The sequence below is a fragment of the Asaia sp. A2 genome (assembly GCF_057319415.1).
Genome location: NZ_JBXWTO010000008.1, coordinates 114,954 through 166,868, shown reverse-complemented (window position 1 = coordinate 166,868; position 51,915 = coordinate 114,954). Strand labels below are relative to the sequence as shown.

Sequence of the window (51,915 nt, the reverse complement as noted above, 5' to 3'; positions counted from 1 at the left end):
AAAGCGCCGCCAACATATCCCTTCCATAACCTATTCAATTTTCAAAGAACCCCACCTAACCCACTGATCTTACTCAGTCTTCCAGGCAGTCACCGCGGCGTGTTCCGCTGCGGTGAACGGGCTTTTACGGAAACCAGGGGGGGTTGTCAAACACTTCCTCAAATCCCCCAAAACCCACGCCAGACATGGGCCACACCCGATTCCTCTCCCCCCACACAACCCAATCCAAACCAAAAAAGTCCAAAAAAAACGAAAAAACTCACACCACAGGAAATGACCCGCTCAAATGACCACCAGCGCGAACCGCCTCAACCCTCACCGCCAACCCCGTCCTGTCATCCGTCTCGACAATGGGAGGAAGAGGATGCAGAGAGCAGGTTGTCGTGAGCCGCTCCGCCACTGGGGAGTGCTGCCACTGCCTGCTTGATCGCCATATCATCGAACCAGCGCTCGTGGCGCGGGGGACAAGCGATACAGGCGCAAAACGCAAAAACGCCCCGCAGAGGCTGCGGGGCGTTTTCGTGAGCGAGGCTCAGAGCTTGTTGAAGCCGTCCTTGACGCTGTCGATGCCGTTATTGACGGCACTCTTGACGTCGCCCTTGGTCTTTTCGGCCTTGCCTTCGAGATTCTGGGCGGCACCTTCGGCTTCCAGCTTCTCGTTATGGGTCAGCTTGCCGGTTTCTTCCTTAATCGAGCCGACCACCTGCTTGACGGTGCCGCTGACCTTATCCGTGAATGAGCTCATGACGCTGTTCCTTCTCGCTGGGCCCTGCCCCTCGGTCATCCCTCCGGAAGATCGACCCTGATGTCGCCGCCGGGATGCCTGCGCAGGGCAGCACGGCCTTCTCAACGCGGCATCCGGAACAAAGTCGCATCGATCGCCCTGTTTCCAGACAAAACCCGTCTTTTTTTAATTCCCCGATCCCGTAATGTGAGCAAACCCTGACGCCCCAATCAAGAAAGATCCAGAATGGCCCCCTTCCTGTTTTTCGCCGTCGTCATTCTCTGGGGGCTCACCTGGTTTGCCATTCATCTCCAGATTGGTGGTACGACCGCCGATGTAGCTATTTTCTGGCGATTCGTCCTGTCAGCAACCCTGATCGGGGGCGGACTGGCGTTGACAGGCAAACTGCGCCTTCCGCCCAGACCGGCATGGCCCTGGATCGCAGGAATGGGCGTCTGTCTGTTCTCCTGCAACTTCCTTGGCATCTACAGTTCTGAACTCTATCTGCCGAGCGGTACCGTCTCGGTGGTGTTCAGCATGGCCACCCTGTTCAATACGCTCAATCTCTGGCTGTTCTTTCGCAAGACGCCCGATCTGCGCGTGCTGGCTGGCGGTATTCTGGGTGTCTGTGGCGTGGCCCTGCTTCTGGCCGGAGATATGGCGCATGAAAACTGGCATCTGATGCTTGCAGGCATGGGCTTTGCCCTTCTGGGCACCTTCCTGTTCTCCTGCGGCAACATGCTCTCGCGTCACCTCGCCCGGTTCGACATCAGTCTGACCAACACCATCTTCTGGGGCATGATCTGTGGCGCGACCTTGCTGGCGATCATCATCCCGCTGTCAGGGCATGGTTATGGTTTTCCGCTTACGGCACGCTGGCTGGGTGGCCTGCTCTATCTGGCTCTGTTCGGCTCAGTAGCGGGTTTTCTGTTCTATCTCGAACTGGTTCGTCGCATCGGTGCCGACAAGGCCGCCTATGCCACCATTCTCTCCCCCGTCATTGCGCTGGGCATGTCTGCCTTCTTCGAGCAGGTTCACTGGTCCATTCCCATGCTGGCAGGGCTGGTCCTGATCCTGCTTGGCAACGTGCTGGCATTCCTGCGCCGCAAGCCCCTGCCCCAACCCGTCGAGGTGGAGCAGGGTTGAGACCGGTTTGACAGAATGAGGGTCCGGTTTTCTGATGGTCGTCTGACACCCACCTTCGGGAGACGATCTGATGAAACCCGCCTCTGGCCAGACACCTGGCCTCGCCCTTCTGGAAAAAGAGGGCATTGCCTACACGCTGCACAGCCATGACTACGACCCCGATGCCAGTCGCAAGGGCCTGCAGGCAGCGGAGTCACTTGGTGTCGCACCGGAGCGCGTTTTCAAGACATTGATGGTCTGGGTGGATAAGGACAAACCCGCCTGCGCGGTTATCCGCTCGGACCATAAGCTGCACCTCAAGGCCGTTGCTGCGGCACTAGGCGGCAAATCGGCCGCCATGATGGCCCCGCCAGATGCCGAGCGCCTGACCGCCTACAAGACTGGTGGCATCAGCCCCTTCGGACAAAAAAAGCGCGTGCCGATCCTTCTGGACCGACACGCGCTTGAGCAGGAAACAATCTTCGTGAATGCAGGCCGCAGGGGGCTGCAATGCGAGATCGCCCCGGAACCGACCGCCGGCCATTTTGGCTGGACGGTTGCGGCCCTTGCAGAATGATCAGAACCCGGTGGAAAGCGTAACCATCGCCGAGAACGGCGGGTTGAGGTAGTAGGACGGCAGACCGCCGGAAGCGATCATGGTGCCATACACGCCCTTGGTCGGGTTTGCGTTGGTAGTGAAGCCATACACACCGTTGCGGAACTTGGCGCCCGTCAGGTTGGTCATGTTCAGCTGGATCTGTGGCGACTTCATGAAACCCTTGTTCTTGAAGCGATAGCCGATGCCCACCTGGTTGGTGACGTATTGCGGAACCGAGCTGTCATTCATGAAGCTGGCATATTGCTTGCCGACATAGATGACCTGACCTGAGAACCAGAAGCTGCCATCGTCATAATCAAGACCGAGTTTGGCCTGCTTGGAAGGTGAACGAATGGCGATCTTGCCTGCCGTTGGCAGCAGGTCGTTCCCGACGCGAATGTTGTTGTCGATGGTCGAGCGCAGATATTCAAACGTCGCATAGGGACGGAAATGATGCCATGCGCGCGTGCCGATCTGGATATCAACACCGCGCGTGGTCTGACCACCGGCATTGACCGTCTGGCTATAGCTCGCCCCCGACGCACCGTCATAATAATTGAGGGTCTGCTGGCGGTTGGTCAGGTTGTAGTTGAAGAGCGAAACCGAGCCGACAATCAGATCGCCGTTGTAGCGATAGCCCAGCTCTTCCTCGATCGTGTATTCAGGCTTGGACGACCCACCACGCTGCGTCTGCACACCTGAGGTATTGTAGTAATCGACCAGAGAGGTGTTGGACGGCGCCTTGAAGTTGGTACTGCCGGAAACATAGATCTGGTGATGCTTGTTGAAATTCCAACCGATTCCGATCTGCGGTAATGGCTCAGGCGTATGCAGATTGCGGTTATACTGCGTGCCGGGGGTGTAGTTGTACATACGGCGCGTCACCATCGCTTCCTTGAAGCCGACGACGATATTCAGGCGATCGTTGAAATACTTCATCGTGTCGCCAATGAAGATCATGTTGACCTGCGTGAGCGACAGGAAGTCGCGTGCGCGGAACGGCTGACCCGTAGTGGTCTTAATGGTGTCCGTCGTGCCCCAGATGTTGTTCGCCTCACCAGTCGACTGGTTCACGATGCCATAGGGCGAGTACTGGTAGAGATTGGCGTACTCGTACCACCAGCCCAGCGAGATATCGTGGTGATGATCGGGCTTGTAATGCAGCGAGATGGTATTGCCGGTGCGGAACTGCTCCTGGTTGGACGGGGCCAGCGCCAGGACGCTCTTGGCACCACCCAGATCGAGCTTGACGGCCTGGTTGCCCATATAGCTGGAGGCATTGATGACCGAAGCACCCGTGCCGTTGCCGATACCGTGCCAGAAATACAGCGAATCCTCGAGCGTCAGCTTGGGCGTGATGACGATGTGGGTCGGCAGGGCTGCAACCACGTTCTCGAACGGGTTGACGTGCAGCTTGTAATAATTGGCACCCGCTGCGGTCGGACCTGCATAATCCGTGGCGTAGTTGGTTGAATAACCGGTCGTGCGCCACTGGCTCAGATTCGGGGCCAGATAGAAATCGTTGGTCTGGTCGTTATAGGCCACGGTCAGACCGGTATGGCTTCCGTTGCGGAAGTCCTTCACCATCTTGAAATCGTAGTGGTACTTCTCGGCCTGGCCGGGGCCACGCCAGGTGTTGCCCTTGGTGTGACTGAACGCAAACATGGCGCGTACGCCGCTATTGCCGATATCACCGGAGTTCAGACGAATGAACTGACGGAACGTGTCGAACGAGCCGAAAGAGACATCCATCACCCCACCAAAATGATGCGTGGGGTTGCTCATAGTCATGGTTGTCATACCAGCAGAAGCACTGATGACCGGCGTGTCGATATTCACCGAGCCCGGCTGCATCGAAACGCTCTCAAGGTTTTCAGACTCGAGCACTTCGTTGGCATAGAACTGGCCGCCACCGATATCGTTAAGCGGCGCGCCGTCAAGCAGCCAGCCTACCTCAGTCGTGTCGAAGCCGCGCACGTTGGTTTGACCCGTGTAAAGCCCGAACGGGTCAGCCTGGGTGACATTCGCGGCAGGCATCATGGCAATGACCTGCTGCAGGTTCACGCTTGGCGCCAGTTTGGCAATGAAGTCATGCGTGATGGTCTGGACAGCCTTGGGGGCCGTCTCGACGCGCAGCAGACCACCACCCGGCTGACGGCTGCGGCTGCTACGGCCGGTGACTGCAATTTCTTCAGGCTGCGAGCGGGCCATGACAGGCTGAGGCGCCGGGCGCATGGCGGGGGCAACAGTACCCGCGGCCGGTGCCGTTGTAACAGACGAGGCTGCTACGGGCCTGGCTTTTGTCGTCCGGTGTGTGGACGCATGGTGCTTGTTACGGGTCGGCGCGGCGGTCGATACCTGGACGCTGCCTGCAAGGGCTGTGCCTGCAAGAAGCATCATAAGACAACGATGCGTGAAACTGGACGACATAGAGTGGCGTTTCCCTCGGCACTGGACAAAAAGGACGGGTTCTACTCGACATCAACAATATCGTTACGATATCGGACAGAAACCTACTTCCCGGCTACCAGTTACGTTGAGCAACAGCAACGAAAGCCGCGTGACAATTGCGCAGTCATGACAGAATCGTCACGCACTGTTACCCATCTGCATCATAGCATGCTTCCTAAAGCGTTCACGGGCTGCTAATCGCTCCGCATATCCTGCGATGGAGCCTTGCCCTGCCTGCTTTCCGCCCCGCCGACCGCGTGCCGCCCAGAAACCTCTGGAAGCCCGCGCTCACGATCATCGTTCTGGTGGGGCTGCTTGTGATCGCACGCGAATTTCAGGTGACACGCTCTGTGCTGGCCCTGATCGAGAGCTGGAAAAACAATCCTGCCGCGCCGGTGCTGTTTCTAATGATCGGCATCCCCTACAGCCTGTTCGGGCTACCGCGTCAGGCGCTCTGTCTCGCGGCCGGGCTGGTGTTCGGCGCGGTCATCGGCTTTGCCCTGTCCACCATTGCCTCGCTTACGGGCGCCCTGCTCGGCTTTATGTGGATGCGCCGTCTGGCCTCGCCCCAGATGCGTGAGCGCTGGCAGGCGCGATTCAGGGGGAGGCTGCAGCTCGTCGGGCATGTTCTGGCGCACTCGCCTTTTCAGGCTGTGCTGACCTTGCGGCTCCTGCCTGTGGGATCTGCCATCATGGTTACGGCGGCGGCTGGCCTCTATGGTGTACCGCTGGCGGCTTTCGGCTGGGCCACGTTGCTGGGCGCCATCCCCCAGAATCTGGTTTTCGTCCTGATCGGTGCCGGGGCGCAGCTGGGGCAGAATATCCAGATCGGTCTCGGATTGCTGCTTTTTGCCGGATCATCCTTTCTGGCCTGGTTCCTACTCGCCAGAGCGCGCCGAGAGGGCAGTGCCCTCGCCCAGTTAGCAGACAAGGCCGACCCCGATCAGCCTGTGTGATATGCCCCTACTTCGCACACGAAATTGACTCTGGGGAGGGAATTCTCGCGGGTGATATTTGCGGCAGGTCAAAAAAATCATTGAAAAACGGCCGGGCTGCGATATCTGACACCTCGTCGCCAGAGACTGGCCAAAAAACTGCCTTCTTAAAACCGCCTTCTCCCTGTTGCGCTTGATGAGCGTGACGCCCGGCCGAAACGGGGCATTCGTCCTTATCTCACAGCCCTTTATCCAGCAGGAGCGCCTCATGGCCTCTCCCGACGGGATCTCTCTTTCTGTTACCCCAACATCGGGGCGTCAGACCGACTCAACTCAGCCGCCTGTTGTCATGCCCAGCTGGCTTCCCCTGCTGCTCGGGTTTCTGACCGCGGTGGGCCCGGTCTCGACCGATATCTACCTGCCCGCCTTCCCTGCGCTCGAGAAGTCTCTGCATTCCCCGGCAGGAAGCGCTGGCATGACGCTCTCAGCGTGGATGGTGGGACTTGCCATCGGGCAGATCAGCATGGGGCCACTGGCGGATCGCTTCGGGCGGCGCATCCCGATGCTGCTTGGCATGATCGTCTATACGGCGGGCAGTGTCGGCTGCGCCATGGCGACCACCATGAGCGCGATGTGCTTCTTCCGGCTCATTGCGGCCATCGCTGCGTCGGCCAGTATCGTGATCCCGAGTGCCTGCGTGCGTGACGTTTCCACGGGAAACGAGGCCGCAAAGCTCATGTCGAAGCTCATTCTGATACAGGGAATTGTGCCCATTCTGGCCCCGATGCTGGGTGGCATCGCGCTCGACTACATCAGCTGGCGGGCCATTTTCTGGGTCTCGGCTGTCTATGGCGGCCTTTGTGTCCTGCTGCTGCTGCGTGCCTTTCCCGAGACGCTGCCGCCTGAAAGCCGGCGCGAACTGCGCCCCCTCTCCCTGCTGCATCGCTATCTTTCCATCGCCCGCGAGCGCTGCTTCATCACCAATGCCCTGGTCTGGGGGTTCTGCGGCTTCCTGTCCTTTACCTATCTCACAGCCGCGCCGACCGTGTTCGAGCATATCTTCGGTTTCACGCCTGCCCATTACGGCATGTTGTTCGGCCTGTTTGCCGTCTGCATGATCGGGTCGTCACAGATCAACGGAGCTCTGGTAGGGCGTGTCAGTTCATCGGCCATGCTGGGCTGGGCGCTGGCCATTTCGATTCTGGGAGCCATCGCGTTGCTGGTCGTGGTGATGCTGGCCGAGCAATATCCCGGCCCGACACATCATATCCGTCCTGTCATGCTCATTCCCATCGTGGGCTGCATGATGATCACGCTGGGCATGACCGGCATTATCGGCCCCAATGCGATGGTCGGCGCACTCAGCAACCAGTCGCAGTTTGCCGGGAGCGCCTCGGCATTTGCCGGCACCATGCAATATGCGCTGGGATCGCTTGCCAGCACGGCCATCGGCCTTCTGCCTGCCAACAGTCCGATGCCCATGGCGGCGCTCATGCTGTTTGCCGGGTTGATGATGGGCGTATTTGCCATATTGCGCCCCCACGGCCACAAGACGGTATCGTGAGCAGAACGACCGTGTGGCTAAATGCTGGAGAGTTATCGCATGTCCGATTCGCCTGTCCTTCTTGTCGAGGATGACGATTCTGTTGCCCTGATTGTCGAGACGATCCTCTCCACCCTTGGCAGGACAATCCTGCGGGCCGGCTCGGCCCAGCGGGCCATTGTGCTTGCAGGCTCTGATGCCCCCGGCCTGATCATTACCGATCTCAATCTGCCCGGTGACATGGGGGGCGATGCGCTATCCCTGTATCTGCGCAAGACTCAGCCCGCACTACCCGTGATCCTGATCTCGGGAGATTTCGATGATGATACTGCCCGCGATGATCTGGTGCCCGGCGCGGTGATCCTGCCCAAGCCTTTCCGGCGGGCTGCCTTGCTTGAGGCCATTGAAAAGGCCACGGCTCGCGCAGTCTGACATTTACTTTCGAGACCCGAACCGGCTAGATGCCGCGCCTTTTGATGATCTTGTAAAGCAGGGAAGAGAAGCAGGAACATGACCCAGACACCGATTCATGGCGATCAGCCCGAACTCGACCTCAAGAAATATATTCGCGAGATCCCGGATTTCCCCAAGCCCGGTATCCTGTTTTACGATATCTCCACCCTCATCCGTAACGCCGATGCCTGGCAGATCGCGACAGCCCGTCTGGCCCGCGCCATCGCACCGTGGCAGCCCGATCTGCTGGCCGGCATCGAGAGCCGTGGCTTCCTGACCGCGGCGCCTGTTGCCATGCGCCTTGGTTGCGGTTTCATCATGCTGCGCAAGCCGGGCAAGCTGCCGGGCAAGACCATTTCGCTGAAATACGGGCTGGAATACGGCCAGGACGAGCTGCATATCCAGGAAGACGCGATCAAGCCCGGTCAGCGCGTTGTGGTGCTGGACGATCTGCTCGCCACGGGTGGCACGCTCGCCGCCTCGATCCGCCTTCTGAAGAATGTCGGGGCCGAGGTTGTGGGCACATCGGTTCTGGTCGAGCTTGACGGTCTGGGCGGCCGTGAGAAGCTGGACGCCCCCCTCCATTCGCTTCTAACCTACCCGGCCTGAGGGCCAGCCCAAGGCCAGACAGCCGACGCGTATGACCCGTGGGGGACGCCTTGTCCCCCCGATACGTTCTGGCGGTCATGGCAGGCCCCGTTCTGATGGAGCCTCGTCATGACAGATCGCCTCTCCTCGCCCTGGCAGCAGCGTTACCGCTCGCCCCTCCCCGCATCACTCGAGACGTCGCAAAACGCGGCCCCCATCTGCCAGAGCGCCGTTCTCGACAGCCTTCTCTCCCATCGCTCGGTCAGAGCCTATCGGCCCGATGCCCTGCCAGAGGGCACACTGGAAGCCGCCATCGCGGCCGCCCAGTCCGCCGCAACGTCGAGCAACCTTCAATGCTGGAGCGTTATCGCCATTGAGTCGCCTGAGCGACGCGAGGTTTTCGCCCAGCTCTGCGGCAACCAGGCTCATATCGCCGCAGCGCCGCTTTTTCTCGTCTGGCTGGCTGATATCTCACGTCTGGAACGCCTCGCCACACAGGCAGGCCAGCCTGCCGAAGCACTCGACTATACCGAATCCTTCCTTATAGCGGCCATCGACGCAGCTCTTGCCGCGCAGAATGCCGTGGCCGCCCTCGAAGCAGCGGGTCTTGGAACTGTCTATATCGGTGGGTTGCGCAATCATCCGCTTGAGGTCGCAAAGGAGCTCGACCTGCCAAAGGGCTGCGTCGGGCTTTTTGGCCTGTGCGTGGGCTATGAAGATGAGACACGCCCCGCCAGCATCAAACCGCGCCTGCCCCAACGCGCCGTACTGCATCGAGACCGTTACGACACCAAGCAGGAAGCTGAAGCCATCGCCAGCTTCGATGCGGCTGACAACGCCTTCCAGCAGGAACAGTCACTGCCGCCTCGCCTCTGGTCCGAGGCCATGGTCAAACGCATCGTTTCACGTGAAGGCCTGCATGGCCGCGATACCCTGCTTGCCTCTCTCAAGGCCCTCGGTTTCCCGATGAAATAGGCTTGCGCCCAGCCGGACAGCTTTCCTCGCCTCTCAGGAAAGCTTCGGCTGGGTTGCGTCCGGTCTGGCACCGCTCAGGATGATATCGATGAACTGGACGGCCTGTTCCGGACGGTCGCCCGCAATCGTGCAGACACCATAAACCGCGCGTAGCATGTCTGTCGGGTCCACATCGTCACGCAGATCCCCCTGCGCGACACAGGCAGCAGCGAGTTTCTGCACGGTTTCGACAATGGGGCCGCCCGTGCGGGCGTAAAGTGCCGATGCGCCACCAGAGAGCGTATTGAAAACGGGTATCATGGTCTGCTTCGTGGCGGCATAGCCGACAAAAAGCCGCATCCATGCCCGCAAGGCCTCAAGCGGGGGATGAGCCGCACGAAGCGTATCGGCTGCGCCGAGCAACTGGTCACGCTCGTCTGCATAAACAGCCTCGATCAGGGCGGAACGATCGGCAAAGTGACGATAGAGCGTGCCGACACCCACACCCGCACGGGCTGCGATTTCGTCCATGCGTATATCAGTCTCACCGGTCACGAAGGCCTGGCGTGCAGCGGCCATCAAAGCCTGACGGCTCCGCTGCCCATCGGCGCGGGGGCGCCTTTGGCGGGGCGTCTCGCCCATGATCATTGTCCCCTTGTTAAACGGAATTTGATTCCGTATATGTAAAGCGGAGTATGCTTCCGTTTAGCGCGCGTCCTGTCGGCCGGCAAGATGTGCGCGCCTTATGCCCTGCGAGGCTGTTCATGTCTGCTCTTACTTCCTCTCCCGCTACACCGGCGATGACGCCGGACACCAAGTTCAATGCGCAATCCACCACCGATGATGTGCTTGCCGGCCTTTCCCTGGCTGGGAAACGTTATCTCGTCACCGGTGTTTCTGCCGGTCTTGGGGTCGAGACTGCCCGTGCCCTGGTGGCTCATGGTGCCGAGGTTATCGGCACGGCCCGTGATCTGGCCAAGGCAGCCAGGGCGACTGCCGGCATCGACCCGACACGCCTGCAGATCGAAAAACTTGCGCTCAATGATCTGGCAAGTGTCCGTGACTGCGCCGAACGCCTGTTGGCACAGGGCATGACATTCGATGCGATCATTGCCAATGCTGGCGTCATGGCCACACCGCAGGGTGTGACGAAGGACGGTTTTGAAACCCAGTTTGGCACGAACCATCTGGGTCATTTCGTCCTGGTAAACCGACTGATCCCGGTGGTCAGGCCCGGTGGACGCGTGGTCATGCTTTCCTCTGCGGGGCACCGCTACAGCGATGTCAATCTGGAGGATCCGGGGTTCCTGACAACAGACTATACGCCCTTCGGCGCTTACGGACGATCCAAGACAGCCAATATCCTGTTCGCAGTCGCGCTGGATGCCCGGCACAGGGCACGCGGCATACGGGCCGTTGCCATGCATCCGGGCGGAATCGCCACCGAACTGGTGCGCCACATGGCTGAAGGTGAGATCGAGGCCATGATCGAGCGCATCAATCAACAGGAGGCCGAGGCAGGTCGACCGCCTTTCCGCTTCAAGACCATTCCACAGGGGGCTGCCAGCGCTGTCTGGGCCGCGACCCGCGCGGAACCGTCAGAGATTGGTGGCCGCTATGGTGAGGATTGCGGCATCAGCGCGATTGTGCCGGATGACCAGCCGCTTGGGATCACCATTCCCGGCGTGCGGGCCTATGCGGTTGACCCCGAGCGGGCTGAGGCTCTCTGGGTCCTGAGCGAGAAAATGGTGAGGGAAACCTTTCCCACACCGTGATCAGCTCATTTGACAAACCATTCGGGTTGTTCTGGCGGCCCTTGTCGCATCCGGGCCGTCCTTGCATGAGAAATGCAGGTCGGCCCGGACAGAAGCCGCTTAGCGCAGGATCCCGGTATGGCCCACACTATAGCGACCCGGTTGTGGCCAGACGGTCAGGCCATGCGGCTCCGCCCCCACGGGGATTTTCTTCACATCGCCAGTCTCGGTGTTGATGGCATAGGCCACATCATCAAAACGGCCAGAGAGCCAGAGGAGCTTTCCATCGGCGCTGACATTGCCCATGTCGGGGCTGCCACCACCGGGAATCGGCCAGGTCTTGACCACCTTGTCTGTCGCGAAATCAATCACCGATACGCTGCCAGGGCTGCGACGCGGACCATGGATCTTGTGGGATCCGCGATTGGCCACATACATGAACTTGCCGTCACGGCTGGGGTATTCGCCATGCGTACCGGGGCCAGTCGGGATGAAGCCGGTTTCCTTGAAGCTGTCACCATCGACCACGAACACACCATCGGCGTGCATATCGGCAATGTAGAATTTGTGGCCGTTCGGGGCGGTCAGGATATCCTGCGGCATCCCACCCTTTGACAGTTTGAGATACCCAATCAGGCTGCGATTGACCGTATCGATCTTGGCCAGATAGCCGCCGAACTCGCAGGTGAAAATGGCATAGCGGCCATCGATCGAGAAATCGGCGTGGTTGATGCCCTTGCACTGTGGCGCCTCAACCGAACCGATAAGCGCCATGGTATGCGGGTCACGGAAATCCAGACGCTCGTGCGCTTCAGCCACCACAATGGCGTATTTGCCATCCGGGGTGAAATACATGTTGTAGGGGTCGTCCACCGTCACGGCAGGACCGGGCTTGCCCGTGCGCGGATCGATCGGGGTCAGGCTGCCATCATTGCTGCCCTCGGCGTTATTGGTGACCCATAATGTCCGCAGATCCCAGCTGGGCACCACATGCTGCGGGCTGCGACCGACCTTGAAGGTATCGACCACCTTGAACGTTGCGGGATCGATGACCGAGACGCTGTTGCCGCGCAGATTGGGCACATACACCCGCGCCAGATCATCCTTGATGGCGGGAGAGATCTTGCCCGAAATCGTCTCGCTATAGATGTTTTTTGGGTCGATAACCGCAGGCATGCCGGGAATTGTCTGCACGGCACCGGCAACCGGGGTGGTTGTGCTGGCGGGCGTCGTGCTGGCCGGGGTAGCGCCAGACGCAGGCGCAGGAGCCGGGGCTTGTGAGGTCACACCCGAAGCAGCCGATGATGCTGTTGCCGGTACGGACGCCGCCTGTGCCGGAGCTGCAGGGGTTTCCTGCGCACGTGTCGCCTGGGCGGTGGCCAATGACAGGCCGAGCAGCGAGACGATGAACGCGTGATGTGAGAACTTCATAGATGCTCCTTGATAACGGTTCTGCTTAGCGTGACGCGCCGAGGGCATCGAGCGCCGCCTGAACCTGAATCGCTGTTCCGATCTGCCCCAGCGCCACAGTCGCCGGGCGCGGGTCGCCGCCATAAACGCCCTGTGCGCTGTCTGGCAGCGCAGCACTGTGCAACGCCTGCTCACGCACCATCGTCGGATCGATAGCCAGCATGAGCGCCGTATCGCTCAGATCCGCATGTTTGCCCAAGTCCTTGCCATATCCCTTTTGCCTCAGGACCTCGGCATAGCGTGTGCCGATACTGTCATAATAGGCCGTGAGGTAGACGGCCTCGCCCTGGCCACGCCACTTATTGTTCAGCTTGTCCACCGCCGCCTTGAGATAGGACAAATACCCGCCGTGGTCGGCAATAAACACAACACGCCTGAAACCCTGGACATGAAAGCTGTCCCCCGCTCCCATGATCAGCCCCTCAAACACAGCAGGCGGGATCGAGATCGTCCCGGCAAAACGCATGTGGGAGGTGCGGGGGGAGGTTCCGCCTTCGGGAACATAGGCAATGACCGGCGCGACAAGCGTATGGCCCAGCCGGGCGGCAATGCGTTCCGCCTGCACTTCGGCCCGCACATTGTGCTTGCCGACGGCAATATAGGGGCCGCTTTGCTCGGTTCCCCCTACGGGTACGATGATCGTATCTGTCCCGGACTGGATACGGGACTGGATTTCGGTCCAGGTCAGCCTTGCAAAGGATACCGTTTCGGCATGACCCGCCGACGGACGGATGAGGCAGGTCAGCGCCGAGGCAACCAACAGACAGGCCGCACGCCTGACATCGGGAATAAAAGCCAAACCGAGATCTTTCACCGGAAAACTTGACACACGAAACGCCTTGCCCTTCGTCTGCCGGGCCTGAGCGGATCAGGTTTTAACATAGCTGGCGCGGTGCGCCAGAGAGGCGCGCCAAAAGACCGATGCCTGGGCGCGGTGCCCCTCCTTGCCGCTATATCCCGCGTCATTCCGCGACCAGACCTTGCTGCTGCCCCACCAATGCTGTGCCCCCGCTAGAGGCAGACCGCATGACGCAGCACAGGGAGCAAAACCAGCCACTTCGGGCGCTGTCATGTTGCAGAGTTTTGCCAGCACTGTAAAACCTGCTGGCTCCCACACAGTCCCGCTTTCACGCCTTCACTTCAGGATACCATTTTCATGGCGCTCGACCCCGTTGGCCTCAACGCCCTTCTGGCCCCCGAACCCATCGACAGTGTTGCCCATGTCATTCAGGTCGCTCTGACACCGGTTTTCATGCTGTCAGGCGTCGCCTCGCTGTTGACCCTGTTCAATACGCGTCTGGCACGGGTTTCGGACCATGTGGAGGAAGTCGCCCATCGCCTGCAGGACGACCATGAGGGCGACCCGGATGAGACAGCACGGTTGAAGCGGCACCAGCGTCGATTACGCCGACGGGTCTTTGCTCTGGATTGCGCCATCATGCTGGGTGGGGTTGGCGGGGCCTCCACCTGCGGCGCGGCACTGGCCCTGTTTCTGGGCAGTCTGCATAACAGCCAAACAGTGGCCTGGCTGATCTTCCTGTTCGGAGGTGCGCTGTTCTGTACGGTCGGAGCGCTATCGTCCTTTCTGGTGGATACACTTCTGGCCTGGCATGGCCTGAAAAGAGATGGAGCCCTTCCCAAGCCCGTAACCACCATCAAAGCAACAAGATAGGCCTTGGGATACCTTGACGGGATATTTTATTTCGCCAAATACCCGGAGGTAAAATCCAAATAGAAAACGAAGTCGTTCCATGCGTTTATTGCATTGCTGGAACGCGTTTTGAGCGATTGCTTCGGACCGGTTTTGGGCGCTCTTACCGCGCCCACACACCAGATACCTTAGGAATAGCTTATGTTCACTGTTGAAATCCTCAACCTCGTCTCGCATCCGCTCAGCGCTCTGAGCGCCCTGACGATGGTCTCTTTCATTCCCGTTATTGGCGCTCTTCTGGTTGCCACGATCGCAGCTGATCGTACAGCCTGATTTAACGCCATATATGCTCGTGAATACTTGAAGAAGAGATCAATCACCCGTTTGGGCATCATCCCGTCTTCAAGAAATTCATCGCTATTGCTTGCTCCCCGCCCTCAACGGCGGGTCGGTGCAAACAATCCCAGATCCAGCTTGTGACCATTGGAATAGTTGAGCCCGGTAACGCGGCCATATTCCGTCAGGGCAACGCCCTGCCCGTCCAGCGCTGAGCGAAGTGCCGTCTCGTCCTTGCGATCGACCAGCACCAGAGAACACGACATGTTAGCTGTGAGATACCGTGCGGCATCGGGCACGCCGAGCAGCTTCGTGTTCGATCCGGCCAGAAACGCCAGACTGGGCTCCGAATAGGATACCGAGACGAGCGTACTATCCTCACAAGGCTTGTAATCCTCGTAAAGCGCCGCGGCGCGGGGCGCGAGCTGCAACAGGCCAAGATTGGGTATGACCGTGAGGAAGATGCCGGCATGAATTACAACAGCCGCGCTGATCATGACCCAGGCCGCCTGAAGGCGTCGCGCTTTCCACAAAAGCCAGAACCCGTAAACCACCAGAGGCAGAGCGCCTGCCACGGCAATCGACGCGCCAATATCGAAGCGATGCTCGCTCTGCCATAGCAAAGCGAGTCCAGCCACGGCAAAGACCAGAGCCAGTGCGCCCCAGAGCAGACCATAGACCCCCATCAGCCCCCGTGCCCACAAGGCAGAGGGTCGACGCAGCGGCCACCTGACCAGAGTTGCCGCTACCAGAATGGCAATCGCGGGGTAGGTGGGCAGAACATAATGCGGCAGCTTGGTCGCAATCGCTTCGAAAACCAGCCAATGGGGGACAATCCAGCACAGCAGAAAGCGCACGGCTGGCTCGCGGTGACGCGCCCAGATGGCAGGCAGACCCAGCACCAGAAAGAGCGAGCCAGGCCAGAAGGCGAGCAGGAACACGACAACATGAAAGCCCGGCGGCAGGCCATGCGCCTGCTGCCCGTGTCCAATCTTGCCAAGGAAATTGGTTCCGACTGCGCGTGAGAAGAAGGCACCGTGGCTGACCACGCCAATCGCGATGCACCAGGGCAGCACGACAGCCAGAGTGACCAGCCAGCCCCATGAAGGGCGCAAACGCCGAAACCAGCTCGCCTGCTTTTCAATCACCCGCAGGGCCAACGGTGTAGCAAGCCCGGGGATGAGAACGACCGGCCCCTTGAGCATGAGCCCACAACCCAACGCGCCCCAATACAGAAGCGCGATGGTGACCGGCGTTTCGCGATTGCGCTGGGCGTCGAGATAAGCGCGCAGCAAGGCCGTCTCGACTAGCAGGATATCAAGCAGCAAGACGGTGTCGATGGTCGCCATCCGCCCTTCGGCTGTCAGCAACGTCGAGACCGCCAGCAGGGCCGCGGCCACGAGGCCGGTCATCCCGCTAAAAAGCAGAGCCCCCAGATAGGCTGTCAGAGTCACTGCCGATACAGCAGCAATCAGGCTCGGGATTCGATAGGGCCAGGCAACATGGCGGTCATGAGGACCGCCAAAAAGTTTCTGCGCCGTCGCTTCCAGCCAGTAAATTCCAGCAGGCTGCAGATAGCGGGGCTGATCGAGAAAACGGACATCGATGAAATTGCCGCTCTCAAGCATCTGCGCCGACGCTTCCATATAGCGCGGCTCATCGCGATCAAGCGGCACGAGGCTCATGCGCCCAGGCAGGAAAATTGCCAGCGTCAGCAGCGCTACGCCAAGGTAATGGCGCCAGGTCAGAGTCATGAGAGCCCTCAGCGTTCGGTTACGCGGCCCGGCAGTCTCGTACGATTGAGCAGCCACATGACACCCAGAAGATCACGGATGCCGACGAGCGCGCGATTGAGATTGGTATATTTGGACTGGCCGTGCAGACGCGCCCGGTGGCGGGTCTCGACACAGATCAGCTTTGCCCCGTAGCACCCTAGAAGGGCAGGCAGAAAGCGATGCACACCCTCGAACTGCGGAATACGCAGGAAGGTATCACGCGCGAACAGCTTCATGGGGGCGCCCGTATCGGGGCAACCATCATTGAGAAGTCGACGACGCAGCCCGTTGGCCAGTCGCGTGGCAATTACGCGTGAAAGACGGTCATTACGCTTGAGGCGTACGCCCACAACCAGAGGTTCGCCTTCGGTAAAGGCTTCGGCGCGTTTGAGCATGTCGATAATGACTGCGGGATCATCCTGACCGTCGCCATCCAGCGTGGCAATCCAGCGTCCCTGGGCCGCCTCGATGCCGGTACGCAACGCCGCAGACTTGCCCCGGCACCGATCATGGCTCAGCAGGCGTAGGGCAGGAAGGAGGCTGTCACGGGCAGAGAGGAGTTGGGGCACCGTCGCATCGCGGCTGCCATCATCGACGAAGATGATTTCGATATCCGGCGCGTTCTCGAACACATTCGCGAGCTCCTCGCAAACGGGGCGGATATTCTCGGCCTCATTCAGAACGGCGATAACAATGGAGAGACGAATGGTCATGGCAGAAACCGCCTATGAATTGTCCGGGCCATGAAGCCCGGACAGATGATCAGGCCGCGTTCTGGTTGCGCGATCCGGCTTCGTTGGAAGCCTTCAAAGCCTGTGGCAGATCACTGATGCCACGGTCAAGCAGGGCTGAGGCACCTGCCTGCTCGGCAGTAAGATGCTGTGTCAGCAGGCTGCGTGTCGCCTGAATGGCTGCATCGGCTGCCATTTCACGCACTTCGCGAATAGCTGCGCGCTCGGAAGCGGCAATACGATCACGAGCCATCTGCTCGCGACGGGCTGCCACGGCTTCTGCCTCGCGGCGGGCGTTCTCGGCAATGCTGGCCGCCTCGGCGCGTGAACGCTCGATCAGGGCACGGGATTCGGCCAGAGCCTGCTCACGCTCACGCGTGGCATCTTCAAGCATCTTCTCGGCCTCACGGCGCAGGCGGCTTGCCTCGTCCAGATTGCTGCGCACCTGATCGGCACGCGCGTCGAGAACGGCTGCAATGGCCGCCCAGAGCTTGCGTCCGAAGAACAGGAAGAACAGGACGAAGGAAATAGCGACATAGAAACGCTGATCATGAAACATCGCGTGCTCTCCTCAGCCCTTGCTGACCGCAAGCCCGGCATGGACCGCGTCCTGCACCTGAGCCCTGGAAACCGCATTTTCCAGACCTGCGGGACGCAGCAGCTTCTCGATCAGGCTATGAGCCGTTTCGGTAGCGACTGTCGGCAGGCTGGCAAGCGCTTCGGCACGGGCAGAAGCAATGCGCTTTTCAGCTTCGACAATATCGGCATGGAGCCGATGGTTCATTTCGTGGGTCTGTGCCTCGGCAGCCATACGGGCTTCGTGAACGACCCGATCGATATTGGCCTGCGCCTGTGCGGCCGCATCATGGCGGGCGCGACGCAGCTCGTCAACGGCGCGGTCAGCGTCGTCACGGGCACGGCGGGCAATATCGAGATCGCCCTCGATCCGGTTGCGTCGATGGGTCAGAACCCCTTCGATGCGCGGCAGGGCCGAGCGGCTCAGAATGACGTAGAAAACCGCGAAGATGACAGCGCCCCAGACCACCTGCCCGATAAGCAGGGGGTTGGAGAAGTCAAGCTGCGGCATGCCAACGGCCCAGGCCCGTCCCGGCACAGTGCCGAGCGCAAGCACGACGGCAAGCGTGGCAGCGAGATTTCGAGACGGAAGGCGCATGACTGTTACCCCTGCCTCTGGATCAGACGAAGAGGATCAGGAAGGCGATGAGGAGAGCGAAAAGCGCAACGGCTTCCGTCAGCGCGAAGCCGAGCATGCCGAGGCCGAACACGTGCGGGCGTGCAGCCGGGTTGCGGGCGATCGAGCTCACCAGCGTCGAGAAGATGTTGCCGAGGCCGATGCCGACACCGGCAAGAGCGATAACAGCAATACCGGCGCCAATTTCGCGAGCAGCAGAGACGTCCATGAGTCAGGTTCCTTGGTTACGACGATACAACAGTTGAGCGTGGGTCGCGGCGTGCACTCAGTGCGCCACAGCCTCACGCAGATAAATGCAGGTGAGGATGGCGAACACATAAGCCTGCAGAACGCCCACCAGCAATTCCAGAGCCGTCAGTGCGACGTTGATGACGACAGGCGCCACAGCCAGCACCGACCCGAAGGCTCCAAGACCCGCCAGCATCAGGGTAAAGCCAGCGAAAACTTCGAGCAGAACGTGACCAGCCATCATGTTGGCGAAAAGTCGGATCGACAGGCTGACAGGTCGCGAAAGAAAGGAGAGGATCTCGATCGGCACCAGAAGCGGCGCAAGAAAAACCGGGGCGCCATCGGGCATGAAATGCGCGAAGAACTTGAAGCCCTGATGCTTCAGCGAAGCGAGAATCGACACCACGAAGACCAGCAGGGCCAGCGACACGGTCACGGCAATATGGCTGGTAAAGGTGAAGCAATACGGGATCAGGCCAAGATAGTTACCGGCCAGAATGAAGAAGAACAGAGCAAACACGAACGGGAAGAAGGCGGTGCCTTCCTTGCCGATGGTTTCGATCGCCATATTGTGGATGAAGTCATAGCCCAGCTCGGCCGCTGCCTGCAGACGGCCGGGAACGACAGCCGCCGGACGCATGCCGATATACAGGAAGGCCAGAACAAGGATGACAGCCACCAGCATGAAAGCCGGAGACTGACTGAAGCGCAGTGCTTCGCCAATCTGCCCGAGAACAGGATGAAGCTCGAACTGGCCGAGCGCGTCAATCGTTGATCCGGCGGCCAAGCTGCCTCTCCCGCTTACGATGCAGACTTCCAGGCCTATGCCGGAAATCCATGAAACCCACAGTAAAGAGCGTACCTTGCGGCATCACCCCATCAGACGTTGGCGTTTTTCACCGCACGCCAGACATTCAGCATTCCTGCTGCACCGCCGACGAGCGAGAACAGGATCAGGAACAACGGTCTGATACTGCACAGGCGGTCAAGCCCATAGCCCAGAGCCACACCAACAACCAGAGCGGCGACCATTTCGGTCCCGATTCTCATTGCCAGCCCGAATGCCGAATAATCGGCATCGCTTTCATTCCCTGTGGAAACCGAGTCCGACTTACCGCTTTTACCGCGCATCCGGAGTTCTGCATCGGCCAGCCTCTTGTTGAAGCTGTCGGCGCCTTGCTCCGCCTGCGAGGAAACGTTTCGGTCGTCCAGTGCGCCCACGATTCCATACCTCGCTTTTCTCCCCTGTGCGGGGAGTCCTTGGTGCGCGTCTGCTACCCATGTCGACGTGTCGTGTCAACGCCTCGTAACTGCAGGACAATGATTTCTTGGCCCTGTCATGACCGCGTTACTGGCCCCTCGCCTCACCTGTCAGCTCACGCCTCGTCCTGTCCAGTGCCTCTGCGTAACGACGCAGCACATATTTCTCGCTCAGAAGCCCTACGACACGGCGTGAAGCGTGGTCGGCAATCACGACAAGGGCATCGGCCTCGGCCTGTTCGAAAAAGGCTGCGGCTTCCCGGCAGGTCATCTCCGGCAGCAACGTCATATCCTGATGCAGGGCCAGAGCGCCGAGCACCCTGTCATCGGGGTGATCCGGCGCATGAATCTCAGACAGAAGCACGATCCCGCGATATGTTCCCGACGCATCCACCAGCACGATCTGCGGCGTTGCACCAAGAGGGCAGCATTGCCGCGCCTGACCAAGCAGGGTGTCCGGTGTGAAGCAGGTCATCTCATGGCGCATCATCCGCCCCACGGTCAGTTCACGCAGCCAGCTGATATCGATGGCAGAGCGAATCGATTCGCCACGTTGATGAAAGCGCCATGTGGCGAACGAGTAGCCAAACAGACGCCGCACCGTCAGCAAAGACATCACACTGGCCAGCAAAACACCGCTTGCCAGAGAGAGATCAGCCGTCATTTCAAGAACAAGGCAGGTCATGGTCATCGGTACACCGATGATCGCCACTGCCGTGGCACTCATGCCAAGAATGGCGCAGGTTGTGACCGGCAAGGCCGCCGGGAAGAACGCTGTCAGTCCATGCCCGAAAATCGATCCTGACAGCACACCGAGAAAAAGCGATGCGAAGAACAAACCGCCGCGAAAGCCACTCCCGATCGAGATGGACGAGGCCACGGTCTTGAACACCAGCAATATGACGAGTGTGGAGACTGGCAACCCGTCAACCAGCATCTTGCGAACTGCTGCGTGCCCCGCAGACAGGATGGATGGCGAGTAAAGGGCGAGGCCACCCACCATCAACCCGCCCAGAGCGGGCCTGACCCAGCCCGGCAGGGACAGCTGCCTGAACAGGCCCTCGGCAAATGTCACGCCATACATGACAGCAATTCCGGCAAGACCACATGTGACGCCAAGCAGCATGACCGGCAGGCTGTCACGCATGCCCAGGGCAGTGTGCGGCAGCATGGTAACCGTCGCCGTTACCCCGCCCAGCAGGCGGACAACCCCGACAGCACTGATACTTGCGATCGCGACAGGGGCCAGATTGACGAGGGAATACGTCCCGATCACCAGTTCAAAGGCATAGAAGGCCCCTGCCATGGGAGCATCGAACGCCGCACCAATAGCGCCCCCGGCACCGCACCCCACCAGGATACGCATATCGGCGCGCCGCACCCTGAACAAGGCGCCACATCGCGAACCCAGAGCCGCAGCAATCTGCGAGAACCCGGCTTCGAGGCCGAGCGAGGCACCGCAGCCATTGGACATGAAGGTTTGAAACGCCACGATGGCACTGTCACGCACCGACATACGCCCACCGTGAAGGGCATTGGCCTCGATCGGATCAACAGGGCGATGGCGGTAGCGCCGCGCGATGATCAGCCCGAACATGCCGAGCGCAAGGCCGCCAAGGCAGGGCATGAGCACGGTGCGCCAGGGATCGAGACGGTCAAGCCCCGAGAGCCTGCCATCGTTGTGCAGGTCATAAAGCAGCCTGTGGGCGAGCAACGTTGCCCGTGTCATGAGCCAGACACTCAATCCAGCAAAAATTCCGACACACGATGATAGGGCAGTCAACCAGATTTCATTGGATCGGACGAGGGCGCGGGCATAGTAGGGCACATGCACCCTGTGGCGAATACGCCTGAAAGCCTGTCGCCGCGCAGTTCTGTGGAACCCTGAACCCAAGAGAGATCCTGACATGACTTTGAGGACCGAAGGAAAGCGCTGTCCTTATTGTCGTCTGGACTTGTCGCAGGCAACAGAAAACCCCAGACTTCCGCTCCATTCCGCCTGCAAGGCCCCTTACTGGCCGCATTGCCGTCCCCAGCGGACAGCGCATCGCCCAATGGCCCCCGTCGTCCCTCTGCTCATAAGGACTCACCCATCGTGCTTCTGAACGTTATCGAGCGCCTCCCGGCCCAGCCTGCGGGTCATCCGCCGGTCGTGTTCCTGCATGGCCTGTTCGGACGCGCACGCAACATGGGGTTCCTCCAGCGCCAGGTGGCGCGTACCCATCGCACGCTCGCGCTTGATTTACGCAATCATGGCGAGAGCCCTCACGGGCCGATGGACTACCCGACCATGGTGGATGATGTGGTGGAAACCCTGCGTGCGCAGGAAGCCCTGCCCGCCATACTGGTGGGCCATTCCATGGGCGGCAAGCTCGCCATGATCATGGCGCTGCAATACCCCGAACTCGTGGCAGGGCTCCTGATTGGCGATATGGCACCGGCACGCACCGGCTTCGGGCAAGCCGCCCTGGCGGAAGCGATGCTGCATATCCACTTTCCCGATCATCTCGACCGGCAGGAAGCCGACCAGCTTCTCGCCCGGGAAATTCCCAATAGGAGTGTGCGTGACCTGATGCTCCAGAATGTTCGCCTCGGCAGCGATCCGGGCTGGCAGATCGGCCTGAAGGACATAGCCAACTCAATGCCCAACATCGAGAACTGGCCTTACATGCCCGAAGGCTATGTCTACGAAGGGCCGACGCTTTTTCTGCGCGGTGAACATTCGCCCTATATCGGCAAGGATCACGAACCGGTCATGAGGCGGCTTTTCCCCCATTACCGTCTGGAAACGATCCCCGATGCCGGGCACTGGCTCCATGCGGACAATCCCAAGCTGTTCACCGAAAAAATGCTCGCTTTCATCGATACGATATGACCACACCCCCCCCTGAGACCAAGGTTTCAACCGCAATGATCAAACGCGCCGCCCTGCTGCTGTTATTGCACACTGGATGTATGTCTGTCGGATACGCGCAGGCAGACCCTTTGCCGGCGCTGACGCGTGAAGGTCTCCAGGCGCTCAACCTTGCCCAGGCTTCAATGGGGTTTCATTCGGTTGCCGGTCCGCACAACGAGACAGCATCGGTCGCCGACCTGTACCGGTCGACCCTGATAAAAGGAGGTTTTCCGAACGACACCATCGCAATAACAAGACAGGATGATACGGCCTTTCTGGTTCTCCGCTGGAAAGGACGAAACCCGGCACTCAAACCTCTCGTGATATCAGGTCATATGGACGTGGTGGCCGCCACCCCTTCTGACTGGCAGCACGACCCGTTCAGCCCGGTTACGGAAAACGGCTATCTTTATGGCCGTGGCGCCAGCGACATGAAGATGAGCAACGCGCTGGCGATCACATCCCTGATCCATCTCAGACAACAGGGATTCGTTCCGGCGCGTGACGTGATCCTGGCTTTTTCCGGAGATGAGGAAACAGCGATGAAAACCGGCCAGATCCTGGCCCGGATGTTCTCCAACGCCGCAGAGGTTCTCAACCTCGATGTTGGCGGCGGCGTGCTGGATGAGGAAACGAACCGTCCCCTCTTCTATACATGGTCAGGCGCTGAAAAGACCTATGCCGACATCAGGCTGAGTGTGACAGATCCGGGTGGACACTCCTCTGAACCACGTACCCGCAATGCCATCGACGTGCTGGCGGCCGCCTTGCTCAAGATACAGGCAACCCCTTTCAGGCCCGAACTCAACGCCCTGACCCGCAGCTATTTCATGAATGCCGCGCGCTTCTCCTCCCCACGTCTTGCTGCGGCCATGCGCGTTTTTGCTGCAACACCCGACAACGCCCAGGCCGTTGCGATATTACGCGCTGAACCCTCTCTGGTGGGCAGCATCGGCACGACCTGCGTGGTGACGACAATTCAGGGGGGTCATGCCCTCAATGCGCTTCCGCAGCACGCGAATGCCAACATCAATTGCCGTATCTTCCCAGGACATTCACGTGTCGATGTCATCCACGAGCTAACCGAAATGATTGCCGATCCATCTGTCCATCTGCAGGACCAGAGTACCGGCACAGTCGAAACACAGCCCTCGCCCCTTGATACGCCCTTTGCCAGCGCCGTGACCCGGGCTGCGCAAGCGGCCTATCCGGACGTGCCAGTGTTTCCAAGCATGAGTTCAGGCGCGAGCGACAGCATGTGGTTCAGAGCCTTGGGCGTACCGAGCTACGGTGCCTGCCCGATCTTCATGAAGTCATCAGACAATTTTGCTCACGGACTGAACGAGCGCGTCCCGCTTTCAGCCATTACACCGGGCCTGCATTTTCTGCTTTCACTGATACCGGCTCTCTCCGGGCGCTGATGTGCCCATACCGGGGCATGGAACAGGCCCGCAAATCGCGCCCTCATCATGGCGCGGCCCTTCCAACCAGAAACAGTCACCTCCCTCAGCCAGTCAGGGCATTACGAACCGATTTTCCTTCCTCCGAGAGACGCCACAGATACCATGCCAGCGCCGAGCGCCAGGGAGAGAAACGAGCGGCCTCCGCACGTAGCTGCGCTGGCTTGGGTGGCAAGTCGAGTCCGTGCAGCTTCTGCCATCCTGCCCGGACCGCAAAATCGTCAACTGGAAGCACGTCCTGTCGCCCCAATGTGAAGATAAGTAACATCTCGACAGTCCAGCGCCCGACTCCGCGCAACGTGGTCAAACGGGTGATCAACACGTCGTCGTCCAGCCCTGCCGCCTCTTCGGCACCCGGCACAAGGCCCTCCAGCCGGGCCTGCGCCAACCCACGCAACGCGACATATTTGGCAGCCGAGAGCCCACACCCCCTGAGTGTATCCTCAGGCAGGGAGAGAAGAAAACCAGGCTCGGGCATCTCTCCGCCCGCGAGCGCACAGACACGCCCCAGGATTGCCTCTGCTGCGCGACCATGAAGCTGCTGGCCAATGATGGCCCGTATCAGGGCCTGATAGGGTGTCTTGCCGTCGGCCCCGCGCAGACGGCAGGGCCCGATGCGGGCGATGACGTCCGCCAGAGCCGGATCCTGCCCGAGACAGGTATAAAGAGCAGGGTCTTCGAGCACCGGTTTTTCCTCTTATGTAACAGACGAGACGTTCACGCGCTTGGCAAGATCATGGGTCCAATGTCATGATAGCGCCAGATGCCAGATCGTGTCGTGCTCCAGGGAAAGATCCCTGCCCGGCCACGTGGCGGCGTGTGTTCTGATTCTTGCAGGTGTTCTTCTGAAACGCACCCGACCCGTCGATCCGGCGCCCCCTTCATCCGGTGCGGCCCACGCCCCGCGCCCGGACGGAAAACGGGCACGTAACGAGCCGTTGCTCTTTGCACCGGCGGCAAGGTCCATGCGCGCCCTGCCCCCTATGCGCGGCATGCGTGCGCCACTGAGGCAGTACGAGCCCAAAACCGGGCTTGAGCCCGATCTGAAACCAGCTGGCACGTCGCTCATCCGCCCCCAGATTCTGGAAGATCAGGGTGTTGTCACGGTCCTCATCGCTTCAGCCATTGCTCACGCGATCATCCTGGGTCTGCTTGTTTATGAGGGTGCCCGCCATGCGCGAGGCCTGCCCGAAGGAATCGAACAGCCCCAGGTCGAGATGATGTTTGCGCCACCGTCGCGCAGCGGGATGGCAGGGCCGCATGAAGACAAGCCCGGCGGCGAGGAAAAGCCATCGCAGAGTCATGATGCGCCTTCGGCCTCCAGCCCCGAGAAGGAACAGGAGCAGCAGCCGGACCAAGCCGAATCCACGCCCACCCCGGCGGTACCAACGCCGACACCGCCGGCTGCCCCCCCTGTGCCCGATGGTCCCTCAACCGAGATTCCCAAGACACAGACTGACCGACCCATAAGCCCCGGTATCGCCAAGTCGGGTACGAAAACCCAGACGCGCGCCCATAGCCATCGCTCCAGCCGACGCCCGACCACGAAACAGTCGGACAATCCGTTTGCAAACATGACGACGCTCGATTTTGGCGAGGCCCCCTCCACCCCGCGCCGTCAACGTGGACGCCGCGGCGGTTCGGGTGCGCCCATCGACATGTCGCTCGGCCCGCTTTCGACCAATGGCCAGATCAACGCGCCCTTCATGACGCGCAACTCCATACGCGGCGTGAGCGACGATTATGGCAGCGAGATCGACCGCTGGATCCGCGCGCATCTCTATTACCCAGAGGATGCCATCAAGAACGGCGAAGACGGCCCCTCCTCTGTTCATGTCGTGCTCGACCGCACGGGCCACGTGAAATCAGTGCGCCTTACAGGGCAGTCGGGCTCCTACTCGCTTGATGCCGCAACGACAGGCATGTTCCAGGGCGCGCATCTGCCACCCGTTCCGCCCGATATGAAGGGCGACCATTTCGATATTGACCTTACGATCAACTACATCCTGATCAGACGCTGAGACCCGCATGAGCCTGGACTCCGTTCGCGACGAACTCGCCCGCCTTGCCCCCGATCTGTCGATCATCGACGATGGTCGCAGCACCGCCACCGTTCTCGAAGCGACCGATGTGCACGGTGTCGACCCCGACCAGATCGCCAAGACCCTCTGTGTGGATGTGGGCGGGCGTATTGTCCTTGTCGTCATGGCTGGGACAGCGCGGCTCGATAACAAGCGCGCCCGTGAGGCTCTGGGCGGCAAGCCCCGCTTTCTGGGGCTCGAAGCCGTGATGGAAGTCACCAGTCACCCGGTGGGCGGTGTCTGCCCCTTTGGCCTGCCTGCACCTCTCCCGGTCTATTGTGATGAATCCTTACGTGCCTTCGAGGAAATCATCCCCGCCGCTGGATCGATCACGGCCTCGGTGCGCATGACGCCACAACGCCTTGTCGAACTGACAGACGGGGTTTGGGTGCATGTAAGACAGGATGCAAAGTAAGCGTTCTTTCTTGAGAAAAAGAACCGAAAAACCTCTGATTTGATTAACAGCAGCAAACAGGGGCACGGCCACTCGTCTAGGGGCACCGCCGAATAGTCAAATACCTCCGGCGGTCCAAAGACGAAAACGTTGCCCAATGCCTCCGGCCAAAACCTCGAAAAGTCTTTTTGCTTCTTGTTCTTCCAGAAAAAGAGGACCCCCGCCTCCTAGGGGGAGCGAGGGTCAGCCAGAATTACTCCGCGGCTTCGGCGTAGCTGGAGATATCCGGGCAGGAGCAGACCAGATTACGGTCGCCCCAGGCATTGTCGATACGATTGACCGGCGCGAAATACTTCACGCGGTCCAGTCCGTTGGGGAAGCAACCCTGCATGCGATCATACTCGCGGTCCCACTCACTCACCAGATCGGCGGTACTATGGGGCGCATGACGCAGGGGGCTGGCTTCCATGTCAATGCTCCCGGACTCGATCGCTCGGATCTCCTCACGGATAGCAATCATGGCGTCGCAGAAGCGGTCGAGCTCGGCCTTGCCCTCGGACTCGGTCGGCTCGATCATGAAGGTGCCTGCCACGGGAAAGCTGACCGTCGGGGCATGGAAGCCATGGTCGATCAGGCGCTTGGCGATGTCATCCACCGTAACGCCCACAGCGTCCTTCAGGGGACGAAGGTCGATAATGCATTCATGCGCCGTGCGGCCATTGGCGCCACGATAAAGCACAGGGTAGTGCGGTTCGAGGCGTGCTGCGATGTAATTGGCATTCAGGATGGCCATCTCAGTGGCCTCCCGCAGGCCGTCATCGCCCATCATGAGCACATACGCGACCGAAATCGGCAGGATCGAAGCTGAACCGAAAGGGGCAGCCGATACGGCACGAGCATCGCCGCGCTCAGGACGGCCAGGCAGATGCGGGGCAAGATGCGCCTTGACACCGATCGGCCCCATGCCCGGTCCGCCGCCGCCATGCGGGATGCAGAAAGTCTTGTGCAGGTTGAAGTGCGACACATCGGCGCCGTACAGCCCGGGGCGGGCAAGGCCAACCTGCGCGTTCATGTTCGCACCGTCCAGATAGACCTGACCGCCAGCCTCGTGCACGAGATCGCAGATCTCCATCACCGCTTCCTCATACACGCCATGCGTCGAGGGATAGGTGAGCATGAGGGCCGCAATGCGCCCTTCGTGCTGCGCGATCTTCTTACGCAGATCCTCCAGATCGACATTGCCCGCGGCATCGCAGGCGGTCACGACCACGCGCATGCCGACCATCTGGGCGGAGGCCGGGTTGGTGCCGTGCGCCGAGGCCGGGATAAGGCACACATCGCGCTCGCTCTGGCCATTGGCCTGATGATAGGCGCGAATGGCGAGCAACCCGGCATATTCACCCTGCGCACCGGAATTGGGCTGGAGCGAAACCGCGTCATACCCGCTCACGGCGCAAAGCGCGTGTTCGAGGATACCGAACAGCTCAAGATAACCTTCGGTCTGATCGGCAGGCGCGAAGGGATGAAGCGCCCCGAATTCCGGCCAGGTGATGGGGATCATCTCGGCCGTGGCGTTCAGCTTCATGGTGCAGGAGCCGAGCGGGATCATGGTGCGATCAAGCGCCAGATCCATGTCGGACAGACGACGCATATAGCGCAGCAGGTCCGTCTCGGAGCGATGCGCGTGGAACACGGCGGCCGTCATGAAGGCCCCGCTACGCGTCAGCGCTTCCGGGATCGTGGTGGCGCCATCAAGCTTGGCCTCAAGCGCGGCAAGACGTGCCTCATCGGGGCAGAAGCAGCGCCACAATGCCTTGATATGGCTCGCCTCGGTGGTTTCATCACATGCAATACCAAGACGCCCCTGACCGGCATCGCGCAGATTGATTCCGGCCTTGCGCGCGCGCTCCAGAACGAGAGCCGCGGATTCACCGGCCTCGACCGTAATGGTGTCGAAGAAAACGCTGGTCTCGACCTTGACGGCCAGTTCGCGCAGGCCTTCAGCCAGAATGGAGGCAAGGCGGTTCACACGATGCGCAATGGCGCGCAGACCCTCAGGCCCGTGATAGACGGCGTACATCGAGGCAATGACCGCCAGAAGCACCTGTGCCGTGCAGATGTTCGAGGTCGCCTTTTCGCGGCGGATATGCTGCTCGCGGGTCTGAAGCGCAAGGCGATAGGCCGAAGCCCCGCGGCTGTCGCGCGATACGCCAACCAGACGGCCCGGCATGGTGCGCTTGTAGGCGTCACGCACGGCCATGAAGCCAGCATGGGGGCCACCGAAGCCCATTGGTACGCCAAAACGCTGCATGGAGCCGATGGCGATATCAGCGCCCAGCTTGCCGGGCGCTTCAAGCATGACAAGGGCCAGCGGGTCGCAGGTAAGGGCTGCAATCGCACCCTTTTCATGAAGGGAAGCGATCACCCCGCGGAAATCACGCACCTCGCCCGAGCTGCCCGGATAGGAGAGCAGCGCACCAAAAACGGCTTCAGGATCGAGATCGGTTTTCGGGTTACCGAGCTGAATGGTCCAGCCCAAAGGCTCGGCGCGCGTCCGCAGCACCGCAAGCGTCTGGGGATGCGTGTCGGAATCGACGAAGAATACCGTACTTTTGGTCTTGGCATTGCGCTGGGCAAGCGCCATGGCTTCGGCGCAGGCCGTGGCCTCGTCCAGAAGCGAGGCATTGGCGATATCGAGCCCGGTCAGGTCACAGACCAGCGTCTGGAAGTTCAGCAGCGCTTCAAGACGGCCCTGGCTGATTTCCGGCTGATACGGCGTATAGGCCGTGTACCAGGCCGGGTTCTCCAGAATATTGCGCTGGATGACGGGAGGCAGGATCGTGCCATGATAGCCCTGCCCGATCATGGACTGCATGACCACATTGCGGCTTGCAATCTGCTTCAGCCGCGCCAGCGCCTCACTCTCGGTCAGCGCAGGGCCGACGCCAGAGGCCTTGCGGTCCAGAATGGCAGAAGGCACCGTCTGCTCGATCAGCGCATCGATGCTTGGCACACCAAGCGTCTTGAGCATGGAAACGACTTCGCCAGGGCGCGGGCCGTTATGGCGTGAGACGAACTGGTCATCTTCATGCGCGGGCCACAGCGATGTATTGGGCGACGTATTGAGCGGGGCGTTACGGGTCACGTCTCGGCAGATCCTTGTCAGGAACGCAAACGAGTCAGGACGGCACGGGCCACCCTGTGCTCGGAAGGAAAAATCAGACCGGCCATCCGGATCTGACGGTACAAGAAGAGCCGGACCGGCAAGCCAGCCCGGCGGTCAGATCAGAGCGACGCCTTGTAGGCATCCGCATCGAGCAGGGATTCGAGCTGGGCAGAGTCGCTCACACGCAGCTTGAAGATCCAGCCTTCGCCTTCCGGATCGGTACCGACCAGCGTCGGCTCGTCGGAAAGACGGGTGTTGAACCCGGCCAGAACGCCGCTCACCGGGGCATAAATATCCGAAGCGGCCTTGACGGATTCGACAACGGCGGCAGGCTCACCCTGCGGCACTTCGGTGCCTTCGTCCTTGGCTTCCACAAAAACCAGCTCGCCGAGTTCGTCGGAAGCATGAGCCGTGATGCCGACCGTGGCGATATCGCCTTCGAGACGGATCCATTCATGGGACGGGGTGTAGTAGGTGGTGCTCATTGATCGCGTTCTCTCAGTTGACGGTTTTCAGCGTTTGAAGCCGGGCGGGACGAAAGGCAGGGCGCGCACCTGAACCGGCACGAACTTGCCGCGCAGGGCGCCGTAAAGCGTGGTGCCGAGGCCGGAATGAGCCGTCTCGACATAACCCATCGCCACAGGGGCGTTGATGCTGGGGCCGAAAGCACCGGAAGTGACGACACCCACCTTCTGCGTGCCTGCCTCATCGGCGAAAAGCTCGGTGCCAGCGCGAACGGGCGCACGCCCTTCCGCTGCGAGCCCAACACGCAGGCGGGACACACCCTCACGCGCCTGCTTCATGATGATGTCAGCGCCCGGATAACCCCCTGCACGGGCCCCGCCTTCGCGGCGTGCCTTCTGCATGGCCCAGCCAAGGGCCGCTTCAACGGGTGTGGTGGTTTCATCCAGATCATTGCCGTACAGGCACAGACCGGATTCGAGACGCAGGCTGTCGCGCGCACCAAGACCGATGGGCAGAACGCGCTCATCCGCCAGAAGCGCACGGGCGATCTGCTCGGCATGCTCGGCCGGGATGCCGATCTCATAGCCATCCTCACCTGTATAGCCTGAGCGCGTCAGGGTGCAGGCAACGCCATCGATGTCGGCCTCGATCGCATCCATGAAGCGCATCTCAGCAGCTTCGGGGCAGAGATCCTGAAGCACGTTGACGGCCTCGGGGCCCTGAACCGCCAGCAGGGCGCGGTCATCAAGCTTCTCGATCTCAACGCGTTCCCCAAGGGCTGCTTCCATCAATGCGGTATCGGCAGCCTTGCAGGAGGCGTTGACCACCACGAACAGCCAGTCACCCATATTGGCGACCATCAGATCGTCACGGATACCGCCTGCGTCATTGGTGAGAAAACCATAGCGCTGGCGGTTGGCACCCAGACCTGCCAGATCGACCGGAATCAGGCTCTCTAGCGCAAGGGCGGCATCGTGCAGCGTGCCCTGTCTGGGCGTGATACGCAGCTGCCCCATATGGGAGACATCGAACAGCCCCGCGCTTTTGCGCGTATGCAGGTGCTCTGCCATGAGCCCGGCCGGGTATTGCAGGGGCATGGAATAGCCTGCGAACGGCACCATACGGGCGCCAAGTTCGATATGCAGGTCATTGAGCGGCGTGAAACAGAGCGCGTCGGACAACGGGCGGAATCCCCCAAGGCAGAAAACGAAAAAATCGTCGCCCCTTCTGTCGCCTTTGCCTGAGATCGCTATCCCGTCGGCGGACACCCCACAGGGATGCCTCTCTCCAGAAGTTCCAGCCGATCGCGGTCCTTTTGCCTGAGAGTTTCCGGGGCGGTTGCTCCTTCGGCGCCGGAAAAATTGTCCGGTCTCTCCCGTGAATCGGTGTTTACTCTTCGCAGAAATGGGGCAGAAAAGTCAATTCCGGAAACTGATCGGGTTCGTTTCATGTCTGAAAGCTTCACAGTAATCGCGGAATTCGCTGCACCGGCCGAAAACTTCGATAAATTCCTCGAAATCTGCCGTTATGACAGCGACCGCTCCCTCGCCGATGAGGAGGGCTGCCTGGCCTTCGATGTCCTCACCCAGCAGGACGCTCCCGACATTATTGTCCTGCACGAGGTCTATAAGGGGCGCGCTGCCTTCGAGGCGCATCTCAAGACACCGCATTTCGAGAAATTTGCTGCCGCCCTGCGCGAATTCGGCATTGAAGAGCGCAATGTGCGCCTCTTTACGCATCGTCACCCCTGATACTGTCCATCCGACACGTCACCATGACATTACGGTGATCTGGCTCCGCCCAGGGTCACGGGTCACAGCCTCACCGGACGTGTTTCTGACATCTGGCCACGCTCATGACCGGAACGTAACGCGGCGAGGGTTTTCCTGCCCTTTGGCCTCGCCTAGTCTGCCTGCTTCGTATCCCCGCGTGATGATGCGGGGGGCGTAAGATTCACGCGCCCGATTTGCATGACTGAGCCAGCATGACTTTGTTCTCAAGCTTTCTCCCCCGACGCCCGGCCCTGTCGCCCTCGCGGGAGGCTATTGCCCATGCTGCGCGTCGCCCCGAGGCGGAGGCCTTTGCCGGGCTGCTCACGCGGGCCACCCTGCCGGAAAACCTGACAGAGCGGGCGGAGACACAGGCTCGCACTCTCACGACGCATTGGCGCGCTCATGCCGAGACCAACGGCATCGAGACCATGATGCAGGCTTTCCCCCTCGCCTCTCCCGAAGGCAAGGCATTGCTCTGTCTCGCGGGCACCCTCCTTCGCATTCCCGACTCAGCCACGCGTGATGCGCTCATACGCGACCAGATTGGTCAGGGTGACTGGCATCATCATGGCGGTGATGAGCCTCCCCTGTTCCTGAATGCGGTAAGCTGGGCCATGTCGACCTCATCGAAGCTCCATGCCGCCCCGGGCGGTTTGCGCGGCCTTGCGATGCGAAGCGGAGCGCCTTTCATCCGCCATGGCGTCGAGAAGGCCATACGCATGATGGGCAGCCAGTTCATCCTGGCAGAAACCATCGGGCAGGCTCTGCGACGCCATCGTCCGGCTGAGCAAAAGGGTTTCAACCTGGCCTGCGCGTTGCTGCGTGGCAGGGCCCACACGGCAGAGGAAGCCGACCGTGCACGCCATGACGCATTGGCGATGGTGGAGACCCTCGGCCGGCATGGCAGGGGGCAGACCCTGTATGAACGCCCTGCCCTGTCGCTCCGGCTGTCCTCACTGCATCCCCGGTTCGAGACCACCCAGCGCGACCGCGTCATGAACGAGGTCCTTCCTGTTCTGGTGATGCTGGCCCAACGTGCCATGGCAGCCAATGTGATCCTGCAATTTGATGCCGAGACAGGAGACAAACTCGAGCTGTGCCTCGATCTGTTCGATGCACTCTGTCACGCCCCTGAAATTGCAGGCTGGAACGGTCTTGGCTTTACCGTACAGGCCTATGACAAGCGGTCCCTGCCTCTCATCGAGCATCTGGTGGCGCTCGCCGGCGAGACCCGACGACGCGTGGTGCTGCGTCTGGTCAAGGGCAGTTATCGTGATGAGGAAATCCGGCACAGTCAGGCCAGGGCAAACGCCGACTACACTGTCTTCACCCGCAAGTGCCATAGTGACGTCAGCTATATCGCCTGCGCCCGTCGCGCCCTGGAAGAAGAGGCTGCGCTCTACCCGCAATTCGCAACCCATAATGCCCGCAGTATAGCGACCATTCTCGCCCTCGCGCCCGAATGGCAGCCGGGGCTTTATGAATTCGGCTGCCTGCATGGCATGGGTGAAACGCTCTATACCCCGCTGGTCTCGACACGTCCGCGCAGCGCTGCCTGTCGTATCCTGTCACCTGTCGGAGCCGATTCACATCTTGGCCCTTATCTGGTGCATCGCCTGCTCGAAAATGGCGCGCCTACCTCCTTCATCAATCAGGTCGCCAACCGGGCCGTCTCTGTTGATGCACTCATTGCCGATCCCGTGACGCTGGCACGCGCACCGCTGCCCCACGGCTCACCGGACCCATCGCTCAGCCTACCTGCCGATCTTTACGGGGCAGAACGACAGGGGGCCACCGCGCCGGATCTCGACAACCCGCTCGATCTGGAAAACCTGATCGCAGGATTTACCGCGACACCCCGTGTTTTCAGGGCCATGCCCATCGGTCCGGCCATGCCAAGGCCCGAAGGGCGCGCGCGCTCGATCACCAACCCGGCGGCGCATGACGATCATGTTGGAGTCGTCATCTATGCCAGACCGCGCGATATCGATGCTGCCCTCAATACCGCCGAGGGGGAGCAGATATGGCGTCGCACCACCGCACAGGAGCGCGCGGACTGTCTCGATCGGGTCGCCGTGGCCATCGAGCAGGATCGCGCGACGCTGTTCGGGCTTCTGATTCGCGAGGCAGGAAAGACACTCGCCAATGCCACGCAGGAACTCTGCGAGGCCATTAATTTCCTGCGCTACTATGCGGCGCAACTGCGCCAGCTGGATGAAACAGGGCGGCACGGCGCGCCGCTTGGCACGATACTGTGCATCAGCCCATGGAATTTCCCTGTTGCCAGTTTTACCGGTCAGGTTGCCGTAGCCCTGGCTGCGGGCAATGCCGTGATTGCCAAGCCTGCGGAAGAAACACCGCTTGTCGCAGCCCAGCTGCTCTCGCTTTTTATGGAAGCGGGCCTCCCGCCAGCGGCCCTCCAACTTTTGCCAGGCGAGGGCAATGTCGGCGCTTCGCTGGTGGCCGACCCCCGTATCGACGGCGTCATGTTCACTGGCTCGACCGCTGTGGCCAAGACCATCAGTCGCGAGTTGCTGGGCCGCACCGGGCGAACCGGCCAGCCTGTGCCCCTTCTGTCCGATACCAGCGGGCAGAATGCGATGCTCGTCGATAGCAGCGTACCGCTCGATCAGGTTATTCCCGACATCCTGACCTCCGCCTTTGACAGTGCCGGTCAGCGCAGCGCCTCTCTGCGGGTCCTTCTGGTGCAGGAAGACGGCGCAGATGAATTCATCGAACGTCTGCGTGGTGCCATTATCGAACGTCACCTCGGCGCACCGGACAGGCTGTGCTGCGATATCGGCCCCCTGATTTCGGCCGGGGCGCGTGTTCGGGTGGAAGCCCATGTCGATAGGATGCGCCGCGCCGGTTATCCCGTCTGGCAGCCCGACATGCGTGTCGAGACATTGCAGGGCCATTTCGTCCCTCCCACACTTATCGAGATCGGCCGCGTTGCCGATATCGGGCAGGAGGTATTCGGCCCGGTTCTGCATATCAGGCGCTATGCGCGTCACGAGCTCGACGGCGTCGTCGATGCGCTCAATGCCACAGGCTATGCCCTGACCTTTGGCGTGCAGAGCCGTATCCAGGAGAGTGTCAACCGTGCCTGTGCCCGCAGTCGCGCTGGTAATATCTATGTCAATCGCGGCATCATCGGCGCACGAATCGGGACGGAACCTTTCGGCGGGCGCGGACTTTCCGGCTCGGGCCCCAAGCTGGGTGGTCCCCTGCTCCTTCCACGCCTGATGCATGGTGCACCCTGCCCGCTCGAAGCGCCGCCCGAGGCGCCTGTCCCAGCCACGGCGCGCGCCTTTCTTGCCTTTCTCGAGCCCCGGGACCCGCCTTCGGCCCGCCGGGTAAGAGCCGTCATCGCCCACAGATTATGCGGCCTTACCCTCGACATGCCTGGCCCGAATGGGGAAACCAGCCGCTATATGCTGCGCCCCAAGGGCGTCATACTCTGTGCCTGCGAGAGCTGGCCTGCCCTGCTGCACGCCGTGGGGCTTGCGCTTGGCGCAGGGAATCAGGTGCTGGTTCTGGCTCCCGACAACGCAGTAGAGTGGCTGAGGCAGGTCTCTCGCCAGCTGGCCAATGTCATTACGCGCGTCGATCCTGGTGCGCTGCCGGAATGTGATGCCATGCTCATCCAGCGTGGTGCAGAGAGTGCCGAACAGGCCGCCCTGACCGTTACGGCACGCGAGGGCATGGTGGTCCCGGTCTATGATCTGGATACAGTCCGCCCTGAGTGGCTGCTGAGTGAAACCGTGATCACAACCAACGAGGCCGCCTGCGGTGGTGACATCACCCTACTGACACAGCAGGATCCGTGATCGGGTGTAACCTGGGACTTATCGAAATCCCGGCGCGTCTGCTGGCCCTGCTGCCTGCGTTGCGCGCCCGATATGCCTGACAGGCGAGGCGCTACGAAGTTTCAACGACACAGGATTTCGCGAGGAAGGATCATATCGAACCCGGAATATGGGTTGTCAGCCGCGCGCGTTTGCACTTTGGTGATGAACACACATGATCGATCTGCATCTCGTGGAGTATCACGCTTGACCATTCGCCTTTTTCGCGCGGGCACATTTCTGGCTGCCCTCGTTCTCAGCACCCATGCCGTGCCTGCTTTCGCGGCCCCGGCCAGTGCCTCCGCACAGGGCCAACCGCAGCCGGAAGCCACACCGCTGCCTTCGCCCCTGCCGCAACCCAAGGATGTTGCCTTTCCCGGCACGCTCAAGCTGAGCGTGAATGCCACGGATCTGGATCATCATGTCATGACCATGCATGAGACCGTGCCCGTGCCGCAAAGCGCCCGCGAAGCCGGTGAACTGGTGCTGCTCTATCCGAAATGGGTACCGGGCGGTCATGCGCCGGAAGGCACGATCATGCAGCTCGGTGGTCTGGTTGCAACCGCCGGTGGCAAGACCATTCCCTGGCTGCGCGATCCGGTGGACGTGTTTGCCTTCCACGTGCCCGTCACCAAGGACCAGACGCAACTCGACCTCGACTTCAAGCTTCTTTCGCCGGTGACGGCTGATGAAGGGCGCGTGGTCATGACGCCCCATATCGTTAATGTGCAGTGGAACGAGGTCTCGCTTTATCCGGCGGGCTACTACTCGCGTAACATCCCTGTTCAGGCCAGCGTGACCCTGCCGCATGGCTGGCAGGCTGCAACGGCCCTGCGCACCAACGGCAATGCAACCGGCGACACCCTCAATTATGGCGTGGTGCCGTATAATACGCTGGTCGATTCACCGATCTTCGCAGGAGCCTATTTCCGCAAGGTCGCGCTCAACGCACCGGGTGGCGTGCCCGTCACACTGAACATGGTGGCCGACAAGCCGGGCGATCTGGCCTATGACGATGCCGAATTGCAGATCCATCGCAATCTGGTCACGCAGGCCATTCTGACTTTCGGCTCGCAGCACTACGCCCATTACGACTTCCTGATGGCGCTGACGGACGAACTCGGCGGGATCGGGCTCGAGCATCACCAGTCGAGCGAAGACAGCGTGAGCGAGGATTACTTCACGGACTGGAAGCACTCCTTCCCGCAGCGCGACCTGCTGGCCCACGAATATACCCATTCATGGAACGGTAAGTATCGCCGCCCGGCCGATCTGTACGGCCCCACCTTCAACTCGCCCCAGCGCGGCTCGCTGCTGTGGGTGTATGAGGGTCAGACCCAGTTCTGGGGCAATGTCCTCGCGGCCCGTTCCGGACTGGTGTCGAAGGATCAGGGCTTTGAAGCGCTCGCCCTGATGGCAGCCAGCTACGACGCCCAGGCCGGACGGGCATGGCGCCCGGTTGCCGATACCACCAATGACCCGATCATTGCCCAGCGTGCCCCCCAGTCCTGGCGCGACTACCAGCGCTCGGAAGATTACTATGTCGAAGGTCAGCTCGTCTGGCTTGATGCCGACATGATGATCCGCAAGCTTTCCCATGACACGAAATCGCTCGACGATTTCGCCAAGGCGTTCTTTGGCACCAATAACGGCAGCATCATCGTCAGCACCTACACCTTCGATGATGTGGTCCTGACCCTGAACAAGGTCGTGCCCTATGACTGGGCGAAGTTCCTGCACGAGCGCATCAGCACCGTGCAAAAGCGCGCGCCTTTGGGTGGGCTCGAAGCCGGTGGCTACAAACTGGTCTTTACCGACAAGGAAAACGCGTTCGAGGCACAAGCTGGCAAGAACCGCCATCGCCTCAGCCTGCGTTTCTCGCTGGGTGTGATCATCAGCGCCAAGAACGGCAAGCTCGGCACGGTCGCCTGGGACAGCCCGGCCTACAAGGCTGGTCTGGCCATTCATGACGAGATCGTTGCCGTCAATGGCGATACGTTCTCACCAGAAGGCCTGATCGATGCCATCAAGGCGGCGAAAACCGACAAGGCGCCCATCACGCTTCTGGTCAAGTCGGGCGAACATTACCGCACCGTGGCCATTCCCTATCATGACGGCCTGCGCTACCCGCATCTGGAACGTCTGGACAACACCCCTGACCGCCTGACGACGCTCTATTCGCCGCGTCACTGAGCCGGCATCGCAAACGAGGATATTCAGGGGGGCGTTACAGCCCCCTGTTTTTTTTACACCTATTACGCGCTGGCGTCTGACGGGACAGATTGCTCCGCAACGCGCCTCTACGGCGAGGCTTCAGGCCGAAGCGATAAAATTGAATTCCAGCCTCTGCCCCGGCACGTCGAAGCTCGGTTTCAGGCGCAGGGTCATGGCGGGCCGGGCCGGACCAAGCGCCTCGGCAATGATCCGCTGGCAGGCCGTAAACACCACGCTATCGGGTATCATATACGCCAGATGCGTGATGTCCTCAGGCACAAGCCCATGTGTCGCCAGAATATCGCGTATGCGGGCAAGGGCATTCTGACATTCCTCAATCAGGCTCTCGGGCGGTTTGCCGTCCGGGCCCAGCCCTGTCACACCGTAATAGGTCACGCTGTCCTGCAGGACGGGACGAGGAGAGAGGGAAGAATGGTCGTGCATGACGGCACTCATAACCCACAATCACGGGACTGCACATCGCCTTTCAACATTCCCAGAGACGGGCAGATCCACGCATCCTGTGCGAGCCTTGCAGGGATAGGTGTTGTGCTCACCGGACAATCGGGATGCGGCAAATCCAGCCTCCTGCTCCGCCTGATCGACTCAGGCTTCGATCTGGTGGGAGATGATCGTCTGGTCATCCACGATCTTCACGCCTCTGCGCCCCCTGCCCTTGCCGGGATGATCGAGATTCGTGGGCTGGGTCTGGTTCGGATGCCCTATCGCGCTACGGCAAGGCTTGGCCTGCATGTTCATCTCTCGATCCCGTCCAGACCCGTACGCCTGCCAGAGAAAACTGTCGAACCCGATACAGGACTATGGCAGATGACTCTGAACGGCTTTCAGGCGGACGCGGTGGCGATCATTCGCACGGCGCTGCGCTGCCGCCTGGGTGATTTCACACTTCTTTGCGGCCTCAATGGGGGAAACGCCTCCTGTCTCCCTCTCCCCAGCGCCCTCGAAGAAGGTTAAGGTTCTCATGGTCTTTTTTCCGCCCGGCAACTGGAGTGGCGATTTGTGAGTTCAGCGCGGCGCATCCTGCTGGTGACCGGCCTTTCAGGCGCGGGGAAATCCTCGATCCTGCGTATCCTTGAAGATATCGGCTACGAGGTCACGGATAACCCGCCCCTGACCTTGCTCGACGCCCTGGCTGCCCGAACGGTGGAGCCTCTGGCCATCGGCATCGATGTGCGGACCAGAGGCTTCGAGGCCAGAGCCGTCATCATGGCACTGGCCCAGCTGCGTACCCAGCGCGACCTGCATGTGGAGCTTTTATACGCGACGGCCGAGACTGACGTGCTGCTCCGGCGTTACACGGCAACGCGCCGTCGTCACCCGCTGGACAACAGTTCGGAAATCGCACCGGGCCTTGTGGCAAGCATCGAGCAGGAAATTGCCTTGCTGGCGCCCCTGCGTGACGAAGCCGATCTGGTGATCGATACATCCGACCTGCCCCCCCATGATCTGCGTCGCCTGATCGAGTCGCGTTTTGGCCATCAGAATGATGGCGACTCGATGACAGTCACCCTGCTTTCCTTCGCTTATCCGGCCGGTCTTCCCCGCGAGGCCGATCTCGTATTCGATGCCCGGTTCCTGCGTAACCCGCATTACGACCCTGATCTGAAGACCTGCACAGGGCTTGAACCCGCAGTACGCGAATACGTGCAACAGGACCCCGATTACCTAAGTTTCTTCTCACGTATCATGGGACTGCTCGAACTTGTTCTCCCTCGTTTCGTCGCGGAGGGAAAAAAACACGCGACGGTGGCCATTGGTTGCTCGGGCGGTCAGCATCGCTCGGTAACACTTGTTGAAGAGATTGCCGCCGCGTTAAGCCACGCCGAAGAGATTAAACTCTTGTCAGATGTGCCAATCGTCGTCATGCATCGGGAACTGGCACGTCAGGGACGCAGCTCATGGCGATGGGTCCGCGTCCCTCAGCAACTTGCCATACCGGATGAACAGATACGGACAAAGCCGTCTTGATTACCGTGATGGATGACCAATATCTTTCGGGGTCGCTACGAAAATGGCGTCATGCACCCCTTGAAGGAATGCCCCGATGATCGGGATCGTTCTTGTTACCCACGGTTCCCTGGCCCAGTCCCTCCTTGAAATTGTGACCCATGTGGTCGGTCCCCAGCCACAGATAGAAGTCATGGGTGTCAGCCCCGACGACGATGTCGTTGCCGCGAGAGCCCGTCTTGGTGCAGCCATCGCCTCGGTCGAAACAGGCGACGGCGTTCTCCTTCTGACTGACATGTTTGGCAGTACCCCTTCCAATCTTGCCCTTTCGCTGCGTCAGGAAGGCCGTGTCGAGGTGCTGGCCGGTGTCAACGTGCCGATGCTGGTCAAACTTGCGAAGACGCGCTGCACACGCAGCCTTGCCGAATGTGCCGAGCTGGCTACTCTGGCAGGGCGCAAATACATCGCCGCCGCCTATGAGCTGCCGCCTTCCTGTTTGCAGGGTGGCAAGAGCTGTGAAATGGTTGTGACGACGACCATGAGCTATGTTCCCCCCCTCACCCCGCTGATCACACCGCTGCGCCAGGTTGCCCGTTGATGTCGGGCACGGTTTCGGGCCCGACCCTTGAGCGCGATGTCACGATCGTCAATCGCCTGGGCCTGCACGCCCGGGCCGCAGCGAAATTCGTCACAGCGGCCGAAGGCTTCACGGCTGATGTTGAGGTCAGCCGTCATGGCCAGACCGTGTCTGCCCTGTCCATCATGGGGCTGATGATGCTTGGCGCGGGCCGGGGTGAGACCATATTGCTCTCCGCCAAGGGGCCCCAGGCCAGCGCAGCGCTCGATGCCCTGATCGCCCTCGTTTCTGACGGCTTTGGTGAACGTGATTAAGCGACTGCGCCGCCCATCGAGCGAAGTTGTCCAGCCTGATACTGACCTCCCCATGCAAATCCTGCAGGGTGTCGGGATTTCGGCAGGTGTCGTTATCGCGCGCGCGAGCCTGACCTATGAGCGCCCCCTGCCTGTCATTGAAGCGCTCCCGTCCCTGCTGGGGAGTGACGCAGAGCGGGCACGGCTGGATGAGGCCATAGCTCTCACGCTCAAGCAGCTGCGCAAGCTGCGCACCAAACTCAATGCCCTGCCGGAAGAAGGGCGTATTGAAATCGATGCGCTGCTTTCGGTGTATGAGCGTATGCTCAACCATTCACGTCTCGTTCGGGCGGCACATCGCCGTATCGGGGAAGACGGGCTGACCGCCGAAGCGGCTGTGCAGATTGAAAGCGACGCACTGGCGGCCATGGCCGGGCCGCAGCCCGACATGCCTGAAGAGGAAATCGAAGGCGCAAGGCGTCGTGAGGGCGAGTTTCGTGAGGTGGCCAGACGGCTCCTGCGCAATCTGACCGGCGTTTCCTTCAGGGCATTCTCCGATGTCCAGGGCGGCTCCATTCTCGTTGCCGAGCAGATCAGACCGGCCGATGCCGCCGTCATTGACCCGAACCGTATTGCGGCTGTGCTTTCGGAAGGCGGCGGGGTGACCGACCATACCGCCATCATGCTGCGTGCGCTCAATGTGCCTGCCATTCTTGCCATCCCCAATCTGACCGATCGCATCAATGACGGTGATCTGCTGATTGTGGACGGGTCGAGCGGCAGGATCATCCTGCACCCGGACTCGACCACGCTGGCTGAGGCACGCTCGGCAATGGCCGAGGAGGCCAGGGAACGAAAGGGAATTGGCAGATTACGACGCCTGCCCAGCCGTTTGGTGAGCGGCGAGGATGTCGAGTTGCTGGCCAATGTCGAGATCCCGAATGAACTCCCCCTGCTGCATCGCAACGGCGCAGCAGGCATTGGCCTGCTGCGAACCGAATTCCTGTTCGATGAAACTGCGCCCCTGCCTGATGAGGATGGGCAGTACGAGGTGTATTCCGGCATCGTGGGCGACATGCCCAACATGACCACCACCATCCGGGTGCTGGACTGGGGTGGTGAAAAAGGGCTGTCGCGGCTGCGCCAGCTTGGGATTCAGGGCGAGGAGGAAGAGGAAAACCCGGCGCTTGGCGTGCGTGGCCTGCGTCTGCTGCTTCGTCACCCGGAAATTCTTGAAACGCAACTCTGCGCCATTTTGCGCGCCAGCCTGCACGGCCAGCTACGTATTCTTCTGCCCATGGTCAGCTCGGTGAACGAGGTTATCGCCACACGACAGATCTATGAGCGCTGCGCCAAAAGGCTGCGTCGTCGCGGTGTGAAACTCCCTGCCGATTTGCCACCGCTTGGCGTGATGATCGAGACGCCCGCTGCCGCCCTGACGGCGGGCGCCCTGGTGCGACAGGCGGAGTTTCTGGCGCTCGGCACCAACGATCTGACGATGTACACGCTCGCCGTCGATCGGTCTGCCGCCATGGGTTCCGAGCTTTACACGACCCTTCACCCTGCCCTGCTCCGATTGCTTCGCCTCACGATTGACGAGGCACTCCGCGCGCACCGCCCCGTCTGTGTCTGTGGCGAGATGGCGTCGGACCCGCGTGCTGTCGCCCTGCTGATCGGTATGGGGCTGCGCTCGTTCTCAATGTCAGCAGCGCTTCTCCCACCGGTCAAGCGCATGATCCGTTCGCTCAGCCTTGATTCCTGCGATGCTCTCTACCGTCAGGCCATGCTTGTGGAAGATCCCACCGAACTGCATCGCATCATTCGCGACTTCGCGGTCTGACCGTCAGCACCCTGCACGTGTTTGCCTTGCGGCCGGGTAAGGCCTGACCGCAAACGAAAAAAGGGAGCCATAGGCTCCCTTTTCCGGCTGGATGATTATGAGGGCGTGAAGGCCCTTAGTGACGCAGTTCTTCCGGAACCTTGCCGCCGTTTTCGGCCAGCTTCTGCATGACCTGACGAATGAGCCAGACATTCATGCTGGCCGTGTCCTCGGTGCTTTCCGTGTAATGCAGCTCCTGCGCCAGATGCTTGCGGGCATCGAGCGAGCTGTCCATGTCGAGCAGCTTGAGCAGATCGACAATCGACGTGCGCCAGTTGAGAGTCTGGCCCTTATCGGCTGCCATCCGGGTCAGCACTGCGTCGACATCGACCGGCGCACTCGGTGCCGTCGGCGTGGTGGAACCCGGTGCAGCAGGCGCCTCAGAGCCAGAAGCCGCTCCATTCGAACCGCTGGCAGGGGCTGCCTCCGCGTGACCGAAGATCTTGCTCATGATCGTACTGAAGATACCCATTGATCGCTTCTTCCCTTTGACGGATCTGCCAGCCGAAAACGCTGGACCGACAAATCCTATATTTCATTCAGTAACGAAAAGTGACATGTGACCCAAAAGCCTCACGTACTTCCTGTTCAGCATTATCGCTCCAGCGCCCAAAAGGTTTTTTCTGGGATGTGATATTTCGGCAACATTGTGAGGTTCGGGCGCCCAATTGCACAGCCATACGGCGCCCTCTACGCGAGCCATGCCCCTCCTCGCGGAAAAACCTTCTCATGCCCCATGCCAATGCCGTTCATTTCATCGCCGGCCTGCCTCGCTCAGGGTCCACGCTGCTCTCAGCCCTTCTGGCCCAGAACCCCGCCATTGTAACGTCGGGGCGCAGTTCACCCGTCGCCCCCATGATGCTGCGTATCGCGTCCCTGATGGCTGAGGGAGATTACGCCGGTGATTTCGATGCGGCGAAAAGGGACCGCGTGATGCGCCGTTTGCTGGAAAGCTACTACGCCATTACCGACCCCAAGCAGATCGTCATCGACACGCATCGCGACTGGTGCGCCCGGATGGGGCTGATCGATGCCGTTTTTCCACAAGCCAAAGTCATTTGCTGCGTGCGTGACCCAATCTGGATTCTCGACTCGCTGGAGCGACTGATCGTGCGCGATCCGGTCCTTTCCTCTAATCTCGTACCACTTTCCAGAAGGGCCACGCAGCATGACCGACTGGACTATATCCTCTCACCCGAGGGCGTCTTTGGCTATGCGTGGCGCGTCCTGAACGAGGCGTTCCACGGACCCTATGCGCATCGGCTCATTCTGCTGGATTACGATTATCTGGCCCGCGCACCATGTCAGGCTCTGGACAGCCTGACACGGGCGCTGGGACTGCCACCTCATGATTACGATCCCGACCATGTGGTGACACCCGATACGGACAAATTCGATCAGGCTCTCGGTACACCGGGTCTGCACGCGCTACGCCCCCGTGTTGCACCCGAGCCCAGACGCTCGATCCTGCCGCCCGCCATACGCGAAAGGCTGGAAGGCGGCATGTTCTGGCGCAGCGCACAGGCCCGCGAGAGCGGAGCACTCATCCTGTGCTGATCCCGCCGTCCAGCACGCCGGGCTGCACAGCGCAGGGCTGCGCCGGCGCATCGGACGTCAGAACACCAGAACGGATTTACCGATGCTCTTTCCGCTCTCGCTCTCGCTGTGCAGCCTGCCCAGTGCGGCAGCACTGAGCCCCTGAGCCCGGTGATACTCTGTCGCCACCACATCTCCGGACTGAACAAGCGAGGAGATCTGCTCGAGAATATCATGCTGCCTCGCCTGATCGGGCGTGGCGAAAAGCGAGCGTGTGAACATGAATTCCCATGAGATCGTGGCGCTCTTCTTCTTGAACCCCACGATATCGAAATGCGCGGGATCGTCGATCACGCTCAGATGCCCCTGAGGCGCCAGAATTTCCTCATAAAAAGCCTGATGGCGGTCCGTTGCGGTCAGAGCGGCGATATGGGTGACCTGCTCGAAACCAAGGGCCCGTATCTGGGCTGCCATATCCTGCCGATGATCGATCACATGATGTGCGCCCATCCGGAGCACCCAGTCACGCGTTTCATCCCGTGATGCTGTGGCGATGACGGTAAGACCCGTCAGCTTGCGGGCCAACTGAATGAGGATCGATCCCACACCCCCAGCGCCGCCAACAACCAGCAGGACGCCTTTCGTCAGGTTGGTGACCGCCATGCGGTCAAAGAGCATTTCCCATGCTGTCACGCTGGTCAGCGGCAGTGACGCGGCCTGCCCCCAATCGAGACGGTCCGGCATATGGCCGACCAGTCTCTCATCGACCGTCTGCATCTCGGCATTGCTGCCCTGGCGCATCAGGGCACCGGCATAGAACACCTTGTCGCCCGGTTTGAAGAAACGGACCTCCGGGCCCGTGGCCTCGACGATTCCGGCGGCATCCCAGCCCAGAACGCGCCATGCCTCGCCATCCAGCGCACCGGCCCGCACACGTATCTTGGTATCGACGGGATTGATCGAGACCGCCCTGACCCGCACGAGCAGGTCGTGCCCTTTCGGGGCGGGAGGGTCGGGCAGGGTAATGTCCTGCAAGACATCAGGCGCACCGGGCGCCTTGTAGCCAACTGCTTTCATGGAAGTGATCCCTCCCGGAAACATGTCCTTGGAGCCATCAGACTAGACCATCATTCGTGCTGATGGAATTCCCTGACGGGTGACCCGGGGCACTTACGCTACGGGCACCCATGCTCCAGACTCACTAGAGATGGGCACTCCCGCCATATGCATCAAGCCGCGAGCATGGATGCCGTCACGCAGCAGGTCAGGCATGACAAGGGGCCATGCCTCAAACCCGCAGGAAGTCAGGCCGGGCGAACCAGCTCATAAAGTGCCACAGCAGCAGCATTGGAGACGTTAAGGCTTTCCATGTCACCGGGCATGTAGACGCTGGCGATCTCATCGCAGCTTTCGCGGGTCAGGCGCCTGAGGCCCGCCCCTTCTGCACCGAGCACCAGCGCCACGCGACGACCCGCGAAACCCTGACCATTCAGCACCGAACCACCCGCATCCAGACCCACCGTCCAGAGACCGGCATTTTGCAGCTGGGCAATGATGCGCGAGAGATTGACCTCACGCAGGATTGGCACGACATCCAGCGCCCCTGAGGCCGCCTTGGCCAGCGCACCGCCTTCCTGAGGTGTATTGCGATCCTGCACCACAAGAGCGGCTGCCCCGAATGCCGCTGCCGACCGCAGTATCGCACCGATATTGCGCGGATCGGTTACCTGATCGAGAATCAGCAAGGGCCCCTCGCGGCTGGACAGCACGTCATCGAGATAGGGCGGGGTCAAGGGCTCGACGCGCATGCAGACGCCCTGGTGCACGGCGTCACGCTCACAAAGATGGTCCAGTCGCTGGCGCTCGACCACATTGGGAGAAATACGGATCGGAACCTGTCTGGCTTCGAGTGCCGAGAGGGCTTCTTTCGTGACCAGCAGCTCGTGCACGTCGCGCTCTGCATTGCGCAGGGCCGCCTCAACGGCATGCAGGCCATACATCCAGTATCCGGCGGCGGATGAGCGCCCGCCGGAAGAACGGCCGCCTGAAGAGCGCCCCTCGAAAGAGCGTTCGCCAGAGGGGCGATCCTCTGGAGCGCGGTTTTCGGAAGCGCGGGCAGCGCGCGAGGCGGATGAGCGTGAAGGGCGTCTGGACATGAGCGCTCTATGAAAGCAAGCCGCCCGTCATGCAACAAAAATGAAGAAAGCTTGTTGACACCAATCCTGATCCGCCATATTCCCCGTCCCGACCTGGAGAGATGCCCGAGTGGCTAAAGGGGGCGGACTGTAAATCCGCTGGTGTACGCCTACGTTGGTTCGAATCCAACTCTCTCCACCAGGTCCCCTTCCTTTCAAAAATTAAATTACTTGCTGTCGATGCGCCAAGGCGCTTCGGGCTGTTCTGGGCAATCAGCAACCCTTTTAAGCGCGTGATGACGAGACCGGGTGCTCTGCGCGAGCGATCTGCAACCGGGCAAGTACCCCCAGCGCCTCCCCCCCCCGTCCGCCTCAGTTCGTTTTGATCACGCATCGTCGCCAAGGCGGATTGCGCCTTACGCCTGTCTCATTACAAGCAACTCTTGCTTCGTTGGTCGGGCCAAAAGGCGTCCCCCTCCGAGGCAGGAGCCCGACGCAGGACAATAAACCAGGGAAGTAACGGCACATGCGCTGCAAACCGAATTTTTCGAGACTGATACCCGCCGCGCGACGTGGCCGGGATGCCGGCATCGCGCGTATGGGCCTCGCCTCACTCGCTCTGCTTGGCCTTGTCGCCTCCAATGGGGTTGCCATCAGTGCGGCGCATGCCGAGCCACGCCTGGTCATTCTCGATGATGACGGGTTTGCCCTCGCCCAGTGGATGGTCATCAAGGCGCCAAATGTAAAGGTTCTGGGCGTTACGACCGTGACAGGCGATGCCTGGGCGAAAGAAGCCACAGCCGATGCGCTTCGTGGTGTGGAAATTGCCGGGCGGCCTGATCTGCCTGTCTATACAGGGGCCACCTATCCACTGGTGAATACCGAAGCGCAGACCGAGCGTTGGGAGACCCTTTACGGCAAGCTGGTCTGGAAAGGCGTGTGGATGAAGCACTGGGTAGAGCCCACTCTTCAGAAACTCCCTCCCTATCACGGTCCGGATGTCGTGCCGGACCTGCCTCAGGGCAATCCGACCATCAAGGCGCAACACGAACGCGCTGCTGATTTCATGATCGACATGGTGCATCGCTACCCGCATCAGGTGGCGATCATCGCCACGGGACCGCTGACCAACCTGGCTCTGGCCCAACGCCTCGACCCGGAATTTGCCTCGCTCGCCAAGGAGCTGGTCTATATGGGCGGCAGTCTCAACCCGCGTCAGACACGCCCTGATGAAGTTGCCCATCAGTTCGCACGCGAATTTCTCAATGCACCAAGGCGCGAATTCAACATTCGCTTCGACCCTGAGGCTGCAAGCATTGCCCTGCGCGCGCCCTGGCCAAAGGTCACCATGATTCCAGTCGACCCCTCGACGGATACCGAGCTGACCCCCGATTTGCTCAAACGTCTCTCGCGCTCCGACACCCCGGTTTCGCGCTCCCTCAAGACCCGCGAGCCGGGCTTTCCGCTCTGGGATGAAATTGCTGCGGCTGTCTGGCTGAGTCCGGGGCTGATTACCCAGAAAGCCGACCTCTATGTTGACGTGAACACGCAGTTCGGCCCGTCATATGGCGATATTATCTCGTGGTCGCCCGGCTATCAGCCCGGCCTCGGTGAGGGACGGACAATCGTGGTGCAGAAAATCGACGTGCCCCGCTTTGAGGATCTGATGGACAGGCTGGTGGCCGCCCCCCAGCCTCCGCTGAGCGGCAAGCCCCTGCCCTGAGCGATCTTGCCGACAAGAGGGCCTGAATAACCTGTCAGGCCCGGGGCGATGCCGAGACCAGCGCGGGTAAGGTCACTTACCGGCAACTGTTTGCTCGAAGGCCGCCGCCGCGTCTGTCGTCAGTAGGTTGCTGAATAATCGCTCAGTAACAGCCGAGCTAAAAATGAAGGTGTCACACCCCGAGGCGGCAAGAGCCTAGAAGTCCTCGGCTTTTCGCTGGCTCGCGATGAACAGACACTTCGGACGCCCGGAAGTGTGCAGGATGCGTTGCATAACCGTGACGATTGCCAGGACATCGCCTCCATGATCACCAGTCCGGCCGAAATAGGGAGCCACATAATCCGAGCTCGCAGCGGCAGCGATGGCGCCGGATGCGCTGCGTAAAAAGCGGTCAGGATCGTCAGCACATCAAAGGCATGAAGGGTCGAAACAGCGCTATGCCGTCCTCTGTGCTCGGAACCTTAACGGCCGCACACGGATCGAGCGCCACCAGCGCCAATTCGGTTTTAATCAGTCTACAGGTTTCTTCCCCCTGGCACTGGGCCTGCACCTCGCTGACTGAGCAGCCGAGAACGTCGCTCACCACAGCCACAACAGCCGCGCGTATGCAGGGCAGGCCCGCCCGATGAAGAATGGTCGGGCAGGTTGTGACGCCATAAAAAAGTCCTGCAGCCGACCAGCGTCGAGGAGCATCGCGATCTGCCCTATCCAGAAAAAATCTTACCCCTGACTGAGTCTCAAAGGCGACTTGGAATGTCATGAGAGATTCCTTGAGGTAAAAATCAGGAACCACCAAATCATGTCATGAATTCTGAAAGATAAACTACAGGCCTATCAGCGCTTATGGGGTGTCTGGTCCACACTTATCGTCACCAACAAGGAGGAAGCACCGCCACCTGCAGCTCCGATTTCATGCTTCCTTCACACCACGCCGACTACGCGACCGACACCCGACCAAGCCTCCAGCCATGACAGAATGGCTGGCGCACGACAATGATCAGGATACGCTTGTCATTGTCACTTGATCTACTGGGAAGGCGTCTCCAGAACCGTAAGACGAAGGGAAGTGAAAAACCGCCCGAAACACGGCAGCCCGATAGAGATCACGTTGAATTTGGCCTCGTCCTTGACCTGGAAATGAAGTCGGACTTCACCATTCATTTCGGTTTCCCGATCAGGCGTAACGAGAGCATAGTGATGACGATTGTCGTAGAATACAGCGCGTTCAGCCACGCGCCGGGCATTATCATGGCTGTCAAATGAGAGGATGAATTCACTGACTGGCGCACGGTAGGAGAGATAAAGATAACCCGCCAGCGCCGTGCTCAGGCGATCGTCGGGAAACTGACCGGTCGCTACGATCTGAAGGTCATCGCCAGTCTCCGTGAGTGAGATCGAAAGATCAAAGCCTCGATGGGCAGCCTCAGTAAGAAAAAACGGAGCGAACGCCTCGACTGGCTGCATGACATCCTCGAGAACCGTTTCAACCTGTCGGGCAAGATCGATCCTGCCTTCAACAAGCACGCGTCCGTTCCAACCCGGCAAATCCTGCCAGTTGCGCGCAATGCTGTTTTCGACGCCACTCATGGGTCTCATATTGCTGAGCGCCTTGAGGGTCTCACTCATTTGCGCAAGAACCACAGACCGTCCTGCGGGCGTAGTACGACACGCAGCGAGCATGGCGCGGCCGGCATCAGTGCCCACGAGTATGACTGCCGGATCGGTAATCTGTCGATCAAACCATTTGGCACAACAGAAGTGGACCGGCAGAGCCGGGAGCGTAGTCAGCAATTCTGCAGGTCCTACGCGACCGAGCCCGCTCCAGAATACAAAACAGAGATGGGAAAAACGGCCGCTACCAGCCTGCAGGATGAATGTCGAAAACAACATCTCCTCAACGGCCATATAGTTGCGAGGATCATCCGGGTCCTGTTCAAGCGCATGACGTAATGCGTTGATCTGGGGCTGGTGATCAAGGATGATATCCCAGTCCTGCTTCCGCGCAAACAGCCCTTCAATCTGGGTAACCGAGCATCGCTTGATACCGCAACCCTCTTCCAGGGATCGCCTGAAGTTCTCGGACTGATTGAATCCGGTCCAGGCCCATGACCCGCCGTCACCGTCATAACCCTTGACCGATATGTCATGGTCCTTGGTGTAATCACGACCATGGGTATCGGGAAAGATGTTACCCGCCTCCAGTTGGCTGATTACAGCGCTGAAATCCGGTTTTCTGAAAAACATGGCGTTCGACGCCGTAGTACAGAAAAAATCGAACGCGCCCAGTTCCCGCGAAGCATATGCGTATGACTCGAGATGCCCTATGGAAAGCCCCATACCCCATTTGGAGCGCTCGATCTGTCCATTAATGATATGAACACGCTCATGAGCGCCCAATGCCGGATCGACAAGGCGCCGCCCAGGGGCGAGATTGATGATTAATTGGCAGCTTCCGTCAGTGTAATGCAGAAAATTATCAATATAGAGAGAAAGATAATCCTCACCTTCATTATAATTTGTTGCAAAAACAACTTTTTCTACGATAAGACTTCCCTGAATGCCATTAAGATACAAGAAAACGCCTCTTGTTTTCGTCTTTTATTGAGGAGAATCAATCTCGATCTCTAGATATCAATAATATCCATTCTATATGAAATGCGGGCGCTTGCAATAACAAGACAATGTCAACATCTTGCAGGACATATATCCATATTGGCGAAGACGGCAGAGCTCTGGAATTTGGTCCCTGCTAGCCGTCGCTCCTGCTATTACAGGCAATTCTATATATTGCGGGGGTCGCTATACCATCTCCCATGCGATGGAATTCAACCCCGTTGCATTTTGGCACTCACTAACGACACCAACAGACCCGTGCAACCCGCGTCTTGTGCCGCTCGCCACACGAAGCCGGTGGCATGAGTGGATCACGAGCAACGCGACAGCACTTGTCTCTGTAGCCGCTGCGACCCTCACTCAAAAAAAAAGGCCCGTTACCGGGCCTTTTTGTCTACTTCAACTTGGCGTTGCATTGGGAGTAATACCCACCGCCCTTCTGAATCCATTTCAGAGAACCATTTCCGCCGGATTGCTGGTTCGCATGGTACTGGTCGAGGCAGGTTTTCATGCGCGCCTTGCCGGGCGAGAGTTTGGCATAGGCGGCGGAAACGGAGGTTGGAAATACGACATTGCCGGAAGCCGTCGTAGAGGGCTTTGAAGTGATCCCTGCACCCGGCGAAGCTGGCGCCTCGGCGGACACAGGCTTGTCTGCTGCTGCTTCCTTTTCGGCTGGGGCCATAGATGTCTGCGCGGTGCTGGTCGAGACATCGCCACACTGGGCAGCCTTGAAATCCTTGTATTTCTGGCCGTTCAGGGTGCCGGCTTTCTCGGCAGCCTGAAACTTCGCATGACATTCCTTCGCCGTTAGCGCCAGGGCGGGGGAGCTGGCACAGACCACTCCACCGAGCATGAGACCGGCCAGCAGAACGTGGCCATGAGAGAGTTTCAGTGCCATTGGCAAATTCCCGTTAGGTAAGGCGTGCGGATCAGTTGATCCGCTCACCATGCAGAACCATGTCCAGACCTTCGAGTTCCTCGTCACGCGTGACACGTAGCCCGATTGTGAGATCGATAACCTTCAGGATGATGAAGGTGAAAATCACGCACCAGACGATGGTCACACCCACAGCTTCAGCCTGACGAACGAACTGCGCGAAGGAGCC

General features: G+C 60.3%; 49 protein-coding genes, 1 tRNA gene and 1 riboswitch (1 of these 51 cut by a window edge). Of the genes, 25 read left to right on the top strand and 25 right to left on the bottom strand.

What is annotated here, in order from left to right:
- Positions 1-532 precede the first annotated feature (532 nt).
- Positions 533-745: a CsbD family protein gene (locus ACWNRM_RS09060; RefSeq protein WP_023977862.1), complete on the bottom strand. Its 213-nt coding sequence runs from the start codon at positions 743-745 to the stop codon at positions 533-535.
- Positions 746-970: 225 nt separating this feature from the next.
- Here ACWNRM_RS09060 and ACWNRM_RS09055 point away from each other — a divergent pair, with 225 nt between their 5' ends.
- Positions 971-1,870, top strand: a complete 900-nt coding sequence (locus ACWNRM_RS09055) for a DMT family transporter (RefSeq protein ID WP_485170349.1) — start codon at positions 971-973, stop codon at positions 1,868-1,870.
- 70 nt (positions 1,871-1,940) lie between these two features.
- Positions 1,941-2,426 (top strand): Cys-tRNA(Pro) deacylase, encoded by a 486-nt coding sequence (gene ybaK, locus ACWNRM_RS09050; RefSeq protein WP_485170350.1) that lies wholly within the window; start codon positions 1,941-1,943, stop codon positions 2,424-2,426.
- Here the strand turns inward: ybaK and ACWNRM_RS09045 are convergent, their stop codons facing one another.
- On the bottom strand, positions 2,427-4,877 hold the full coding sequence (locus ACWNRM_RS09045; protein WP_485170351.1) for a TonB-dependent receptor: 2,451 nt from the start codon (positions 4,875-4,877) through the stop codon (positions 2,427-2,429).
- Positions 4,878-5,155: 278 nt separating this feature from the next.
- Here ACWNRM_RS09045 and ACWNRM_RS09040 point away from each other — a divergent pair, with 278 nt between their 5' ends.
- The 5 genes from ACWNRM_RS09040 to ACWNRM_RS09020 all read left to right on the top strand — a co-directional run bounded on the left by ACWNRM_RS09040 (position 5,156) and on the right by ACWNRM_RS09020 (position 9,392).
- Complete coding sequence (locus ACWNRM_RS09040; RefSeq protein WP_485170352.1) at positions 5,156-5,854, top strand: TVP38/TMEM64 family protein; 699 nt, start codon at positions 5,156-5,158, stop codon at positions 5,852-5,854.
- Positions 5,855-6,101: 247 nt separating this feature from the next.
- Complete coding sequence (locus tag ACWNRM_RS09035; RefSeq protein WP_485170353.1) at positions 6,102-7,397, top strand: multidrug effflux MFS transporter; 1,296 nt, start codon at positions 6,102-6,104, stop codon at positions 7,395-7,397.
- 39 nt (positions 7,398-7,436) lie between these two features.
- Positions 7,437-7,808 carry a response regulator gene (locus ACWNRM_RS09030; RefSeq protein ID WP_485170354.1) on the top strand — a complete coding sequence of 124 codons (372 nt, stop codon included), beginning with the start codon at positions 7,437-7,439 and terminating at the stop codon, positions 7,806-7,808.
- Between the two features lie 78 nt (positions 7,809-7,886).
- On the top strand, positions 7,887-8,438 hold the full coding sequence (locus tag ACWNRM_RS09025; protein WP_062163981.1) for an adenine phosphoribosyltransferase: 552 nt from the start codon (positions 7,887-7,889) through the stop codon (positions 8,436-8,438).
- Positions 8,439-8,546: 108 nt separating this feature from the next.
- Positions 8,547-9,392 (top strand): nitroreductase family protein, encoded by an 846-nt coding sequence (locus ACWNRM_RS09020; RefSeq protein ID WP_485170355.1) that lies wholly within the window; start codon positions 8,547-8,549, stop codon positions 9,390-9,392.
- Between the two features lie 33 nt (positions 9,393-9,425).
- Here ACWNRM_RS09020 and ACWNRM_RS09015 read toward each other — a convergent pair whose 3' ends face one another.
- Positions 9,426-10,013 (bottom strand): TetR/AcrR family transcriptional regulator, encoded by a 588-nt coding sequence (locus ACWNRM_RS09015; protein WP_485170356.1) that lies wholly within the window; start codon positions 10,011-10,013, stop codon positions 9,426-9,428.
- 122 nt (positions 10,014-10,135) lie between these two features.
- On the opposite strand from ACWNRM_RS09015, the gene ACWNRM_RS09010 reads away from it, so the two are divergent.
- Entirely contained in the window at positions 10,136-11,146 is a 1,011-nt protein-coding gene (locus tag ACWNRM_RS09010; protein WP_485170357.1) for an SDR family NAD(P)-dependent oxidoreductase, read from the top strand.
- A 99-nt stretch (positions 11,147-11,245) separates the two neighbouring features.
- Here ACWNRM_RS09010 and ACWNRM_RS09005 read toward each other — a convergent pair whose 3' ends face one another.
- Both ACWNRM_RS09005 and ACWNRM_RS09000 read right to left on the bottom strand, forming a co-directional pair.
- Positions 11,246-12,556, bottom strand: a complete 1,311-nt coding sequence (locus ACWNRM_RS09005; protein WP_485170358.1) for a YncE family protein — start codon at positions 12,554-12,556, stop codon at positions 11,246-11,248.
- Between the two features lie 25 nt (positions 12,557-12,581).
- On the bottom strand, positions 12,582-13,394 hold the full coding sequence (locus tag ACWNRM_RS09000; protein WP_485170359.1) for a creatininase family protein: 813 nt from the start codon (positions 13,392-13,394) through the stop codon (positions 12,582-12,584).
- A gap of 357 nt (positions 13,395-13,751) precedes the next feature.
- Here ACWNRM_RS09000 and ACWNRM_RS08995 point away from each other — a divergent pair, with 357 nt between their 5' ends.
- Both ACWNRM_RS08995 and ACWNRM_RS08990 read left to right on the top strand, forming a co-directional pair.
- Positions 13,752-14,267, top strand: coding sequence for a DUF2721 domain-containing protein (locus ACWNRM_RS08995; RefSeq protein WP_485170361.1), 516 nt, complete (start codon positions 13,752-13,754; stop codon positions 14,265-14,267).
- Between the two features lie 180 nt (positions 14,268-14,447).
- Positions 14,448-14,579 carry a hypothetical protein gene (locus ACWNRM_RS08990; RefSeq protein ID WP_023977846.1) on the top strand — a complete coding sequence of 44 codons (132 nt, stop codon included), beginning with the start codon at positions 14,448-14,450 and terminating at the stop codon, positions 14,577-14,579.
- 104 nt (positions 14,580-14,683) lie between these two features.
- Here ACWNRM_RS08990 and ACWNRM_RS08985 read toward each other — a convergent pair whose 3' ends face one another.
- From ACWNRM_RS08985 to ACWNRM_RS08950, 8 genes are all read right to left on the bottom strand, one after another.
- Positions 14,684-16,336 (bottom strand): ArnT family glycosyltransferase, encoded by a 1,653-nt coding sequence (locus ACWNRM_RS08985; RefSeq protein ID WP_485170362.1) that lies wholly within the window; start codon positions 16,334-16,336, stop codon positions 14,684-14,686.
- Positions 16,337-16,344: 8 nt separating this feature from the next.
- Positions 16,345-17,070 carry a glycosyltransferase gene (locus ACWNRM_RS08980; protein WP_485170363.1) on the bottom strand — a complete coding sequence of 242 codons (726 nt, stop codon included), beginning with the start codon at positions 17,068-17,070 and terminating at the stop codon, positions 16,345-16,347.
- A 49-nt stretch (positions 17,071-17,119) separates the two neighbouring features.
- Positions 17,120-17,647 (bottom strand): F0F1 ATP synthase subunit B, encoded by a 528-nt coding sequence (locus ACWNRM_RS08975; RefSeq protein WP_062163973.1) that lies wholly within the window; start codon positions 17,645-17,647, stop codon positions 17,120-17,122.
- A gap of 12 nt (positions 17,648-17,659) precedes the next feature.
- Entirely contained in the window at positions 17,660-18,262 is a 603-nt protein-coding gene (locus ACWNRM_RS08970; protein WP_485170364.1) for a F0F1 ATP synthase subunit B family protein, read from the bottom strand.
- Positions 18,263-18,284: 22 nt separating this feature from the next.
- Positions 18,285-18,509, bottom strand: coding sequence for an ATP synthase subunit C family protein (locus ACWNRM_RS08965; protein WP_023977841.1), 225 nt, complete (start codon positions 18,507-18,509; stop codon positions 18,285-18,287).
- Between the two features lie 57 nt (positions 18,510-18,566).
- Positions 18,567-19,316 carry a F0F1 ATP synthase subunit A gene (locus tag ACWNRM_RS08960; RefSeq protein WP_485170365.1) on the bottom strand — a complete coding sequence of 250 codons (750 nt, stop codon included), beginning with the start codon at positions 19,314-19,316 and terminating at the stop codon, positions 18,567-18,569.
- Between the two features lie 92 nt (positions 19,317-19,408).
- On the bottom strand, positions 19,409-19,750 hold the full coding sequence (locus tag ACWNRM_RS08955) for an AtpZ/AtpI family protein (protein ID WP_485170366.1): 342 nt from the start codon (positions 19,748-19,750) through the stop codon (positions 19,409-19,411).
- A gap of 127 nt (positions 19,751-19,877) precedes the next feature.
- Positions 19,878-21,518 (bottom strand): chloride channel protein, encoded by a 1,641-nt coding sequence (locus ACWNRM_RS08950; protein WP_485170367.1) that lies wholly within the window; start codon positions 21,516-21,518, stop codon positions 19,878-19,880.
- A 366-nt stretch (positions 21,519-21,884) separates the two neighbouring features.
- Here ACWNRM_RS08950 and ACWNRM_RS08945 point away from each other — a divergent pair, with 366 nt between their 5' ends.
- Positions 21,885-22,664 carry an alpha/beta fold hydrolase gene (locus ACWNRM_RS08945; RefSeq protein ID WP_485170368.1) on the top strand — a complete coding sequence of 260 codons (780 nt, stop codon included), beginning with the start codon at positions 21,885-21,887 and terminating at the stop codon, positions 22,662-22,664.
- A complete protein-coding gene (locus ACWNRM_RS08940; protein WP_485170369.1) occupies positions 22,661-24,106 on the top strand; it encodes a M20/M25/M40 family metallo-hydrolase in 1,446 nt (481 codons plus the stop codon). Before ACWNRM_RS08945 ends, ACWNRM_RS08940 begins: the two co-directional genes overlap by 4 nt.
- Positions 24,107-24,191: 85 nt before the next feature.
- Here the strand turns inward: ACWNRM_RS08940 and ACWNRM_RS08935 are convergent, their stop codons facing one another.
- Positions 24,192-24,830: a DNA-3-methyladenine glycosylase family protein gene (locus ACWNRM_RS08935; protein ID WP_485170370.1), complete on the bottom strand. Its 639-nt coding sequence runs from the start codon at positions 24,828-24,830 to the stop codon at positions 24,192-24,194.
- Between the two features lie 280 nt (positions 24,831-25,110).
- Here ACWNRM_RS08935 and ACWNRM_RS08930 point away from each other — a divergent pair, with 280 nt between their 5' ends.
- Together ACWNRM_RS08930 and ACWNRM_RS08925 are read left to right on the top strand one after the other, a co-directional pair.
- The gene (locus ACWNRM_RS08930; RefSeq protein ID WP_485170371.1) at positions 25,111-26,166 is read left to right on the top strand and encodes an energy transducer TonB; all 1,056 of its coding nucleotides are present in this window, start codon (positions 25,111-25,113) and stop codon (positions 26,164-26,166) included.
- 7 nt (positions 26,167-26,173) lie between these two features.
- Entirely contained in the window at positions 26,174-26,641 is a 468-nt protein-coding gene (locus tag ACWNRM_RS08925) for a YbaK/EbsC family protein (RefSeq protein WP_485170372.1), read from the top strand.
- 232 nt (positions 26,642-26,873) lie between these two features.
- On the opposite strand, the gene gcvP is transcribed toward ACWNRM_RS08925, so the two are convergent.
- From gcvP to gcvT, 3 genes are all read right to left on the bottom strand, one after another.
- Complete coding sequence (gcvP, locus tag ACWNRM_RS08920) at positions 26,874-29,765, bottom strand: aminomethyl-transferring glycine dehydrogenase (protein ID WP_485170373.1); 2,892 nt, start codon at positions 29,763-29,765, stop codon at positions 26,874-26,876.
- A 140-nt stretch (positions 29,766-29,905) separates the two neighbouring features.
- Complete coding sequence (gcvH, locus tag ACWNRM_RS08915; RefSeq protein WP_035443956.1) at positions 29,906-30,271, bottom strand: glycine cleavage system protein GcvH; 366 nt, start codon at positions 30,269-30,271, stop codon at positions 29,906-29,908.
- A gap of 27 nt (positions 30,272-30,298) precedes the next feature.
- Positions 30,299-31,432, bottom strand: a complete 1,134-nt coding sequence (gene gcvT / locus ACWNRM_RS08910) for a glycine cleavage system aminomethyltransferase GcvT (protein ID WP_485170374.1) — start codon at positions 31,430-31,432, stop codon at positions 30,299-30,301.
- A 116-nt stretch (positions 31,433-31,548) separates the two neighbouring features.
- Positions 31,549-31,639: riboswitch (glycine riboswitch) on the bottom strand.
- A gap of 60 nt (positions 31,640-31,699) precedes the next feature.
- Here gcvT and ACWNRM_RS08905 point away from each other — a divergent pair.
- From ACWNRM_RS08905 to ACWNRM_RS08895, 3 genes are all read left to right on the top strand, one after another.
- Positions 31,700-32,002, top strand: a complete 303-nt coding sequence (locus ACWNRM_RS08905; protein WP_485170375.1) for a putative quinol monooxygenase — start codon at positions 31,700-31,702, stop codon at positions 32,000-32,002.
- A gap of 233 nt (positions 32,003-32,235) precedes the next feature.
- Complete coding sequence (gene putA, locus ACWNRM_RS08900; RefSeq protein ID WP_485170376.1) at positions 32,236-35,853, top strand: bifunctional proline dehydrogenase/L-glutamate gamma-semialdehyde dehydrogenase PutA; 3,618 nt, start codon at positions 32,236-32,238, stop codon at positions 35,851-35,853.
- Between the two features lie 225 nt (positions 35,854-36,078).
- Positions 36,079-38,064 carry a M61 family metallopeptidase gene (locus tag ACWNRM_RS08895; RefSeq protein ID WP_485170377.1) on the top strand — a complete coding sequence of 662 codons (1,986 nt, stop codon included), beginning with the start codon at positions 36,079-36,081 and terminating at the stop codon, positions 38,062-38,064.
- A 120-nt stretch (positions 38,065-38,184) separates the two neighbouring features.
- Here the strand turns inward: ACWNRM_RS08895 and ACWNRM_RS08890 are convergent, their stop codons facing one another.
- The gene (locus ACWNRM_RS08890) at positions 38,185-38,529 is read right to left on the bottom strand and encodes a RidA family protein (RefSeq protein WP_062163962.1); all 345 of its coding nucleotides are present in this window, start codon (positions 38,527-38,529) and stop codon (positions 38,185-38,187) included.
- On the opposite strand from ACWNRM_RS08890, the gene ACWNRM_RS08885 reads away from it, so the two are divergent.
- The 5 genes from ACWNRM_RS08885 (at position 38,518) to ptsP (ending at position 42,763) form a co-directional block, all read left to right on the top strand.
- Positions 38,518-39,060, top strand: a complete 543-nt coding sequence (locus ACWNRM_RS08885) for an HPr kinase/phosphorylase (RefSeq protein WP_485170378.1) — start codon at positions 38,518-38,520, stop codon at positions 39,058-39,060. The genes ACWNRM_RS08890 and ACWNRM_RS08885 overlap by 12 nt on opposite strands.
- Positions 39,061-39,105: 45 nt before the next feature.
- The gene (gene rapZ / locus ACWNRM_RS08880) at positions 39,106-40,074 is read left to right on the top strand and encodes an RNase adapter RapZ (RefSeq protein WP_485170379.1); all 969 of its coding nucleotides are present in this window, start codon (positions 39,106-39,108) and stop codon (positions 40,072-40,074) included.
- A gap of 76 nt (positions 40,075-40,150) precedes the next feature.
- Positions 40,151-40,651 carry a PTS sugar transporter subunit IIA gene (locus tag ACWNRM_RS08875; RefSeq protein ID WP_485170380.1) on the top strand — a complete coding sequence of 167 codons (501 nt, stop codon included), beginning with the start codon at positions 40,151-40,153 and terminating at the stop codon, positions 40,649-40,651.
- Positions 40,651-40,944, top strand: a complete 294-nt coding sequence (locus ACWNRM_RS08870) for an HPr family phosphocarrier protein (RefSeq protein ID WP_485170381.1) — start codon at positions 40,651-40,653, stop codon at positions 40,942-40,944. The genes ACWNRM_RS08875 and ACWNRM_RS08870 overlap by 1 nt, the downstream gene beginning before the upstream one ends.
- Positions 40,945-40,996: 52 nt before the next feature.
- Positions 40,997-42,763: a phosphoenolpyruvate--protein phosphotransferase gene (gene ptsP / locus ACWNRM_RS08865; protein ID WP_485170382.1), complete on the top strand. Its 1,767-nt coding sequence runs from the start codon at positions 40,997-40,999 to the stop codon at positions 42,761-42,763.
- 115 nt (positions 42,764-42,878) lie between these two features.
- Here the strand turns inward: ptsP and ACWNRM_RS08860 are convergent, their stop codons facing one another.
- Positions 42,879-43,274 (bottom strand): DUF3597 domain-containing protein, encoded by a 396-nt coding sequence (locus tag ACWNRM_RS08860; protein WP_485170383.1) that lies wholly within the window; start codon positions 43,272-43,274, stop codon positions 42,879-42,881.
- 257 nt (positions 43,275-43,531) lie between these two features.
- Here ACWNRM_RS08860 and ACWNRM_RS08855 point away from each other — a divergent pair, with 257 nt between their 5' ends.
- A complete protein-coding gene (locus tag ACWNRM_RS08855) occupies positions 43,532-44,359 on the top strand; it encodes a sulfotransferase family protein (protein ID WP_485170384.1) in 828 nt (275 codons plus the stop codon).
- 57 nt (positions 44,360-44,416) lie between these two features.
- Here ACWNRM_RS08855 and ACWNRM_RS08850 read toward each other — a convergent pair whose 3' ends face one another.
- Both ACWNRM_RS08850 and rlmB read right to left on the bottom strand, forming a co-directional pair.
- Positions 44,417-45,415 (bottom strand): zinc-binding alcohol dehydrogenase family protein, encoded by a 999-nt coding sequence (locus ACWNRM_RS08850; RefSeq protein ID WP_485170385.1) that lies wholly within the window; start codon positions 45,413-45,415, stop codon positions 44,417-44,419.
- Positions 45,416-45,642: 227 nt separating this feature from the next.
- Positions 45,643-46,494, bottom strand: a complete 852-nt coding sequence (rlmB, locus tag ACWNRM_RS08845) for a 23S rRNA (guanosine(2251)-2'-O)-methyltransferase RlmB (protein ID WP_485170386.1) — start codon at positions 46,492-46,494, stop codon at positions 45,643-45,645.
- A 95-nt stretch (positions 46,495-46,589) separates the two neighbouring features.
- Here rlmB and ACWNRM_RS08840 point away from each other — a divergent pair.
- Both ACWNRM_RS08840 and ACWNRM_RS08835 read left to right on the top strand, forming a co-directional pair.
- Positions 46,590-46,675 (top strand) — tRNA-Tyr (locus ACWNRM_RS08840).
- A 324-nt stretch (positions 46,676-46,999) separates the two neighbouring features.
- Positions 47,000-48,196 (top strand): nucleoside hydrolase, encoded by a 1,197-nt coding sequence (locus tag ACWNRM_RS08835; RefSeq protein WP_485170387.1) that lies wholly within the window; start codon positions 47,000-47,002, stop codon positions 48,194-48,196.
- A gap of 400 nt (positions 48,197-48,596) precedes the next feature.
- On the opposite strand, the gene ACWNRM_RS08830 is transcribed toward ACWNRM_RS08835, so the two are convergent.
- The 4 genes from ACWNRM_RS08830 to ACWNRM_RS08815 all read right to left on the bottom strand — a co-directional run.
- Positions 48,597-48,992, bottom strand: coding sequence for a beta/alpha barrel domain-containing protein (locus ACWNRM_RS08830; RefSeq protein ID WP_485170388.1), 396 nt, complete (start codon positions 48,990-48,992; stop codon positions 48,597-48,599).
- 230 nt (positions 48,993-49,222) lie between these two features.
- Positions 49,223-50,440: a hypothetical protein gene (locus ACWNRM_RS08825; protein ID WP_485170389.1), complete on the bottom strand. Its 1,218-nt coding sequence runs from the start codon at positions 50,438-50,440 to the stop codon at positions 49,223-49,225.
- A 763-nt stretch (positions 50,441-51,203) separates the two neighbouring features.
- The gene (locus ACWNRM_RS08820) at positions 51,204-51,707 is read right to left on the bottom strand and encodes a hypothetical protein (RefSeq protein WP_485170390.1); all 504 of its coding nucleotides are present in this window, start codon (positions 51,705-51,707) and stop codon (positions 51,204-51,206) included.
- A 31-nt stretch (positions 51,708-51,738) separates the two neighbouring features.
- Positions 51,739-51,915 carry the final stretch of an ammonium transporter gene (locus ACWNRM_RS08815; protein ID WP_485170391.1) on the bottom strand. It continues 1,164 nt past the right edge of the window, so only the last 177 of its 1,341 coding nucleotides appear in the window; its start codon lies beyond the right edge, outside the window; the stop codon is at positions 51,739-51,741.

Coding starts and splice junctions, on each gene's coding strand:
- ACWNRM_RS09060 (WP_023977862.1), bottom strand. CDS start 745: ATGAGCTCATTCACGGATAAGGTCAGCGGCACCGTCAAGCAGGTGGTC.
- ACWNRM_RS09055 (WP_485170349.1), top strand. CDS start 971: ATGGCCCCCTTCCTGTTTTTCGCCGTCGTCATTCTCTGGGGGCTCACC.
- ybaK (WP_485170350.1), top strand. CDS start 1,941: ATGAAACCCGCCTCTGGCCAGACACCTGGCCTCGCCCTTCTGGAAAAA.
- ACWNRM_RS09045 (WP_485170351.1), bottom strand. CDS start 4,877: ATGTCGTCCAGTTTCACGCATCGTTGTCTTATGATGCTTCTTGCAGGC.
- ACWNRM_RS09035 (WP_485170353.1), top strand. CDS start 6,102: ATGGCCTCTCCCGACGGGATCTCTCTTTCTGTTACCCCAACATCGGGG.
- ACWNRM_RS09030 (WP_485170354.1), top strand. CDS start 7,437: ATGTCCGATTCGCCTGTCCTTCTTGTCGAGGATGACGATTCTGTTGCC.
- ACWNRM_RS09025 (WP_062163981.1), top strand. CDS start 7,887: ATGACCCAGACACCGATTCATGGCGATCAGCCCGAACTCGACCTCAAG.
- ACWNRM_RS09020 (WP_485170355.1), top strand. CDS start 8,547: ATGACAGATCGCCTCTCCTCGCCCTGGCAGCAGCGTTACCGCTCGCCC.
- ACWNRM_RS09015 (WP_485170356.1), bottom strand. CDS start 10,013: ATGGGCGAGACGCCCCGCCAAAGGCGCCCCCGCGCCGATGGGCAGCGG.
- ACWNRM_RS09010 (WP_485170357.1), top strand. CDS start 10,136: ATGTCTGCTCTTACTTCCTCTCCCGCTACACCGGCGATGACGCCGGAC.
- ACWNRM_RS09005 (WP_485170358.1), bottom strand. CDS start 12,556: ATGAAGTTCTCACATCACGCGTTCATCGTCTCGCTGCTCGGCCTGTCA.
- ACWNRM_RS08995 (WP_485170361.1), top strand. CDS start 13,752: ATGGCGCTCGACCCCGTTGGCCTCAACGCCCTTCTGGCCCCCGAACCC.
- ACWNRM_RS08990 (WP_023977846.1), top strand. CDS start 14,448: ATGTTCACTGTTGAAATCCTCAACCTCGTCTCGCATCCGCTCAGCGCT.
- ACWNRM_RS08985 (WP_485170362.1), bottom strand. CDS start 16,336: ATGACTCTGACCTGGCGCCATTACCTTGGCGTAGCGCTGCTGACGCTG.
- ACWNRM_RS08980 (WP_485170363.1), bottom strand. CDS start 17,070: ATGACCATTCGTCTCTCCATTGTTATCGCCGTTCTGAATGAGGCCGAG.
- ACWNRM_RS08975 (WP_062163973.1), bottom strand. CDS start 17,647: ATGTTTCATGATCAGCGTTTCTATGTCGCTATTTCCTTCGTCCTGTTC.
- ACWNRM_RS08970 (WP_485170364.1), bottom strand. CDS start 18,262: ATGCGCCTTCCGTCTCGAAATCTCGCTGCCACGCTTGCCGTCGTGCTT.
- ACWNRM_RS08965 (WP_023977841.1), bottom strand. CDS start 18,509: ATGGACGTCTCTGCTGCTCGCGAAATTGGCGCCGGTATTGCTGTTATC.
- ACWNRM_RS08950 (WP_485170367.1), bottom strand. CDS start 21,518: ATGACACGGGCAACGTTGCTCGCCCACAGGCTGCTTTATGACCTGCAC.
- ACWNRM_RS08940 (WP_485170369.1), top strand. CDS start 22,661: ATGACCACACCCCCCCCTGAGACCAAGGTTTCAACCGCAATGATCAAA.
- ACWNRM_RS08930 (WP_485170371.1), top strand. CDS start 25,111: ATGCGCGCCCTGCCCCCTATGCGCGGCATGCGTGCGCCACTGAGGCAG.
- ACWNRM_RS08925 (WP_485170372.1), top strand. CDS start 26,174: ATGAGCCTGGACTCCGTTCGCGACGAACTCGCCCGCCTTGCCCCCGAT.
- gcvH (WP_035443956.1), bottom strand. CDS start 30,271: ATGAGCACCACCTACTACACCCCGTCCCATGAATGGATCCGTCTCGAA.
- ACWNRM_RS08905 (WP_485170375.1), top strand. CDS start 31,700: ATGTCTGAAAGCTTCACAGTAATCGCGGAATTCGCTGCACCGGCCGAA.
- putA (WP_485170376.1), top strand. CDS start 32,236: ATGACTTTGTTCTCAAGCTTTCTCCCCCGACGCCCGGCCCTGTCGCCC.
- ACWNRM_RS08885 (WP_485170378.1), top strand. CDS start 38,518: ATGGTCGTGCATGACGGCACTCATAACCCACAATCACGGGACTGCACA.
- ACWNRM_RS08890 (WP_062163962.1), bottom strand. CDS start 38,529: ATGCACGACCATTCTTCCCTCTCTCCTCGTCCCGTCCTGCAGGACAGC.
- ACWNRM_RS08875 (WP_485170380.1), top strand. CDS start 40,151: ATGATCGGGATCGTTCTTGTTACCCACGGTTCCCTGGCCCAGTCCCTC.
- ACWNRM_RS08870 (WP_485170381.1), top strand. CDS start 40,651: ATGTCGGGCACGGTTTCGGGCCCGACCCTTGAGCGCGATGTCACGATC.
- ptsP (WP_485170382.1), top strand. CDS start 40,997: ATGCAAATCCTGCAGGGTGTCGGGATTTCGGCAGGTGTCGTTATCGCG.
- ACWNRM_RS08860 (WP_485170383.1), bottom strand. CDS start 43,274: ATGGGTATCTTCAGTACGATCATGAGCAAGATCTTCGGTCACGCGGAG.
- ACWNRM_RS08855 (WP_485170384.1), top strand. CDS start 43,532: ATGCCCCATGCCAATGCCGTTCATTTCATCGCCGGCCTGCCTCGCTCA.
- ACWNRM_RS08850 (WP_485170385.1), bottom strand. CDS start 45,415: ATGAAAGCAGTTGGCTACAAGGCGCCCGGTGCGCCTGATGTCTTGCAG.
- rlmB (WP_485170386.1), bottom strand. CDS start 46,494: ATGTCCAGACGCCCTTCACGCTCATCCGCCTCGCGCGCTGCCCGCGCT.
- ACWNRM_RS08835 (WP_485170387.1), top strand. CDS start 47,000: ATGCGCTGCAAACCGAATTTTTCGAGACTGATACCCGCCGCGCGACGT.
- ACWNRM_RS08825 (WP_485170389.1), bottom strand. CDS start 50,440: ATGTTTTTCAGAAAACCGGATTTCAGCGCTGTAATCAGCCAACTGGAG.
- ACWNRM_RS08820 (WP_485170390.1), bottom strand. CDS start 51,707: ATGGCACTGAAACTCTCTCATGGCCACGTTCTGCTGGCCGGTCTCATG.